Consider the following 57,671-nt stretch of genomic DNA (forward strand, 5'->3'; position numbering starts at 1 on the left):
CCGTTACCTGCAGAAGGCACTGGTCATCAACCCGGATGGCATCGATCCCAATTTCTTTTTTGCGGACTATCTGATAGAGCAGGGGGAAGACGAAAGGGCCCGCCAGTATCTTGAGCGTGCACTGTCAGCACCGGATCGTCCCGGAAGGGCTCTGGCGGACGAAGGTCGGCGACAGGAGGCGCGTGAGCGGCTGGACAGACTGGTCTCGGCCCGCTGACGGCCATTCTGACCTCAAACGACCGCCACCCGTACTCAGGGTCGCGACAGCATGGCAGAGGTGATCAGTCGAAATCTGGCAGTTCCGGTTTCACCAGGGGCATATCCGCCGCTTCCCAGGCGTCCATTCCACCCGCGATCGACTGTACGTGGATGTAGCCCATTTCTTTCATGACTTTGGCTGAAAGCGCCGAGCGGCCGCTGTTCTTGCAGTAGATCACCAGGTTCAGCCCCCGGTTTTCCAGTACCGGATCATTGCTGAGCTTGAACTCCAGCAGACCCCGGGGAACATTGATAGCCCCGCGAATATGCCCGGCATGGTATTCCTCCGGCTCCCGGACGTCGATCAGCAGATCGGCCTTGCGGATGGCGTCGTCGGACTGGTCCAGAGGTACTTCCGTGATCTCTGATCTGGCGGCCTCAACCAGGTCGTGTGCGGTTTTCATGATAAAGCGTCCTTTGTTGGAGGGGGGGCTGATCCGGTAACGCTGACAGCGCCCCGGTTACAGCTGTTAATAATGGTAAGGTATTCCATATCCGGCCGATGGTGACAGGCTACGACAATATCGTCGAGAGCCGATAGCCCCCGGCAATCATGGCCGGGGGCGATGTGGGTGGCGTTACCGAAGGCGGCGGTGTGGGTCCTGGTTATAGGACTTGACCTCGGCGCGGGCCACCACATTGTGGTGCACCTCATCCGGCCCGTCTGCCAGTCTCAGGGTGCGCTGCTTGGTATACATGTCAGGCAGTGCTGACCACTGGCTGACGCCGGTGGCGCCGTGGATCTGGATAGCTTCGTCGATAATCTTGCAGACCTTTTCCGGCACCATGGCCTTCACCATGGACACCCAGACACGGGCTTCCTTGTTGCCAAGCACGTCCATGGCCTTGGCGGCCTTGAGGACCATCATGCGCATGGCTTCGATCTCGATCCGCGCGCGGGAGATGGTTTCCATGTTCTTGCCCAGGTCCAGAATCGGGCGACCGAAGGCTTCCCGGCTCTGGCCGCGTTCGATCATCATATCCAGCGCTTTCTCGGCGGCGCCGATGGAACGCATGCAGTGGTGTATGCGACCCGGGCCCAGCCGCAGCTGTGAAATCTCGAAGCCGCGGCCTTCACCCCACAGGATGTTCTCTTTCGGAACCCGCACATTGTCGAGCTTGATGTGCATGTGGCCATGGGGTGCGTCGTCGTGGCCGAACACGTGCATGGGGCCGACCACGGTCAGACCCGGCGCGTCCATGGGTACCAGGATCTGGGACTGCTGGCGCCAGGCCTCGGCATCCGGGCTGGTCTTGACCATGCAGATCATGATCTTGCAGCGGGGGTCGCCGGCGCCGGAAATGTAGTATTTCTCGCCGTTGATGACCCACTCGTCGCCGTCCAGCACCGCGCTGGTTTCGATATTGCGGGCGTCGGAGGAAGCCACATGGGGCTCGGTCATGCCGAAGCAGGAGCGGATCTTGCCCTCCAGCAGGGGTTTCAGCCATTGCTCTTTCTGCTCGGGGGTACCGACCCTCTCCAGTACTTCCATGTTGCCGGTGTCTGGCGCGGAGCAGTTGAGGGTCTCCGAGGCCAGGGGGTTCTTGCCCAGTTCCACCGCCAGATAGGCGTAGTCGAGGTTGGACAGGCCTTCACCGGTTTCGGCGTTGGGCAGGAAAAAATTCCACAGGCCCGCTTCCTTGGCTTTCTGCTTGGCGCCCTCGAGCAGCTCAAGCTGACCGTCGACGTAGCTGAAGCGGTCCGCACGGCCTTCACCAAGGCGTTCGAATTCTTCCAGGATGGGATCGACGTTGTCCCGGATATGTTGCTTGACCGCCTCGAGCAAGGGCCGGGATTTTTCCGACATGGTGAGGTCGTTCATTTCTGCTGGTGTGGTAATGCTGTCCACAGGGGGTTCTCCTTATTGTAGTGAGCTTCCAGACTCGGGTTTCGGGGGTGTATTCAGTCAGGCGAAGGTTTGCCGGCTGTTATTCTTCGTCCAGATTCTGGCAGAGCCGCTGTAAGGTCTTGCGGTCAAGCTTGTCGGTTCCGCCCCTTGGCAAAGGGGCGTGCCAGAACCAGATTCGATCCGGTACCTTGAAGGTTGCCAGTCGTTGCTTCAGAAAGTCGCTGATATCCGTCTGATCAGTGTCACTGCCCTCATGCAGGTAAACGGCAGCTCCCACGGTTTCACCCAGGCGATCATCTGGCACGGGGAAAACGCAGGCTTCGGCAATGGCCGGATGCTGGTGCAGGGCGCCTTCCACTTCCAGGCAGGAGATGTTCTCCCCGCCGCGGATAATGATGCTTTTCTTCCGGTCCAAGATATAGACCAGGCCGGATTCATCCACCCGGGCCAGGTCGCCGGTATACAGCCAGCCGTTCTTCAGGGTGGCTCGGGTTTCTTCGGGCAGGTTCAGATAACCCCGCATGTTCGCCGGGCTACGGACTGTCAGTTCGCCCACTTCGCCGGTGGGCACCTGATCACCATTGGCATCCACTATTTTCATTTCCTGCAGGGGCGGGGTAAGCCGGCCGGCAGCGTCGGGATGCTCCACGTATTCGGGCCCGGACAGCAGTATTCCCAGGGAATTGGTCTCGGTCATACCCCAGCCAGTGGCAATACTGGCTTTCGGGAACTGGCCGGCGAGTTGCAGAACCTGGCTGGCCGGCCGCTTGGCACCGCCCGCACCAATGGTTTCCAGTGAGTCCAGGGAAATATCGAGTTTTTCAGCGGCACTGATCAACTCGGCGGACTGGGTGGGAACGCCGACAAAGCGGGTAACCTGTTCACGCTGGATCAGGGTTGCCGCTTCTTCGGCGTTCCATTTGTACATCAGCACCAGCTTGGCGCCCAGGGCCAGGCCCTGCAGAAAAACCGAGTGCAGGGCGGTCACATGGAACAGCGGCGTTACGATCAGGAACGCCGGCAACTCTGCCTGCTCTGCTGCCGCCTGTGGATCCATGAGCGCGGCGACTTCCTTGCCCATCTTCCAGGAGTGCACCGAGGAAATGGCGCCGCGATGGGTGAGTATGACGCCTTTGGGGCGCCCGGAAGAGCCCGATGAATACATCACCGCGAAATCGTCGTCCGGGGCAACCGGGATGTCCGGCCAATGTTCGCTGGCACAGCGGCTGAGCAGGTCAGAGTAGTGGACTGGCCCGGAAGCGTCGCGAATCGCCACCAGGGTGACAGAGCCGTCGTCGACGTGGGTGCTCAGTGCCCGGTACCGGTCACCATCGGCGAACACCGTATGAACATCGCTGTCGCTGACGGCGAAAGCCAGCTCTTCCCCGGTCCACCAGGCGTTCAACGGCACCACTACCGCACCCACAGACACGATGGCCATCAACAGGATGGGCATTTCAGGGTAATTGCGCATGGCCAGGGCAACACGGTCGCCAGGCTGAACGGACAGTTCCGTCACCAGTATGTGGGCTGTCCGGTTCACCGCGGATGCGAATTCCTCGACGGTCCACCGTTCCTGGCCATACACCAGAAGCTCCCTTTGCGGGTAGCTGGCCACGGCTTCCTGCAACAGCGTTCGCAGATTGTCCGGAGCCCTGGCAAAAACGGTGAACGGATTACCCCAGAGGGTGGTGTCAACGATTTCGAATCTAGGGTCCGTTCTGAGAATGTGCGCTATGGCGTCGTCTCTCGACATGGGGGATGGTTCAGACGTCAGATCCATCTGGGTGCTGGTGGAGGTCATGATGGGGGTACCCGGTCTGTTGTCGGTTATTATCCTGACGCTTGTCAGGTAACGCTAAGGCGCCTGCGGCCCTCCTGTCAAGATTTATAACGGGGGGAAGACTACATGACCGGTGTCGGGCTGGGACGGGCGTGATTTATCACTGATGGCCGTCGGGTTTGCATTCAGCCTCCATGGTGTTTGGAGTATCCTGATCGAAGGTCTGTTGCTCGCTATTCGGAAAGCTGTGTCGGTGAGGTTGCCTCCAGGTGCTCAACCATGGCGTTGATGCCGGCGGCGACAGTACCAACGATCTGTTCCGGTTCCAGGTCCTGGTGGAGCCAGTCGCGCATCGGGCCGAAGCCGGCGAGATAGATGATCAGGTTGGCTATGACTTCGACCCGATAGTCCCCCTCCGGCAGTTCAGTGCGGATACGGAGTTTGTCCGCCAGAGCCTGGATGACCATTTCATCCCGTCTGCGCATGGCCTTGCGATCTGCCTTTTGCAGGTGGGGCACGGTGCGGTAGGCCAGCAGGGTGCCCTTTCGTTTCTTGCCCCAGGATTCCGACAGGTACCGTGCAACCAGTTGTTCAAAGCTTGTGCTGTCGCCCTGTTCGTCCAGTAGTTCATCGAGATTCGGGGCCCCGGAGCGGAACCAGAGTTTGTTCAGAAGTCGCCGCAGAATATCGTTCTTGTTGGCGATGTAGTCATAGATGCTGGCCTGATTGACCCCGGAGCGCGCACAGATATCGCGAATCGTGGTGGAGGCAAACCCCTTTTGCAGGAAAAGTTCCAGGGCGGCATCACAGATCTGGTCACGACGGTGCTCCACCAGTGAGGTGTTCTGAATACCGTCAACCGGGGCTTCGATCAGTTCTTCGGGGAGCTTGCTTACGGCGCTCTTGTCGGTTTTTTTATTATTCATGGGATACCTGTTAGCGAGCATTTCAGGTGTTGTTGCTGAATCCTGACAGTTGTCAGCCTAGCACAGACAGTACCCCTGAAACCAAAAAAGGCCAACCCCGAAGGATTGGCCTTTTCTGATTTCGAATTGGTCGGGACGGCAGGATTTGAACCTGCGACCCCTTGCACCCCATGCAAGTGCGCTACCAAGCTGCGCCACGCCCCGATTCGCATCCGGATAACCGTGCTCAGGAGCCGGGCTCCCGTGGTTTCCGGGCCAGTTCAATTTCTCTCACTGGCTTAGCGGGAGCGAAGTCTACACTAGCCATTCTGAAAAATAAACACTCTGTGACAGGCCGCTGGTGGAAATTTCTTCTGACTCATCCCGATCCATGACATTTTCGTATTGAGCTGTAGAATCCGATGATAATAAACCATATTTCCTTGCGAAACCCCATTCGGAGTTTGCTCTTGAAGATTACCCGCTGGTCCATGCCGCTGCGTTACAGCGCATTCATATTGAGTGTTATCGGGTTGTTGATTTCAGTGCCCCTGGCGTTCTGGGCTCCCGGGTTTCTGTTGCTGGGGGTGGTCGCGCTGGCGCTGGTGGTGCTGGGGCTGTGGGATATCCTCCAGCGGCGGCACACGGTCAGCCGGAACTATCCGATTCTTGCCCATGTTCGCTATTTCCTGGAGTCCATTGGCCCGGAAATACGCCAGTACTTCATCCAGTCAGATACCGATGAGCGACCTTTTTCCCGGGAACAGCGCACCATCGTCTACCAGCGGGCAAAGAACGTGCTGGACAAGCGGCCCTTTGGCTCCCAGCTGGATATGGCCGGTGAAGGGTTTGAGTGGATGGACCATTCGATCCGGCCCCTGGATATCAAGGACTCCGATTTTCGCATCACCATCGGAGCGGGGCGGGAGAAGCCCTACAGCGCCAGCGTGTTCAATATTTCCGCCATGAGCTTCGGCTCCCTCTCCGCCAACGCCATTCTGTCCCTTAACGAGGGAGCAAAAACCGGCGGCTTTTACCACGACACGGGGGAGGGTTCTATCTCACGCTACCATCGGGAGCCCGGGGGTGACCTGGTGTGGGAGATTGGTTCCGGGTATTTCGGGTGCCGCAATGAGGATGGCTCATTCAGCGAAGAGAAGTTTGTGGAGAACGCCACACTCGATCAGGTGAAAATGATCGAGCTCAAGCTGTCCCAGGGCGCCAAGCCGGGACACGGGGGCATCCTTCCCGGCGCCAAGGTGACGCCGGAAATCGCAGAGGCAAGAGGTGTCCCGGTGGGCGAGGATGTGGTTTCGCCACCGCGTCATTCGGCCTTTTCCACGCCGCTGGAGTTGCTGGAGTTTGTTGACCGTTTGCGAGAGCTTTCCGGTGGCAAGCCGGTGGGGTTCAAGCTGGCCATTGGCCACCCCTGGGAGTGGTTCGCCATCGTCAAGGCGATGCTGGAAACCGGGCGGCACCCGGACTTTATCGTGGTGGACGGCGGTGAGGGTGGTACCGGGGCAGCCCCCCTGGAATTCATCAATCGTCTGGGCATGCCGCTGATCGAGGCCCTGTTGCTGGTGCACAACTCCCTGGTGGGGGCCAACCTCCGTGAGCATATTGCCATCGGCGCTGCGGGCAAGATTACCTCGGCATTCAATATTGCGCGCATCCTGGCCCTGGGAGCCGACTGGTGCAACGCTGCACGGGGCTATATGTTTGCCCTGGGCTGTATTCAGGCATTGAACTGCCATACAGGGAGGTGCCCCAGTGGTGTGGCTACCCAGGATGGTGTGCGGAGCAGCAAGCTGGATGTGGCGGACAAGAGTGTTCGGGTGGCCAATTTCCATCGCAACACCATGGACGCACTGGCGAATCTGCTTGGCGCCGCCGGCCTGAAGCATCCCTCAGAGCTGGGCCCGGAACATATTGTGCGGCGGGTCAGCAAGACCACCGTGCATTCGTATATGGATCTGTACCCGTTTCTCGAGCCAGGGGTGCTTGTATCAGGGGGAGAAACCCACCACTCGGTATTCGACAAATACTGGGATGATGCCCGCGCGGACAGCTTTGATCCGCCCAGCTTCATTATTAAACTACGGGAAACCAAGATTCATTGAGCCCGGCTCCTGGCCAGGGGAGCCGGTCATCGTCCGGGCTTCGCGGTTTTCGCACGCACGCTTGGCGTTCTCGAGTAGGTGATGCTTCAATAGAAATTGTGCTGAAATTTTGATTCTTAGAGTTCAAAGCAATAGCATTGCGCTCGTGTCATGTCCTGGCAGCTGGCCAAAGGCCGGCTGTCACAGTTCATAGCTAAAGGAGACTCCATAGTGGGCAAGGACCTTAAAGATGACTATCAAACCGATTACGTGGTGGGGCAGGACAACGTCGCCAGGTTCGGTTTCGATATGCATAACATTGTGTTCCCCGTAACGGCGGTACTGATCCTCGCGTTTGTTATAGGAACCCTGGTTTTCCCCTCGGTTTCGGGGGAGTGGCTTAATGGGGCGAAGAATGGCGCCATCGCTATTTTTGACTGGGGCTTCCTGCTCAGTGCAAACCTCTTTGTGCTTTTTGCTCTGGCACTGATTTTCATGCCTGTGGGCAAGATCCGGATTGGCGGCGTTGACGCCAAGCCCGAGTTTTCCCTGCTGTCCTGGTTTGCCATGCTGTTTGCAGCCGGTATGGGCATTGGCCTGATGTTCTGGGCCGTTGCCGAACCGGTGGCTTACTTCACTGACTGGTACGGCACACCCCTGGGGGTTGAGCCGAATACCCAGGAAGGAGCCAGGCTGGCCATGGGTGCCACCATGTATCACTGGGGTCTGCACCCCTGGGCAATCTATGCCGTTGTTGGCCTCTCGCTGGCGTTCTTTACGTACAACAAGAACCTGCCGCTGACCATCCGTTCCGCATTCTTTCCGATTCTGGGCGATAAGGTGTGGGGCTGGCCCGGTAATGTCATCGATATCATGGCTGTTCTGGCGACCATATTCGGGTTGGCCACGTCGCTGGGGCTGGGCGCACAGCAAGCAGCTTCCGGTCTGAACTATCTGTTCGGGATTGGTGGTGGCCTGAACGTTCAGCTTGCGGTTATCGTTGGCGTAACCGCCATTGCAACCGTGTCCGTTATGCGAGGCATTCATGGCGGCGTAAAACTGCTCAGTAACACCAACATGGTTATTGCTGCCGTGCTGCTTCTCTTTGTGATGTTTGCAGGTTCCACAATGGCCTTTCTGCAGACGCTGTGGGATACCACTGCTTCCTATGCAACCAATATGCTGGCACTGAGCAATCCGTTCGGCCGGGATGAAGACACCACCTGGTTCCACGGCTGGACCGTGTTTTATTGGGCCTGGTGGATTTCCTGGTCACCGTTTGTGGGTATGTTCATTGCTCGTGTCTCGAAGGGCCGTACGGTGCGTGAATTTGTCACGGCAGTGTTGCTGGTTCCCACGCTGATCACAGTGGTCTGGATGAGTGTTTTCGGTGGCAACGCCCTTGACCAGATTCAGAATCAGGTCGGTGCGCTTTCGTCCGAAGGGCTCACTGAAGTGTCCCTGGCCATGTTCCAGATGCTGGAAAATATCCCGCTGGGAAGCATTGCTTCATTTGTCGGGATTGTTCTGGTGCTGGTGTTCTTTGTAACGTCCTCTGACTCAGGTTCACTGGTGATCGACAGCATCACTTCCGGTGGCAAGATTGATGCGCCGAAATCGCAGCGTGTTTTCTGGGCCGTCAGCGAAGGTGCCATCGCCGGTGTGCTTCTTTTCGTCGGCGGTGACCAGGCATTGAATGCCTTGCAGTCCGGCGCAGTGAGTGTGGGGCTGCCCTTTACCTTTGTGCTGCTGGCAATGTGTTACAGCCTGTTCAAAGGTCTCCACCATGAACGCAGGTTGTTGATTGCCGAGGGCAAGATGTAGCAGCAACACCGTCTGGAAAGTAGTAAAAGAATGACAGAAGGGCCCCTCAACGAGGGGCCCTTCTGCGTTATTGCGACGGGCCACCGGTATGGGCGGGTACGGGAATCGCCGAGGCGTTGGTTCGGCTGGATGAGGTCTGGAACAGGATAGGATTCCCGCCCGGCAAGGAGGGCAGGGTATTCCTGGAAAAAGGAAGAAGCCGTTCTGTGATGGAAGTGGCCACAAAGAAAAAGGATGTCTGTCCAACCCTGTACTATGCTGCAAGGTGAATCTCCGTCCCGATGCCCGCCGTACGGCCTCTGACGGGGGATCGGTTCAAGACCCGGATACTGACGCCTGATGTGGCGGTCACCTTTGATTCTTAGAGTTCAAAACAATAAGATTGCGTCAACGCAATGGTGAGGGGCCCGGTGGGGCCCTTAATTCGATAAAGTCACAGTCTATGGGAGGCTCCACAGTGGGCGAGGTTGTCAAAGACGAGTACCAGACTGACTATGTGGCTGGCCAGGACAATGTCACGCCTTTTGGCCTGGACCTGCACGCACCCGTGTTTCCTATTACGGCGATCCTGGTGGTCGTTTTCGTAGTGGGCACGCTGATGTTCCCCGGCGAAGCGAAGTCGCTTATGGACGCGACCAAAGCTGCAGTCCTTGATTACTTTGACTGGTTCTTTGTGCTCAGTGCGAACATCTTCGTGGTGTTCTGTATTGCACTGGTGTTCATGCCAGTGGGCAAGATCCGCCTGGGCGGACCGGACGCCAAGCCGGAATTCTCCACCCTGTCATGGTTTGCCATGCTGTTTGCTGCCGGCATGGGCATCGGCCTGATGTATTGGGCGGTGGCTGAGCCTGTTGCCTACTATACTGACTGGTTCGGCACCCCCCTGAATACCGAGCCGAATACGCCGGAAGCGTCGCGTATGGCCATGGGCGCCACCATGTATCACTGGGGACTTCATCCGTGGGCGGTCTACTCGGTGGTTGCCCTGTCGCTGGCGTTCTTTGCCTTCAACAAGGGCATGCCACTGACTATCCGGTCAGCCTTTTTCCCGCTGCTGCGTGACCGCGTCTGGGGCTGGCCCGGGCACATCATCGATACCCTGGCGGTTGTGGCAACCATTTTCGGTCTGGCGACCTCGCTTGGTTTTGGTGCCCAGCAGGCCGCTTCAGGGCTGGACTACCTGTTTGGCATATCGGCGGGCGTCAATGTGCAGATGGCGATCATTACCGGTGTTACCTTCGTGGCGCTGATCTCGGTCCTGCGGGGCCTTGACGGTGGCGTCAAAATGCTCAGTAATATCAACATGATCCTGGCGGGAATCCTGCTGTTTTTCATTATTTTCGCTGGACCCACCATGGAGATTCTCGGTTATGTCTGGACGACGTCGTCCACTTACGTAACCCAGGCGGTGCCCCTGAGCAATCCGTTTGGTCGCGAAGATGAAACCTGGTTTCACGGCTGGACCGTGTTCTACTGGGCCTGGTGGATTTCCTGGTCGCCGTTCGTCGGCATGTTTATCGCCCGTGTTTCCAGTGGACGTACGGTTCGCGAATTCATTATCGCGGTACTTATGATTCCGACCCTGATTACCGTGGTCTGGATGAGCGGCTTCGGCGGCACAGCCCTGGAGCAGGTCAAGGCTGGCATTGGCACTCTTGGCCAGGATGGCCTGACCGACTCATCCCTGGCCATGTTCCAGATGTTCGAGGGTCTGCCGTTGACCAATATCATCTCGTTCCTTGCGATCATTCTGGTGCTGGTGTTCTTCGTGACCTCATCGGACTCTGGCTCATTGGTGATCGACAGCATCACCGCTGGCGGCAAGACCGATGCGCCCACGGCACAGCGTGTGTTCTGGGTGGTGATGGAGGGTGCCATCGCCGCTGCGCTGATCTTTGGTGGGGGCGCCGATGCGCTGGGTGCCGTCCAGGCTTCCGCGATTATTGCTGGCCTGCCATTTACTGCGATTCTGTTGGTGATGTGCTGGGGCCTGTTCAAGGGGCTCAGCCACGAACGCGAGCTGTTGATTTCGGAAGGCAGGATGTAACGCTGCATGACCAGAAAAACCGGAGCTTCGGCTCCGGTTTTTTTGTATCTGAATACCTGCCAGTGACGGCTTTGGGCGGCGTGAATCTGCGCAGGGTCCCGACGCCGTTGGCGATGTGCAGCGAAGGAGCCCCCGGGTCGTATCAGGCGCCGAAGGTGGTCATGGCGTAGGCAGCGCGTTGTTCCGGGGTAAAGTGTGGGCGTTTAAGGGACTCGATATTCTGCAGCCGGGGTAACAATCCCTTGCCATTGGCCATCTGGATGGCCAGGCCCGGGCGGGCGTTCAGTTCGAGAAGTAGCGGGCCTTCGGTTTCGTCAAGCACCAGATCAACGCCGATGTACCCCAGTCCGGTGGCCTCATAGCAGCGGGAGGCCATGGCCAGCATGGTCTCCCAGTCATCGATCCGGATCTGGCTCATGGGCAGCCCGGTGTCCGGGTGCAGCAGGATCTGGCGGTTGAACTGGACGGCATTGAGCGCCTGGCCGCTGCCGATGTCCAGGCCCACACCCACGGCGCCCTGGTGCAGGTTGGCCTTACCGTCGGAAGCCCTGGTGGAAAGCCGCAGCATGGCCATTATCGGGTAGCCCTGGAAGACCACGATCCGAATGTCCGGTACGCCCTGAAAGGAAAATTTCGAGAGCAGGGCGGTAGGTCGCACAAGATCCTCGACAATGGCCACATCCGGGGTGCCACCCAGACTGTAGAGCCCGGCCAGGATGTTGCTCAGGTGCCGCTTCAGGGTTTCCAGTGACAGGTAGGCTCCCGATGCCTTCACATACTGGTCATCACCTTCCCGGCGCTGGACAACGGTAATGCCCTTGCCGCCCGAACCCTTGGACGGTTTGATGGCGAACCCGTCCAGCTCAGCGGCCATCTCGCCGAAGTGTCCGATCTCGTGCTGCTGGCGAACCACCTGGCGTAGCCGCGGGGTCTTGATGTCGAATTCCTCGGCCAGCAGTTTGGTCTTCAGCTTGTCATCCACCAGCGGGTAGGCACTGCGGTCATTATAGCGGCCAATGTAGCCGACGTTGCGTTTGTTCATTCCCAGGATGCCAGCCGTGCGGAGCCGGAGGGGGGATATCCAGGACCTCATGAAAAGTCCTTCACCGTGCGAAAGCGCCGTAGCTCGGTGAGCTTGTAGCCGGTGTACTGACCCATGAGCAGGATAAGCCCGAAGGTGACCAAATGAAGCTCGGGAAAGTTGAACGTCAGGTGTCTGGCCAGTGGTGCATCCATCAAAAGATACGCCAGAATCGCCACGAAAAGGCTGCCGGACCCCTGGATCATGACTTCCCGGGCGCCGTCTTCTTCCCACAGGATGGACATGCGTTCAATGGTCCACGCCAGGATGACCATGGGGAAGAAGGTCACCGTCATGCCGGTACTGAAGCCCATCTGATAGCCAATAATGCTGAAGCCGGCGGTGATCGCGATGACCAGGATAATCAGGGCCGATATCCGTGATACCAGCAACAGGTTGAGGCTGGACAGGTAGCCCCGCATCAGAAGGCCCACCGCCACCACCGACAGGAAGGCAATCAGCCCGGGTACCAGCGACGTCTGCACAAAGGCAACCGCAATCAGCACCGGCATGAAGGTGCCGGAGGTTCGTACGCCTATGATGATGCGCATGAAGGCCACCATCAGGGCTCCCAGCGGCAGCAAAAGCAGCATGCGAAACATGCCCTGCTCTTCGATGGGAAGCTCGTAGAGGCTGAGCAGACCCAGCCCGTTCTGGCCGCCTTCACGGGTAGCGAGCTGCAGCGCCGGTACCGTCTGCTGAAGCATCGAGAAGCTGATCTGCGAGTCTTCGCCACCGATGACATCCAGCAGTGACAGGGCATCCTGCCGCCAGAGCAGCACGTCGTCGGGCAGCCCCTGCTGGCCGCTTTCCGGATGAAAGGTCAGCCAGCGTTCGCCGTTGTGGATCTGAAGGAATGGGCGCAGGGGTTGTAGACGACGGGCATCCTCAAGCTTGAGGCCATCTGCAACCCGCGCCGGAATGCCTGCATGATTGAGCATACGTCGTAGCAGGGGGACGTAGGATTCGCTGTTCAGCAGCAGGGAAATGTTCTGGTCCGGGTCGCTGGTCTGCATCAGCTTGATCAGTTCCCGGGTCATGCTTTCCGGGCTCGCCGACTTGGCGGCGGCGCGCTCGAGTACCTCCGCCACCGCCGTTGCCTCGGGCTCCTCCCAGAACACTGCTTCCGGTTGCGGTTTCGGGGTTGGTGCATTGTTGCTGTTGTCGGCTTCATTCGGGGTCAACTGCACGTTGAAATAGAGGGTCTGGGGGCCGGAGGCCTCGCGAACACTCCATTCCGCCCGGAGGTCACCGGAGTCCTCGATCAGCGAGAAACCGTAGCCGGGAGAAGCGGCCTGTTGCGACAGGACACGGAAACCCGGCGGGTTGTCCGGCACGTTCAGGCTAACCAGCACCTCTTCCCCCACGGCCTCGAAGTCGATCCGGGCTTCCACCATCCAGACCGCTTGCTGCTGCCCTGCCAGCCAGGGAATGCCCAGCTTTACATGGCGGGCCGTGGCCAGTGCGATGCCGCCGGCGATGAACAGGAAAATGGCCAGGTAGAAAGGGTAGCGGGAGCGCTGTTTCAAAGCAGGGTCCCTCAGTTGCTGCCAGTGGCGCTGGTACGGATGGACCTTGGCAGTTCTGTGCCATATTCCCGGCCCACGTCGATCAGCATCACATCCCGCAGGATGTTGCGACCGATCAGGAGGGTATAGGTGAGATGGGCCCGGTCGGCGAGGGTAAACTCGGCTTTCTGCTCATGGTCGCCAATCCGGAATTGGAGCTCGACCACCGCACGGCGCTCGTGGCCCTCTTCGTTCGCCTGAATGATTCGGACGTTGCGGGCTACCTCCCGTTCCAGGGTCTCAAAGGCGTCGTCCTTGCCGGGTACGGGAATGTCGAAGCGTACCCATTCCTGGCCATCCCGCTCGAAACGCTGCACATTACGGGCATCCATGGAGGAAGTCTCCGCGCCACTGTCGATGCGGGCGTCGTAGACAAAATTGGGGCCGACCAGGAAGGCCTTTTCCACTTCGCCAACCACCAGCTTGCCCTTGACCCGGTCACTGGTGCCGGTGTCGCGGGATTCGGTATCACAGGCACGGGGCTCGGGTACAGGGGGGCATTTGGGAGGCTCCACCTGTTGCTGGATGGTGGCAATGATCCGTTGGGTAGCGTCGGACTGAAGTCCCTTCAGTTCCTGATGCTGTCTGTCACCGGTGACCTTGAGGTGTGTCAGGTCGGCCTGCTGGCTGGCCACGGCTTGCTGCAGGCCCTGCATCTCGTAACGTTTGACGGCAACCGAGTCGACGGTGCAACCGGAAAGCAGGGCAGCCAGCGCGAGCAGGGCTGGCGCAAGGAGTTTGGATGTCGACAACATAATCTCTCTCTGACTGTCCGGGACGCGCGGATTATACACGAACGGTCCCTCGTTCGGGTTTACGGTAACTTCACATTGGCAGGGTGCCGGCCTGATGTGTCCTGACCCTGAGCTCCGGGAACAGTGCTGATACCCGGTCGATCACAGGTGGCCGGAATTCGCGTATAGTACTGATTCATCTGGTACTCATCCAGAGATTGTACTGGAAATCAGAGGTGCCCCGTCTGGCTGCTTTTCCTGCCGGCCAACAGGGTACCCATCGACAGATTACGGGAGGCCGGCGCCTTGAATCCGCTGTGGGAGCAGATTATCGAGCAGCCTGTTGTGCTGACAACCGGTGTTGTACTTGGTGTGCTTGCGGTCCTGCTGTTGGTGCGTGGGCGGATATTGGCCAATCAGCTGGCCGCCGAGCAGTCTCACCGTCAGCAGCTGGAGCAGGATCTGTCCCGCCACCAGCACGACAACGAGTTGCAGCGCCAGCGTCTGGAACAGATCACCCACAGGGCCGATGAGCTCGACAAGCGGGCGAGGGAACTGGACGAGCGCAGTGAACACTGGCGAGGCCAGTCTGCCAGCCTGCAGCAGCGTGTTGCCACCCTGGAAGCCGAAAAGCAGGCGGAACAGGCCCGTGCCGAGGGGTTGTCACGGGAGCGGGACCGGCTGGTCGGTCGCCGGGACGAGCTGTCCCACGAACTGGAATCGGTACGGATGGTACTGAGGGAGCGGGATGTCACCCTCGACAAGGAACGCAAGACCACCACTGAAAAACTGGAGCTGCTCGAGCGGAACCGGGACGCCCTGAAGCAGGAATTCGAGAACCTGGCCAACCGCATCTTCGAGCAGAAGAGTGAACGTTTCACCCAGCAGACCCGCACCAGCCTGGATACCCTGCTCAATCCGTTCCGGGACCAGCTGCAGGATTTCCGTAAGCGGGTGGAGGATGTCTATACCACGGAAACCCGGGACCGGCAGGCCCTGCGCAGCGAGATCAAGTCGCTGCAGGACCTGAACCGCCAGATCACCGAGGAAGCCGCCAACCTGACCCGTGCCCTGAAAGGAGACAAGAAGATCCAGGGCAACTGGGGCGAACTGATACTGGAACGGGTGCTGGAAAAATCGGGGCTGCGTAAAGGCATGGAGTATGACACCCAGGGCAGCTACCGCGATGCCGACGGCCAGCTGCTGCGGCCGGATGTGGTGGTTCACCTGCCGGACAAGCGCAACCTGATCATCGATTCCAAAGTGTCACTCGTGGCTTACCAGCAATGGGTCACCGAAGAAGACGATGTGGAAAGAGAAAACCACCTGAAGGCCCATGTAGAGGCGGTACGCCAGCATATCCGCAGCCTCAGCGAGAAAGACTACAGTCAGCTCAACGGCCTGCATTCGCCGGATTTCGTGCTGCTGTTCATGCCCATCGAGCCGGCATTCGTGGCGGCATTCCAGTATGACGAGAACCTGTTCGCGGAAGCATTCGAGAAAAAGATTATCGTAGTGACACCAACAACACTTCTGGCAACACTGCGGACGATCGAGAACATCTGGCGGTATGAACGCCAGAGTCAGAATGCCCGCAAAATTGCCGACCGGGCCAGCGCCGTTTACGACAAGCTGCGGATATTTGTCGAAACAATGGAAAAGATGGGCGGGCAGCTGCAGACCGTGCAGACTACCTACGATGGCGCCATGAACACCCTGACCCGGGGGCGGGGCAACCTGATTTCCCAGGCCAGCAAATTCGTGGAACTCGGGGTGCGGGTGAAGAAGGAGCTTCCGCGGACGATCACCGATCAGGCGGACGCCGGCGGTGAGGACGACGATGTTGCCGTTGAACTGAACCCGGAAGAGGAAGACAGCAGCAATCAGGCAGCCACAGATGAGGAAAGCAAAGATGGTCTCAAGGAGTAAGTCGCCTTCAGCAAACCGGGCACTCGGCCCGCTCATGGTGCTGGCCCTGGCCGCAAGCTTGCTGGTGTCCGGCAATGCGCTGGCGCTGCCGGCGGAGCATGAGATCCAGCGGCTGATGCTGGCGGTGGAAGAGTCCGTGGAAGCCGGGCGCTGGCAGGACGCGGCGGAGTATCTGAATCGCCTGCAGCAGCTGGAAGGGCAGAAACCACCGGAATATCTGTACTACCGGGGTCAGGTGATGGCCCGATCCGAACACTACAACGAGGCCATGTCTGCGCTGGAAAACTATATTGCAGGTACCGGGGCCGATGGCAAATACTACACGGAGTCCCTCAAGCTGATCACCACGATCGAGCAGGCCCGATCCGGCCAGGCAACGTCCCGTGGGTCCGGAGAATCGGGCCAGGATCAGGTGGCCGAGATCGTGCTGGCCAATGGGTCCGGGCAGGGGGGCGAGTCTGTCGCCAGGAGTGATGCCAGTCGTCAGGCACTGGTGAGCCGGATGAACCGGATCTTTGATCGAGCTGGCTGGCGCAGGGATCCCCGCCTCATTCGGGAAGGCAGTACACCGGACGTGCATTACCAGGTTTCTGTCCACAATGGCGAGATCCAGTTCCGGGAAAGCCGTAACGATGAGGAACGTGGGCGCAGGCTGACCACGCTGATGCTGCCGGTCTACGGTATCAGCCCGATAATTGAGTGGAGTTGCGAGAATGCCACCGAGTCCTGCTGGATCTATGATCCCCGGGACGGTTCCCGTTTCCTCCGACTGGGCAATGACCGGGACCAAGCCGAAGTACTGGCGAAAACCCTGGGTAGCCTGATCCGCAAGATGCAGGCGCCCACTGGTGGTTCCTGATGCATTGGGCCCGTGAGTAAACGAAAAAGGCGCCGATCACTCCGGCGCCTTTTTCGTTGGTTAGCAGAAAGGTGACCGGCCTCAGGAGAACGACGAAAAGTCCGGCTTGCGCTTTTCCATGAACGCCTTGAAGGCCTCGCCGGCTTCCGGTGACGTCAGGCGCTCGCCAAACAGCTCACCTTCGGCCAGCATGGCATCCCGCACGCCGCTGGCGTTACCACGGTTCAGCAGGCGCTTGGTGGCGCGAATGGCGGCCGGTGGCTGGGCGGCCAGCTGACGGCAGGCATGCAGGGCCTTTTCCTCGGTTGCTGCCGGTTCGCAGACTTCGTTGATCAGGCCCAGGTCACTGGCCTTGTGGGCATCAAAGACACCGCCGAGCATCAGCAGTTCCGCCGCCCGCACCCGGCCAAGCCATGCCGGCAACAACAGGCTGGAGCCGCCTTCCGGGCACAGGCCCAGGTTGGCGAAAGGCATCTGGAATGCCGTGTTATTGCCGGCGAACACCAGGTCGCAGTGCAGCAGCATGGTGGTGCCAATGCCCACCGCCGGACCATTCACCGCGACCACGACCGGTTTCTCGGCACTGGCCAGGCCAAACAGGAATCGGCCCACCGGGGAGCTTTCGAACTCGCCCACCGGCCCGGCGGCGAAGTCGGACAGATCATTGCCTGCGGTAAAGCACTCCTCATTACCGGTAATCAGCGTGCAACGGATGTTGTTGTCGTTCTCGGCGTTGCGGACGGCGTCTGCCAGAGTCGAGTACATCGCCTGGCTGAGGGCATTCTTGCGTTCCGGGCGGTTGAGCCGGAGGATCTGGACCTGGTCCTGGATATCAACGGAAACGTGTTCGCTCACGGGAGCTCCTTGAGTCGTTCTGATGGGCACCGGAATGCCTGAAACAGGTGGTTGGACTTTCGTCGTGTCCACGGATTAAACCCCATAACGGCAGGGGGATGCAAAGGTTCGCGGTGGTGGGCCACGTCTGTATAAAATCTGGCCCTGCTGATAAACTGTGCGCCGTTTTTGCGGGGCGGTCGCCTGCCGGCGGCGGACGCCCTCCACCCGAACAACCGGATAACTGATGAGACGCCTATGACCACCGTAATCCGCCAGGACGACCTGATTGAAAGCGTAGCGGACGCGCTGCAGTTCATTTCCTACTATCATCCCAAAGACTTCATTCAGGGCGTGTATGAGGCCTACCAGCGGGAAGAGTCCCAGGCGGCCAAGGATGCCATGGCGCAGATCCTGATCAATTCCCGCATGTGCGCCCAGGGTCACCGTCCCCTTTGCCAGGACACCGGTATCGTCACTGTATTCGTCAACATCGGCATGAACGTGAAGCTCGAGTGCGACCAGCCCCTGGACGACGTCATCAACGAAGGCGTGCGTCAGGCCTATACCCACCCGGACAACGTGCTGCGGGCCTCGATATTGGCCGACCCGGATGGCAAGCGTGAGAACACCGGTGACAATACCCCCGCCATCATCCATTACAAGATGGTGCCCGGCGACACGGTGGAAGTGCATGTCGCCGCCAAGGGCGGCGGCTCCGAGGCCAAGTCCAAGTTTGCCATGCTCAACCCCTCCGACTCGGTGGTGGACTGGGTGCTGAAGATGGTGCCGCAGATGGGCGCCGGCTGGTGCCCACCGGGCATGCTGGGTATCGGCATTGGCGGTACCGCCGAGAAGGCCATGGAAATGGCCAAGGAATCCCTGCTGGACCCGATTGATATCCATGACCTGAAGGAGCGCGGTGCCTCCAACCGTGCCGAGGAACTGCGCCTGGAACTGTTCGACAAGGTTAACGACCTGGGCATCGGCGCCCAGGGCCTGGGTGGCCTGACCACGGTGCTGGACGTGAAGGTGAAGGACTATCCCACCCACGCCGCCAACAAGCCGGTGGCGATCATTCCCAACTGTGCTGCTACCCGCCACGCGCATTTCGTACTGGACGGTTCCGGCCCGGCCCTGCAGACTCCGCCGAGTCTGGAAGACTGGCCGGAAATCACCTGGGAAGTGGGCGACAACGTGCGCCGGGTCAACCTGGATACGGTCACTCCGGAAGATGTGAAGGACTGGCAGCTGGGTGAAACCGTGTTGCTGTCCGGCAAGATGCTGACCGGCCGTGATGCTGCCCACAAGAAAATGGTGGACATGATCGGGAAGGGCGAGGAGCTGCCCGTGGACCTGGCCGGACGCTTCATCTACTACGTGGGTCCTGTGGATCCGGTCCGTGAGGAGGTGGTTGGCCCTGCCGGTCCGACCACGGCGACCCGCATGGACAAGTTTACCCATACCATGCTGGAGAAGACCGGCCTCACAGGCATGATCGGCAAGGCCGAGCGCGGCCAGGTGGCTATCGACGCCATTCGCGAATTCGGCGCGGTCTACCTGATGGCTGTCGGTGGTTCCGCCTACCTGGTGTCCAAGGCCATCAAGAAGGCCGAGGTGGTCGCCTTCCCGGAACTGGGTATGGAAGCCATCTACGAGTTCGAGGTTGAAGACATGCCGGTAACGGTAGCGGTGGATTCCCGGGGTACCTCGGTGCATCAGACCGGTCCGGCCGAATGGCAGGAGAAGATCATCGCTGCGAAAGCGGTCTGAACGGTGTGCCCCTCTCCGTGAGGGAGGAGGGGCTATCCAGCAAAGGCCTGGTTTTTACTGGGCCTTGGCTTTCCGCTGCAGCGACGATCCCGCGAACGGATTGTTGAAGCTGCTGTCCTCGCCCTGGAGGACGGCTTCCGGGTGGCGCAGGGCCATCAGTCGTTTCGTTTCCTTTTCGTCCTGCTTGGGCACATCCACCATCACCAGGTACTTGCCCGCCTCGATATCATCGTGAAACGGGCGGATACGGTAGTTTTCACTCTGGATGCCACCGAAGCCCGCCAGCCAGCCGCCTGCCACCACGGAAAAGGCAAACAGCGCAATCCACACTGCCATGGGCAGATTCAGGCCCACGATCAGTGAAAGGCTTCCAACCACCAGGACACCCGCCAGGGTGCCGATCAAAACGCCCCGTTCGACAAATCTAGGCAGGTCGGTGCGGTCCAATACACTGGCGCTGTGCAGGTGATGCTTGAAAAGCCCCGCCTCGTCCTTGCTGACGATGTGAAACCGCCAGTCAGTGACGCCATGTTCATGCAGGTCGTCAGAAATCTCATCCACACTGTCGATGGAATCCACCAGATAGAACAATCGCTTCATGACCTGTCCTCCTCCGTTGTCGGGACATTGTCCGGATGATTGCAGTTTCTATTCTAGTGGTTGTGACTGGTTGTAAAGTGAACATTTTAGATGGGTTGGTGATATCAGGCGCGTACTCAGGCTGCCCGGGAATAGTCAGGACGAACAGCTGATATCCATATGTTTGCCCCAGTCCGGCGGCAGTGCGGCATATTCCTCGAATTCCGGCTGCTCGTCGTAGGGGCGTTTCAGCACTTTCAGCAGCTCAGCCAGTGGCTGATCGTCCCCGGCTTGTGACGCCTCGATGACATTCTGGGCCAGATAGTTGCGGAGGATGTATTTGGGATTCGTCCGGCACATATCCGCTTCCCGGTCTTCCGGGGAACAGTCCTCTGAGGCCAGCCGGTTGTGGTATCGGCGGAGCCATTCATCGGCGACCCCACGATCTGCAAACAGATCCCTGACCGGGGCAGGACCCTGTGAGGGTAATGTGGACAGCCCGCGGAAGAAGCGGGTGTAGTCGATGCCGTGTTCATGGAGCATGCTGTAAGTATCCATTACCAGACCCAGATCATTGTCATCCGCCCGGGCCAGGCCAAGCTTTCGGCGCATCAGGTTGATGAAGCTGTCGTTGTAGGTGGTTTCATACTCGCGCATGCACCGGCGCAGCTGATCCTCGTCAATCAGTGACGTCAGCGCATGGGCCAGGAGCTGGCAGTTGATAAAGCCGATTTCCGGCTGACGGTTGTAGGCGTAGCGACCGCCCTGGTCCGTGTGGTTGCAGATATAACGGGCGTCAAAATCGTCCAGGAAGGCATAGGGGCCGTAATCGAAGGTATCGCCGATAATGGACATGTTGTCCGAGTTCATCACCCCGTGACAGAAACCGACACCCTGCCAGTCGGCGATGGTGCGTGCAGTGCGGCGCACCACTTCGGCCAGGAAGGCCGGATAGCGCTCACTTTCCGGCAGGGCTTCCAGGTCCGGGAAGTGGTGGTGGATGGTGTGGTCCGTCAGGGTTTTCACGGCGTCAGGGCCGAGATGATGGGACGCATACTCGAAGTGGCCAAAGCGGATATGGGTATCCGCCACCCGCACCAGCGCCGCCGCGGTTTCGATGGTCTCACGCCGCACCGGCTCCGTGGATGAGACCAGGAACAGGGACCGGGTACTGGCAATGCCCAGATAGTGCATGGCTTCGCCGCAGAGATACTCCCGGACGGATGAGCGCAGCACGGCGCGGCCATCGCCAAAGCGGGAATAAGGAGTCTGGCCGGCGCCTTTCAGGTGCCAGTCACGCACCCGTCCGTCTGGCCCCTCCGTTTCCCACAGCAGCAGGCCCCGGCCATCCCCCAGGTCCGGGTTATACATGCCGAACTGATGGCCGGTGTACTTCATGGCCACCGGGATCATACCTTCAAGCAGGGCGCGCCCGGCACCGATATCGGCCCATTCCTCTGGCGACTCCATTGGCAGGCCCATGTCGCGGGCCAGGCCGGCATTGAAATGCACCAGCCGGACGTCGCCCCGCAACGGCGTGGGGTGGACGTGACTGTAAAAGGTGTCCGGCAGTTCCAGATACCGCTGCCGCGTGGTGATGCCGCTGAAGGAAGCCATGGGGATCTGGCCGCCAGCCTGCTGGCCGGGAGCCGTTCTGCTCCTATACTGATAGCGAATGGATTTGTCGGAGGGGCAGTTGTCGCTGGTATGGAACCTGCACAGCCCCTTCAAAGTGGAGACCTGGAGCCAGAACCATGCCGAATACCGACACTGATGACGCCCTTGAGGCCCTGATGAACCAGCACCAGCTGCCGCCGGAGTACCGGCGCACGCTACGGGATGTGCTCGAACCCCTTGCTCTGTCACTCTATCAGGCCAGCAGGCACTCGGACACACCCCTGGTGGTGGGCATCCATGGCGCCCAGGGCACCGGAAAATCCACCCTGACCGACTTCCTGCGGGTATTGCTGGCCTACCGTTACAAGTGTCCCACTGCCAGCCTGTCGCTGGACGATATCTATTGCACCCGCGAGCACCGGATGAAACTGGCGGAGGAGGTGCACCCGCTGCTGATCACCCGCGGGGTTCCGGGAACCCATGATCTGATGCTGGGCACCCGTGTGATTGACGCGCTGATCAAAGCCAACGCCGGTTCGCGCACGGCCATGCCCACCTTCAACAAGGCCCTGGATGACCGGGAGCCCGAGGAAAACTGGCCACTGTTCATCGGTCACCCGGAGATTATCCTGCTGGAAGGCTGGTGCCTGGGTGCGCTGCCGGAGCCCGACGAGGCACTGGCCCGGCCGCTGAACGCACTGGAAGAAAACGACGACAGTGATGGTCGCTGGCGCACCTACGTAAATGACCAGTTGCGTGGGCCCTACAAGACGTTCTTCGACCGGCTGGACCTGCTGATCATGCTGAAGGCCCCCTCCATGGAGGCCGTAAAGCGCTGGCGCGCCGAACAGGAGCGCAAGCTGGCTGATCGTTACCAGAATGCGCCAAAAGCGGGCGAGAATGTCGGTCGCCCTGCACCGGAAGTACGCATCATGGGCGAACAGGAGCTGGACCGATTCATCATGCACTACGAGCGAATCACCCGTCACTGTCTGGCCGAGATGCCCGAGCGCGCCGACGTGCTGCTGGAGCTGGACGAAGAGCACAACCTGACGGGGGGCTAACACAAGTTTCCTGTTTGCTTAACTCGTTGACCTGCTGCCTGATACTGGCGCCTCTGGCCAGGGCGCCAGTCCGTCCGTGCGGTTGTCTGACGGTCGATCGGTTGCCGGCTCAGCCAGTGGCAGGAAGCGCGACATTCGCCTGCGAGGTGAATACACTGGGGCGCTCCTGAAACCGACAAGCACACCTTTATGGCTGATCAAAAACGCATCCTGCTGCTGTCCGGCTACGACGCCGGCAGTCATCGTCGCTGGCGGGAGCAACTGGTGGCGGCACTGCCGGAATTCCGTTGGCAGACACTGGCGTTGCCGCCGAGGTTCTTCCGCTGGCGCATCCGGGGCAATGCCCTGAGCTGGCTGGGCGAGCCGCTGTTGCAGGAGCCCTGGGACCTGATCGTGGCCACCTCCATGGTGGACCTGGCCACACTGAAAGGGCTGAACCCGAACCTGGCGCGCACGCCGGCTGTGCTCTACATGCACGAGAACCAGTTTGCCTACCCGGATTCCGGTCGCCAGCACTCCAGTGCCGAGCCGTCCATGGTGAACCTGTACAGCGCCCTGGCGGCGGACCGGGTGCTGTTCAACAGTGCCTGGAACCGGGACAGCTTCCTGGACGGTGCCTACCGGTTTATCGACCGCATGCCGGACCGCTTGCCTGCCGACATGACCCACAGCATCCGCGAGAAATCCCACGTACTGCCGGTGCCCATTGAAGACCGACTCTATGTGTCCCGGACAGACCCGCTGAATCTGACCAACCCGCATTTGCTGTGGAATCACCGCTGGGAATACGACAAGGGGCCGGAACGCCTGCTGGCCCTGCTACGGGAGCTGAAACGCCGGCAACAGCCGTTCCGGCTCAGCGTTGTGGGAGAGCAGTTTCGCCGTCAGCCGCCCGCATTCGACCGGATTCGGGAAGAGTTCGGGCAACAGATCCTGTGCTGGGGGTTCCAGGACAGCCGGCAGGACTACGACCGGCTGCTGGCGACGGCGGATGTCGCTGTCAGTACCGCCACCCATGATTTCCAGGGCCTGGCGATGCTGGAGGCCATGGCGTCGGGGTGTCTCGCCCTGGCGCCACGCCGGCTGGCGTACCCGGAATATGTGCCGGCGGCACAGTGCTATGCCAGTCGCGAGGACGATGCTGCAACGGAAGCGAGGGCAGCCGCTGACTGTCTGCAAACCCTGTTGCACGAGCAGCCTGAACCCGTGATGCTGGACGCCTGGCGACTGTCACGGCTGGCAGATGAGTACCGGCGACATATCAATGAGTTGTCAGGGACCACTGGATAGAGCCGCTGTCACTCGGGCGGGGCGACAACACACTGGTTACGACCACCTTTCTTGGCCTGATAGAGCGCGTCGTCCGCCTGCTGTAGCCATTGCATATAGTTGTCCGGAGCCCCCGAAGCCTGCGCCAGCCCCATGCTGACCGTACACTGGATGGTGTCCTCCCCGGCCGGTACCTGCAGCGCAGCGATGGCTTCGCGGATATGCTCGCAGATAGTAAGAGCCCCCTCGATGTCCGTTTCCGGCAGGATGATGCTGAATTCCTCACCACCGTAACGGCCCGGTCGGTCTGCCTGGCGCAAGGACTCCCGGGTAATCCGGGCCACTTGCCGTATTACCTCGTCGCCCACCAGGTGGCCATGGGTATCGTTGATGGGTTTGAAGTGGTCGATGTCGAACATCACCAGTACGGTGTTGTGGCCGTACCGGCGATAGCGTTCGAACTCCGCATCCAGCAGGTTTTCCCAGGTACCCCGGTTCAGCAGCCCGGTCAGGCGGTCGGTGGAGCTGAGGCGTTCCAGCTGTTCATTGGCGTGTTCCAGCGCGCGCTTGCCGGTGGCGACGTCCGTCACGTCGTAGATCATAAGGCACACCTGGTTTACCTGGCCATCGGTTCCGGTCAGCGGGCTGATGGTCAGGTTCTGGAACATGAACTCCTCGGTGCCGGTCACCGGTCGCGTATTGCGGAACCGGAACAGGTAGGGGCGTTGCTCCCAGGAGGTAAAGGTCCGGGTGTTCAGGGTGACCACGGATTGCACCTTGCGCTCCAGCCAGGACCGGGGCAGTTCCGGAAACAGCTCGAACAGGCTCTTGTCGCTGACGCGGCTGGACGTCACGCCGCTGTGGTTCTCCATGAATCCGTTCCAGATCTTGACCCGGTACTCCAGGTCGATCACCACCAGGCCCACCTCGATGGATTCCAGCAGCGTGACCAGGGCGTGGTAGCCGGTAGCGTCGGTTTCGTCAGCCATGGTTGCACTCCATGATGGTCTCCACAGTCACTCTCCGCTATCGCCGGTCAGAAAGGGCAGGTTGGTTTCGAGCTGGTCGATGGATTCCTCGGTGAAGAAAACCAGCAGGTCGCAACTGATCCCGTACTCCTCCAGGCGGTAGGGGATCTCCACACACATCAGCTTTTCCTGGCGTCGGCTGTGGTGCTCCACGAGATGATCCACGCGGCGATGGCGTCCCAGAACCGTGGGTTGCCCCAGCCCCAGCTGAATGTCCATCTGCTGGCCCACGCCCCGGAGGAAGGCGCCGAACAGGATGCTGGACATGTCCATCAGCACCTCGATTCCGGCGACTTCGGTGTCCGCCTCGTCATAGCCCAGCAGGCGGGCCATGTCCTGCACGCTGGAATCGGAAAATAGCAACAACGCCTCGCCGGCCAGCCCCGCGCCGGTGAACCCCTGGCAGACCGCGGAATAGGTGTCCTGCTGTTGTGCCGAAGCCGTCAGCACCATGCTCAGTTCGCTACGGTAGACGGTGGTGATTCTGGGCACCGGTAGCTGCACGAAGGTATCCAGCAGGCGGGCCAGCAGGTCTGCGGCCTGGCCCATGGCGACGTTGGAAATTTCCTGCAGAAAATCCGACAGGCCAACGCTGAACGGAGCTACTTCAATGGCACCCCGACTATCGGGTTGAGGGGCGGCGATGTCCGGCTGGTAAAGCCCGAACTGCTCCAGCACTTCGGCGACCTGCTCTGAGTTTACCGGCTTTTTCAGGAAATCGATGGCGCCCTGGGCAATCACCCGCTTGCGGGCTTCCGGCTGTATATCGCCGGATACCACCAGGGTCATCACAGGCAGATCTTCCCGGCGGATCACCTCGAGAACCTGGTAGCCGTCCATATCCGGCATGTTCAGGTCCAGCAGCAACAGTTCAGCCTTTCCTTCACGAACCACGTCTAATGCCTCACGGCCGTTACCGGCGTACAGAATCTCGGTTTTCCAGTCCCGGGGCAGGGCGCGGGCCAGCTGCTTGCGCGCCATGGCCGAATCATCGCAGATGAGGATGCGGGTATACATGAGAGGATCGCTCACCGAAAAGGCTGAAAATGGTCCCCTGAACCCAGGTCGGGTGCGGAGGGTCACCATGATACAGGCAATTGCCTGGGTGATAACCGGCCAACCGTCAAAGCCTGCAAAAGATCCACGGAAATCGTCCCTCTGCGACCTGGCTTTCCACCTCCCTGCTACAGGTTTTTTGCGGGAAACTGATACACTTCGCCCTTCCAATGGACAATCCGGGAGCCACAGGCGTGATTCGCTCTTTCTACTGGCACGACTATGAAACCTTCGGCGCGGACCCGATCCACGACCGGCCTTCCCAGTTTGCCGGTGTTCGCACGGATGCCGACCTGAATATCATCGAAGACCCTCTGATCATTTATTGCAAGCCGTCGGACGACTACCTGCCCAACCCGGTCGCCTGCCTGATCACCGGCATTACCCCGCAGAAGGCCCTGGAAAACGGCTACCCGGAGGCGGAATTCATTGCCCGGATCAATGAAGCCTTCAGCCAGCCCGGCACCTGCGCTGTGGGCTATAACAGCCTGAGGTTTGATGACGAAGTGACCCGTCACACCCTCTATCGAAACCTGCGGGATCCCTACGCCCGGGAATGGCAGAATGGCAACTCCCGCTGGGACATCATCGACATGGTGCGCCTGACCTACGCCCTGCGCCCGGAAGGCATCGAATGGCCCCGCAAGGAAGACGGCAGCCCCAGTTTCAGGCTGGAGGAGCTGACCGCCGCCAATGGCATTGCCCATGAGGCCGCTCACGATGCCATGTCAGACGTAGAGGCCACCATCGCGCTGGCAAAGCTGATCAAGGAAAAGCAGCCCAAACTGTTCGACTTCGTGCTCAACAACAAGGACAAGCATTCCGCCCGGGCCATGCTGGATACCGCAAGCATGAAGCCGGTTTTCCATGTGTCGTCCAAATACCCGGCCAGCCGTGGCTGTTGCGCCATGGTGTCACCGGTGGCGGAGCACCCCACCAACAAGAATCAGGTGATTGTCTACGACCTGCGCGAAGATCCCACCGAGCTGATTAACGCTTCCGTGGAGCAGATTCGTGAACGGATCTTTACCTCGCAGGCAGAGCTGGGGGAGAGCGTGACCCGTTTCCCGCTCAAGGGCGTGCAGGTCAACAAATGCCCGGTGCTGGCCCCCGGCACCATGCTGAAAACCCTGAGCCCGGATCGTCTTCAGCAACTGGCGCTGGATGGCGATACCCTGCGGCAAAACCTGGCCACCCTCCGCGCTGCGGAAGGCCTGTCGGCTAAAATCGCGGAAGTCTTCGGCCAAAAGCCGGAAAGCGACCTGACCGACCCGGACGAACAGCTGTATGCCGGTGGCTTCATCGGCGACACCGACCGCAAACGGCTTAACCGGATTATCAGCCTGCCGCCGGAAGAACTGGTGGAATTCAATGAGCGCTTCGATGATCCCCGCCTGCCGGAAATGCTGTTCCGCTACCGCGCCCGCAATTACCCGGACACCCTGATAGACGACGAACGGGAACGCTGGGAAGCTTTCCGCCAGAAGCGGCTGATGCAGCCGGGCAAGGGGTGGTTGTCCATGGAGGCGTTTGGTGCCGAGCTGCAGCGGATGGCCCAGGATCCTTCGATAACCCCTGAGAAGATGCAGATCCTGGAAGACCTGCATCTCTACGGGGAATCGATCATGCCGTATTTCTAACTTTTTTAGCCCCTCGCCCCTGGAGGGAGAGGGGTTGGGGTGAGGGGGGAGACCCCGGCTCCAAAGTCTGACCTCCGGCGCCCTGCGTGCGCTCCCCCTCACCCTGGCCCTCTCCCGCGTTGGGGAGAGGGGATGCATGGCGCAAATCTTGGTTTTCGCTCTCAACGCCTCCGCACAAAGTAAACCGAAAGCGGCTGCCCCACCAGGCTCTGCACCTGGCTACCCAGCGCCTCCGCACGAACCTGCCGCGCCACGGGGCCCAGCGCCAGGCTGTGGCCGTCATGGTCCCGGGCTTTCAGCAGCTTCCATTCCACTTCATTGCTCACCAGACCCATCAGGTCCTTGAGCTGATTGACATCCTGCGGCCGGAACCAGCGGTCACGGCAGCCGCCCAGGCCGTAGAAGTCTTCCTCCCGCAGCAGTTCCTGCCACAGGGGATCCTGGCGGTTGTTCAGGGCCATGCGGCGCAGCCGGCGCAGGGTATCCCGGGTTGGCGCCAGGTTATGGGCGTCGACCATCTGGCGGATCTGCCGGTCGCCGGTGGTCTGCTCGGCAACAGCCGTGTGCATGTGCACCACCGCACCCTGGGTGGCGGCGTCGCTGACCAGAGTGGCCAGGGACAGGTCAGCCATGGTCGGTGAGGGCAGGCGGCCCATTTCCAGCCAGTGGACCCTGTGACCATCGGCCACGAAGCGACGGGCCACCGACCAGGGCCAGAACACAATATTGTTCAGGCCCAGTTCTTCGGAACGGCGGGTGGCGGTGGCCACATTGGCCAGGGACTCGTCCACCGCAATGATTTCCACATCATCGAGGTAGTAAGCCAGCTCCAGTGCCCGCTGGCCGGACTGGGCGCCACAGATCATCATCCGCAGGGTGCCGGGCAGGGCGTCGCTGTCCAGACCCAGCTCCTGGGCCATGATGGATTTCAGGCTGGTCTCGGCGTGATAGGCGAGATGGTTCCAGCTTGGCCAGGCCTGGGGGATATCGGGGCGGGCCAGCGTCAGTTCGTCGGCCTTTTCCTCGAAGTTCTGCTTGATGGACTCATCCAGTGCCCGGTCGTAGTAGCTGGCGGCCATCAGCGGCTGTACGCCAGCGGGCCATTCGGTCAGCGACCACCGGCCCAGTTGTGCGGCAAAGCTCTGATGGAACAGGGCGCCGTACAGGGCACTGATCATCGTACTGCCCACCAGGGCATCCAGCGGGTCGTTCATGGCCAGCTGGGCGGCAATGCTGTTGTTGATGGTTTCTACCAGTTGTTCTTCGTCCGTCTCCGCCACCAGCGCGTAGCCGGTGCGATCCACGTAGCGGGCGATGGCCAGGGTCAGTGGCTGCAGTTCATCCCGCAAGGTTACCGTCTGCGCCACTTCCGCAATGATCGCCCGGCGCAGCAGGGTAACCAGTTCCTCGATGGCCGGGTCCGGCATCAGTGTTTTGTCCAGGGCCAGGATCAGCAGCTCGTCTTCTGCGGCGGCATCCAGCAGCACTTCGGCATTGGGATTGTCCAGGTCATACTGCTGGCGCAGGATGGCGGCACAGAAGCGACCGATTTCCTGGTGCGGCAACTCATTGCGGCGCAGCAGGCTGATGGCGTCCAGCGCCAGCTCCGTGTCCGCCTGATGCACCTCGATCTCCGCAGCACATTTGAGCATGCCACTGAAGGCCGAGGGCCAGTCCAGCCCCAGTTGGATCAGCTTGCGGTAATGCAGGTAGGCGACATCGAACTGGCCCTGCTCACGCTTGGCATGGGCCACACCGCAGAAAGCGGCGGCGGATTGCCGGTCCAGATCCAGTGCCTTCACAAAGTAGGCTTCCGCCTTGGCCGGGCGCTCCGTCCGCAGGGCCCAGTAGCCCAGGTTGCAGTACTGCTGGGGCTGGTCCGGCTGATGCTTCAGGCTGCTCTCGAACAGGCTCGCCGCCCGCGCCAGCTCCCCGTCATCCATCTCCACCCGCCCCAGCAGGCCAAGGCCGCCGGCATGGCCGGGCTCCAGGGTCAGCGCCCGGTTCAGCAACTGGCGGCATTCCTGCCGCGCCAGCAGGCGTTCAACGTAGCGGCGCTGTGGGTGGTTGGACTCGCCATAGGCTTCGTTCGCCTCCAGCACCAGCCGGGCCACCTCAGCATTCCGTGACTCGGAAACCTGAACATTGTGTTGTGCTTGCATGGAACACCTCATCAACCGGGCCGCGGCAAGTGGCGGCAAGGATCTGCAGTTTTCTTGACGGTTTTTGCCGTTGTTAGGGGAGGTGTTGCGAAGGGTGTGCCAGGTTTTGAGAAAAAAGCAGCCAATCGACGATCCGTGGTGGTTGACTGCCTTCTCCAATGTATCATTCAGTTTAAGAGTATTGGTATTATCCTAAAAATAAGCGTTTTATAACTTATTCTGGATCATCTATTGACTGATGTACCCATGGGTCATTTTCAAGCGAGTAGGTTTTATTGGTAACCGAATCAAAATGATCTGGTAATGCGCTGATGCATCCCAAGAATTCATCTTTCCATTTTTTTAAATAAACAGCGATTTCATCATTGTCAGACAAGGCTAGAGCATGAGCAAATCCCGCGTACAGGAAGTGCCTGACTGCTCCTCGAACCATAAAATAAAATGGCGGGTCCGATTTATACAGTTCACCCTCTAAGTAGCGACTAACCTGAGAGCAAAGTCGGGTTATATCCTTTTTGCCACGAAGTCGATTGCCTTCGGTCAATTCCCTGATTTTTTTAGACAGAGTTATAAGCTTTTCTTTTGTGCTATTTAGTACGCTTTCCATATCATTCAGAGAGACGGTTTCAGCATCTTCACTGAATATTAATCTCATGACTTTGCTGTGTTTTGAGGCTCCATCGCTATGGCCAACGACTTCCTTGAACTCCCTTCCATCGATCCATTTGGAGCCTTCAATATCTGCTCCATCTGCGCAATTAAAAAATTGCGAGTCAGGGTAGACAGAACAAGTGGATTCGATTAACCCCTCCATCGCTCTTTTCGCAGTAAAATAAAGTGGAGTAGTATGTACAACGGTGTCATTGACACCTTTAACTGTAAAGGTGCTGCGTTTATGGAATACCTTCGCAGAAGTTTCCTTTAGCTCGGAGCCAATGATTTGATCTTCGCTCTCCATATATACCGAACGTTTGGAGTGATGATGTTCATGATCCGTGAAGCCAAAGTCGGTACCGAATAAGAAGATGTTTCTGAGTCCCAGCTGAGTGCAGATAGCAATTGCCGCATTTGTACAGGTCGGAGCACCACCAGCAATATTGGTATTTTCGGATCCAAACATACCCCCGATAGGGTTTTCTTTCTTGAAATATAACCGCTGTTCGCCGAAAAGTCCCCAGATCAAAGGACAGATTTGTGATGCTGCTATGATTCGGATTGATTTCAGCTTCTCCCTGTTATAGGAGCTGATGACGCGATAATTGATATAGTCGGATTCCAGTTCAACATGGAAGTCGGGGTAAACGTCATTTTCGATCAGGGCGCTGAGCCCGGTGCCTGCACTGACAAGAACCACCTGATCACGCATTTGCTTGATATCGTCTATACGGTTGTCCAGAGAGGGGCCACTTCCAACAATCAGCGTGGGAATGTCCGATTTCACGGTGCCTTTTGGTGGGATTACCCTGATTTTTTCGTGAAAGGCGTGGAGTGCATTATTGAGCTGTCGAAGCTCGTCGTCATAGTGTCCCCACGTCGTTAATGTCGTTATTGCCTCCCGGTCAATTCGCTTGGCAACGGCGGACATAACTGGGTCACCCCGTTCATTCAGGAACAGGTTCATCACTGGAAACATGGGGGTGAAATGCATCAGGTGCCGGACAAGAGCTCGCCACAAATCTTCTTCTGTGCGCTCAACCCCTATCAGAAAACGCAGGGAACGGTCGCTGCGCTGAAATGTTGAGCATACTTTTTGCCAATCAACGGTTAGCAGGCTAGCACCGAATATTTCCAGCTCGGGTTCGATGATGATGGCATTCTCAACCTCAGCCGTTGTCACAAGCTCCTCGATCTGATAGCCGAGCCCGACACCCTGAAAAACGACCAAGGGGTAGAAATTAGGGATCGGATAACCCAGAAAAGACTCTCTTTTCAGTGGCGATTTTCTGACTATCTGGTCAACAGCTTTGTGAGCGAATCGTGGATGTCGGTATTCCCCCGGCCTTGGTGGTGGGAGAGAGGGCAGGAGTTTGCCTTCCTTGAAGGTGGACCTGAACAGTTCAACGCCCTGGTGGGCACGGGCTTTACCTTGCCCAAGATACAGCGACTTGCCGTCCACGTTGAGGTCCACTTCATCTTCAGCATTGCTAATGACGACTTCGGCCCGGGTTAGTTGGTAGCTTGCGAAATAACTGTAGATGTCCGGATAGTGTTGCTGAAAAAAGCGAAGATTATTTTCGCGACGTCGCGCAAATTCCAGTGCTTTGTTTTGAACCACTATGTACTCCAAGGGCAAAGATTGTTGCAATATCAGCGCCAGTATAGTTCAAGTCGGGTGATTGGCTAAGCAGAACGGAGCTGACTCCGCATCCCGAGAAAGAGTGCAGAGCCAGTGGGTATTTATTAGCCCTGCAGCAGCTGCAGTACTTGCTGGGGACGGGCATTGGCCTGAGACAGGACCGACAGACCGGCCTGCTGAAGCACCTGGGTTCGGGCCAGTTCCGCAGTTTCGGCCGCGAAGTCGGCATCGCGGATTCGGCTATTGGCCGCACTCAGGTTCTCCGAGGTGGTGCTCAGGTTGGCTATAGTGGATTCAAACCGGTTCTGCACGGCACCAAGTTCGCTGCGGATACTGTTGATCGTTGTAAGCGCCGAGTCCACCCTTTTTATCGTATCGTTGGAGCCTTCAACGGTCTTGACGTCGATGCTCTCGAGGTTGCCGGTCACGGCAATGACCTCGCCATCAAGGAAGCCGGCGTTTTGCGGATTGTCGCCGCCAATTCGGATGGTATCAAGCGCCTCGATACTGATTTGTCCCGTCAGTGTGCTGCCGATGCCCTCCACTCCGGTACTGGCTGTCGCGGTGTCAAGGCCGATATTGGTTGTTGAGGCATTGGCCAGGGTTCCTGTGGTGGCTTCTGAGGCCAGCTCTATATTACGGCCCTGATCGTCATTGAAGGCTATGGTTCCGGCGGCGGTGCCTTCGCTGGCGGAGAACCCTTCCAGTCCTAGATCGTTGACCGCAGTCACGACCTCGTCGAGCGTAACGCTGTCACCGCCTGTGCCGACGGGAATGGTGACTTCAACGGCAGTGGTGCCAACATTGAGGTTAAGGGAATAGGTGCCCCCGGAGGAGCTGTTATCGGTTACTTCCCCAAAATTCAATGTCTGGACGTTGGTTGCCGAGACAGTGGGCAGTCCTGGTATATTCGCTGAATCAATGGCCTCTGCCTTGGCTTTCGCCGAGTTGTCACCGTCTGTTCCCGGAATTTCATAGGGGTCGCTTTCGCCAACGGAGATCGTCAAGTCTCCGCCCGCGAGCGCATTATCACCGACTTCCCGGGTTCCGGACTGTGCCAGTCCACCGATCTGGTCTGTTTGCGATCCCTTGGACAGGTCCACTTCAATGGTGTCGCCGGAATTGGCGCCCACCTGAAAGGTTTTCTCGCCAAACGAGCCGTCGAGGACCTTGAGTCCATTGAACGTCGTCTGGTCAGCGATACGGCCGATTTCGTCCACCCGCTGCTGGACTTCCTGATCCAGTGCCAGTCGATCAGAGGCACTGTTGGTGGCGTTGGCGGATTGCACGGCCAGATCCCGGATGCGCTGGAGATTGTTGATCACCTCGCCCAGGGCCCCCTCGGTTGTCTGGGCCAGCGAGATGCCATCGCTGGCGTTACGCTGCGCGACGTTCAGGCCGGAAATCTGGGACTGGAACCGGGTGGAAATAGCCAGACCGGCGGCATCATCCTTGGCGGAGTTGATGCGCAGGCCGGAGGATAGACGCTCGAACGCCACGTTCGCCTCTGTCTGGGACTGATTCAGATTGCGCTGGGCGTTCAGTGACGCGATGTTGGTATTAATGACCTGAGGCATAACAATTCTCCTGCTCAGAGATGCCGGAAGCCCGATTCCCGAATGTCGGAGAATCCCGCCGGCGTAATTTCGGTTGATTGCCGTTTCGAGGGTCCAAGCGAAGGGTATGCCAGTTTTGTTTTATAATTTTTATGGGTTTGTTTTTAAACAGGTTATCGGTTCGGTTCAGAGTGGTATGCGAATGGATCGGTGGAATTTAGAGGGCGTAAAGGGAAATGGGTTGCCGCTTTTTCAGCCAGCCAGTCCGTTCCAGGGGAGCTGAGAGAGGGCTCTGTTGCTTCGATTTACATTCCTTTACAAAAACGGCGGTATTTTTTCTAAAGGAACCCGGGCTGGCGCCGTTAAGCGATGCAACAGGGCGGCGCTCCCTAACAAAAGAACGGGCGCCAGACCTTTTCCATGAAATAACGACATATGTCGAAGGAGAAGCATTATGGCTCTCGGTATCAACACTAACGTTGCATCCCTTAGCGCTCAGAACCAACTGCAGAAATCCCAGGATCTGAGCAACCAGGCGCTGGAGCGTCTCTCCTCTGGTCTGCGCATCAACTCCGCCAAGGACGATGCTGCCGGTCTGGCCATTTCCACCCGTTTTCAGTCACAAATTCGTGGCCTGGATGTCGCTACCCGGAACGCCAACGATGGCATTTCCCTTTCCCAGACCGCAGAGGGCGCGCTGGACGAGATCACCAACAACCTTCAGCGTATCCGGGATCTGTCGGTGCAATCCGCCAACGCCACCAACAGCGCTTCAGACCGGGCTGCACTGGATCAGGAAGTTCAGCAGCGGCTGTCCGAAGTAGAACGCATCTCTTCCCAGACTGCCTTTAATGGCTTGAAGGTGCTGGACGGCAGCTTCGGCGAGCAGCAGTTCCAGGTAGGTGCCAATGCGGGTGAAACGATTGGCATTGACCTGTCGCAAGGGACCCGCCGGGACCAGATTGGCGAGCTCGCCGAGATAGAGGGTGGGGATGTGACTGCTGCCCTGGAGAAGGGGGATCTGGCTCTTACGGTTGGTGATGGACAGGAGGTCGAGATCGGTGCGTCCGATAATGATTCCGCTGCTTCAGTTGCCCAGGCGATTGACGACGCGAACGTCAGCGGGCTTACTTCCGTATCCGCGACTAACGTCCAGGATGTCGGATTTACAGCCATTGATGGCGCTCTTGCTTCTACGGGCAACGACACTACTTATGAACTGAGTGTCAGTATTGGAACCGGGGCTGCGATAACTATCACTGAAACCATTGCCGCTGGCAGCACAAACTCCCTGTCGGCATCCGACCTTGCCACCGCTATCAACGATGAGGGCATCGAAGGGCTGACTGCCAGTGCGAACTCAACCGGCGTGGTTTTGACCAATGATGAAGGTCAGAATGTCACCATTAACTCTGAGACAACCGCCGTGGGTACCTCAGCTGCCAGCGCCACTGGGACCGGTTCCGGTTTGGCCGTCGCTGCTGATACAACCTTCCGTGGACAGGTGTCCATCGAAGCGTTGGAGGACATCACCATAGGCGGTAGCAACCCGGACAGGGCTGGTTTCACTGACGGTGATATCGCGGTTGCCGAGGGTTCATTGGACACAATTGATGTGAAGACAGTGGATGCTGCCAACGACGCGATAAAGCGTATCGATTCCGCCCTTAACTCGGTGAACGGGGTGAGAGGCGAGCTGGGCGCCATCCAGAACCGCTTTGACTCCACCATCGCAAACCTGGCGACCACCTCAGAGAACCTGAGCGCTGCCAACAGCCGAATCCTGGACGCCGACTTCGCCGCAGAAACCGCGAAGCTCTCCAAGTCCCAGGTACTGCAGCAGGCCGGTATCTCGGTACTGGCTCAGGCCAATGCCCGTCCGCAGCAGGTTCTGTCCCTCCTGCAGTAAGGGGCTGACGGTACCAACCGGAGCCTTCGGGCTTCGGTTTTACGCCGTTTGAAGATAGCGAGGTAAAGCTATGAATGACGTTAACCTGACCAACCCGAGCCTGAAGCTGGTACGTACCAGCGACCAGGCACCGGTGAAGGCACTGTCGTCATCTCAGGCCGAAGGCAGGAATGCCTCCGACCTGGCATCGTCATCCGCAGGCAGTACGGCGCAAACCCGCTCCGCCGATCAGTCCAGCGAGCCATCGAAAGCCGAAAGGCTGCAGGCACGCAACGAGGATCAGCGCGAGGACCTGGGGGAAGCCGTCACCCAGCTGAACGATTTCGTACAGAACGTTCAGCGGGACCTGCAATTTGAAGTGGATAATGAAGCCGGTCAGACCATCGTGAAGGTGGTGGACCAGCAGACCAAAGAAGTTATCCGCCAGATCCCGGATGAAGTTGCCATGAGGTTGGCAGAAAACTTGCAGCAGGATGAACCGCTGACGTTGCTCAACATCAAGGTGTAGAAGCTTGCCGCTTTTCGCCTGGTAACAGCAACGGTATTTCAGCACCGCCGCACCCCCCAAGGGTCCGGCGGTGTTCTGCGTTAAGGGCTGTTCGCAGAGTTTGAATTTTGGCCCCCTCTCCCCCGGAGGGAGAGGGACGGGGTGAGGGGGGAGGAGATCAACTCCTGGTTTCGCCTTGGCGCCCTTTGGGCGCTCCCCCTCACCCTAGCCCTCTCCCTCGAGGGGAGAGGGCATCACTTGGGCGTTGCTCTCGGCCTTTGGTCAGAGCGTAGTTACATGGCGTTACAAATTGGCATCAGAATATCCGGAAAAGGGGCAAAGTTTTGCCGCCCGCTGCCGATAAACTGATCAGTAGACGTTAAGCCCCCTTGAGGAGGCATGGTTATGGCAGGTATATCATCGTTAGGCATTGGTTCCGGGGTCCTGAATTCGGATCTTGTGGATAAGTTGGTGTCCGCAGAGCGTGCGCCCACGGAAAACCGCCTGACCCGGGAAACCCAGCAAGCCGAGGCCATGCTGTCCGCCTATGGCAAGCTCCGCAGTGCTGTGACCGAACTGCGTCTGCCCATGCGGCAGCTAAGCGCTCCAGATAACCTCAAGGCCTTCTCCGCGTCATCCTCCAATGAAGACATTGGTGTGTCCGTCGATGCCACCAAGGCCAGCCGGGGCACCTACAGTGTTGAAGTGACCAGTCTGGCGTCTGCCCAGGCGCTGGCTTCACGCGATGTCTTTGCCGACCGTGATTCCACCAGTGTGGGCCAGGGCGCGCTGGAGCTGTCCGTTGGCGACAAGAACACCAGCATCACTATCGACGGAAGCAACGACACCCTGCAGGGGCTGGCCAACGCCATCAATGAATCCGACGCGGGTGTATCCGCTGGTGTGATTGATACCGGCAATGGCTATCAGCTGGTGCTGTCTGCCGATGAAACCGGTACCGCCAATGCGGTGAGTATGTCCGTTTCCGGCGATAGTGGCGGTACCAATACCGACGACCTGGGTCTGTCCCGTTTTGCGTTCAATACCGGCATGGACGTGGGAGCCGGGCTGGAACAAACCATCGCTGCCACCGATGCGAAGATGAGCATCAACGGCGTGCAAGTGACCCGCTCCACCAACACCTTTGAGAATGTGATCGACGGTCTGACCTTTGATATCAAGGCTGAGGGTACCTCAACCATCAAGGTGGATCAGGACTTGGGTGCAGTGGCAGACCGGGTTCAGGGGTTCGTGGACAAGTTCAATGGGTTGCAGTCTACTATCGACAGTCTTGCCGGTTTTAATTCGGAAGCTGGTGTCGGCAGTCTGCTCACCGGTGATTCCACCGTTCGCAATATCCAGAACCAGTTGCGTAGCGTTCTGACCCGTGTCGTTCCGGGCATGGAGGGCGCCAATGTTCGCAGTATGGCGGATGTGGGCATAACCACCGACTGGGAAACCGGCGGTCTCGAGTTTGATCGGGCAAAGTTTGAAGAACAGCTGAAGGCCAATCCGGACGACGTCACGGCACTGTTTGCCGAACAGGGCCGGGCAACCGACAGCCAGGTGGAATTTGTGCGCAGTGGCTCGTCGACACAGCCCGGTGACTACGCGATCAATGTGACCCAGGCAGCCACCCAGGGGCAGCTTGCGGCCGGCACCGCGCTCGGTACGACCTTTGACATTACCGACACCAACGATCAGCTGAGCCTGACCGTCAACGGCGATATCGGTGTCGATCTGACGCTCACTCAGGGCACGGGTCTGAGCCAGCAGGCGTTGCTGGACGATATCCAGGCTCAGTTGGATGGCAACAATGCCCTGAATGCGGCGGGTGTGTCCGTGCAGGCGGGGCTTGATGGCACCGGGAACCTCACGTTTACGTCTTCGAAATACGGCAGTGAATCCAGTGTCAGCCTGGCCTCTGCCGAAAACGCCGCGACCTTTGGATTGGATACAACCACCAGCACTGACGGTCTGGATATCGCCGGCACCATCGACGGCCAAGTGGCGGAAGGCGATGGACAGGTACTGTATTTGGGCAGTGGCAATGGCGACGCCTCTGGCCTGCAGGTGCGAATCCTGGGTGATCAGACCGGCGATCGTGGTTCCATCACCTTTATTGAGGGCGTGGCCGAGCGCACGGTGGATATGGTCACCAGCATGGTTGGTGCCGACGGGGCGATTGAATCCCGCACCGACAGCCTGAACCGGGAGCTGGAGCAGATCCAAGAAAACAAGGTACGGCTGGAGGAGCGCATCACGTCCTATCGTGAACGCCTGGTCAGCCAGTTCAGCGCCGCGGATTCGCTGATTTCACAGCTTAACAGCACCCGGGACTACGTCAGCCAGCAGTTGTCTGCGCTGGCTCCGAACCAGAGTGGCGGCAACAACTAAAGCTGCCAGACAGATTCAGACTCAGCCATACCAAGGGTATGGCAGCCAACACGGCACAACCGGAAAGCCGGTAACAAAGAGGTAGATTATGAACGGTTTGCAGGCCTATCAGCGCGTTAACACCCAGACCAGTATCACTGATGCGGACCCCCACAAGCTGATCCAGCTGCTGTACAATGGGGCGCTGGAGCGCATCAACATGGCCAAGGCGAAGATCCAGCAGAAGGATTACGGTGCCAAGGCCCAGCTGATCAACAAGGCTATCGAGATTGTCGGCGGCCTGCGCAGCTTCCTGGACTTCGAGAAGGGCGGTGACCTGGCTCTGCAGCTGGAAGCCCTCTATGACTACATGGAGCGCACCATGCTGGAAGCCAGCGCGAAGAACGACATCGCCAAGCTGGACGAGGTGGCCAACCTGCTGCGTTCCGTGAAGGAAGGCTGGGATGGTATTCGCGGCGAAGTGGAGAGCCGGCAGGCGCAGGCGGCGGTCTGATTTTTTATAGCCACGGAATCCACAGAAGAACACGGAATAAAGAACATTAACCGCGAAAGAACACGAAATTTAACAACGCCGTTTCGTGTCAAAGCGTTCGTTGGTTTTTTCCGTGTTCTTCCGCGGATTCCGTGGCAAACCTCTCTTTTCCTCTCCTTATGCTACACGGAGAAAAGCCCACCAATAGCCATTCCCCCCACACTCCCGTACAATATCCGCCTTCTTTTCAGAGCCAGGAAAATGGGGTCAGACCCCGTTTTTCGTTTTAGTTTTCGTGATTCGCAGGAGCAAGGGCATGTCTGATATCAATAAGGTGGTGCTGGCCTATTCTGGTGGTCTGGATACGTCCGTTATCGTCCGCTGGCTGCAGGACACCTACGACTGTGAAGTGGTGACCTTTACCGCCGACATCGGCCAGGGCGAGGAAGTGGAGCCGGCCCGTGAGAAGGCCAGGGCCCTGGGCGTGAAGGAAATCTACATCGAGGACCTGCGCGAGGAATACGTGCGGGACTACGTATTTCCCATGTTCCGCGCCAACACCATCTATGAAGGCGAGTACCTGCTGGGCACCTCCATTGCCCGCCCGCTGATTGCCCGTCGTCTGATCGAGATCGCCAACGAGACCGGCGCCGACGCCATCTCCCACGGTGCTACCGGCAAAGGTAACGACCAGGTGCGTTTCGAGCTGGGTGCCTATGCCCTGAAGCCCGGCGTCAAGGTGATCGCCCCCTGGCGTGAGTGGGATCTGAACTCTCGCGAGAAGCTGCTGGCCTACTGCGACGAGCGCGACATCCCGGTGGAGAAGAAGAAGGGCAAGAGCCCGTACTCCATGGATGCCAACCTGCTGCACATCTCCTACGAAGGCATCAACCTGGAAGATCCCTGGGCGGAAGCCGAGGAAGACATGTGGCGCTGGAGCGTGTCCCCGGAGAATGCCCCGGACACGCCCACCTATGTGGAACTGACCTACAAGCGGGGCGATATCGTCGCCATCGACGGCCAGGACATGAAGCCCCACGTGGTGCTGGAAACCCTCAACAAGATGGCCGGGGACAATGGCATTGGCCGTCTGGATATCGTCGAGAACCGCTACGTGGGCATGAAGTCCCGTGGCTGCTACGAAACCCCGGGTGGCACCGTGATGCTGCGTGGTCACCGCGCTATCGAGTCCATCACCCTGGACCGTGAGGTTGCCCACCTGAAGGACAGCATCATGCCCCGCTACGCCGAGGTGATCTACAACGGTTACTGGTGGTCACCGGAGCGTGAGGCGCTGCAGGCGCTGATCGACCAGACCCAGGAGTACGTCAACGGCACTGTTCGCCTGAAGCTCTACAAGGGTAATGTGGACGTGGTCGGCCGTAAGTCCGAAGACTCCCTGTTCGACGAGAAGATCGCCACCTTTGAAGAAGACGAAGGCGCTTACGACCAGAAAGACGCAGAAGGCTTTATCAAGCTGAACGCACTGCGCTTGCGGATTGCCGCTGGTAAGGGTCGTAAGCTTTAAAGACCTTTTTTGCCACGGAATCCACGGAAAGACACGGAAAAACGACGAAAAGACTTTTGGCCACGAAACCCACGAAAGAACACGAAAATTTAAACGTCAGTTTTTCGTGAGTTTTAGCGGATTTCGTGGCTAAAAATTCTTTATTTCCGTGTTATTCCGTGGATTCCGTGGCAAAAAAACGAAAAAAGGCCGACTCCAAACGAAGCCGGCCTGAAAAACGAACAACAAACAAGGAAAGATCGAAACTGCCTGAAACAACACAACTGGGTCCCGAAAATCCGGCGAGGGTACTACCCGGCTCCCTCACCGTCGGGGGTGGATACTGCCGGGGGATACTGCAACATTCCCCCGATCCACATGTGCAGAATAATGCCCTGGCCGCCTGCCGTCTGTTGATCTTCTGTGTTCGAGTGTTACTGCGTGTTTCCGGCTGCCCTCGTGGCTTTTACGCGGCTTGCGGGGTCGATGTGGCCGACATTTGCCGCTATGCTATCGGCCATTCGGCCGTTCCGCATTTCTGAGCAGGAGACCAGACACCATGCCTTCCTTTGATATCGTATCCGAAATCGACATGCACGAAGTCACCAACGCCGTGGACCAGGCCAAACGGGAGCTGGGCAACCGCTGGGACTTCAAGAATATTGAGGCGGATATCCAGCTCGACGACCAGACCATTACCATCAGCGCCGAGCAGGAGTTCCAGCTGGAACAGCTGATGGATATGCTGCGAATGGCCTTTGCCAAACGCAATATCGACACCCGGGCCATCGACGACGATGGCGAGAGCAAGGCCGGCAAGCTGGTCAAAAAGCACCTGAAGCTGCGCCAGGGTATCGAGACGGATCAGGGCAAGAAGATCGTCAAGATGATCAAAGATGCCAAGTTGAAAGTGCAGGCCAGCATCCAGGGTGACAAGGTACGGGTGACCGGCAAAAAGCGGGATGATCTGCAGACTGCGATCGCCATGCTGAAAGAATCGGAGTTCGAGCTGCCCCTGCAGTTCAATAACTTCCGCGACTGAGTCAGCCCATCGTTGTTATTCTTTCTCGTCGGGTGTCTCGATCTCGCCGTTGACCGGGTAGTCCGGATGAGCCACCCGGAACAGCAGGGCTGCCAGAACAATCGCCGGCAGTCCGGTCATGGCCGTAATCAGGTAGAACTCGATCCAGCCCACGGCTTCGGCCAGCATCCCGGTGAAGCCGGCCGCGAACTGACCGGGCAGCGTCATCAGTGAGCTGAACAGTGCATACTGGGTGGCGGTGTAGGCGGTGTTGGTCAGGCTCGACAAGTAGGCGATGAACACCGAAATCGCCAGCCCACCGGTCACATTGTCAGCGATGATGGCCGCCACCAGCCCCTCCTTCACGGGACCAATGGTCGCCAGCACCGCAAAGGTCAGGTTGGTGGCCGGCGCCATAAGGGCCGTGAACAGCAGCAATCGCGCAATCCCGAAGCGGGACACCAGCGCACCGCCCAGGGCCGCACCCGCCAGGGTCATGATCAGACCGAAGGCGGCGGCGATGTTGGCAATCTCCCCCTTGGTAAAGCCGATATCCAGGTAAAACGGGTTAGCCATGACCCCCATGAAGATATCGCTGATGCGGAAGGTTCCCACGAATAGCAACACGATCAGGGCGGCCTTGCCGTAGCGCTGGAAGAAATCCGCAAACGGGCAGACCACGGCACCGATAAACCAGCCCATGAAGCGCCGGCGCAGGTTGCCATGAACCGTGCTGTCCATGTAACTGGCGACGCGACGCTCCATTTCCCGGGTCTGGCCACTGATGTAGCGTGCGGGTTCCTTGACGATCAGGGTGGTGATCATGCCGACGCCCATCAGCAAGGCCATGGTGCTATAGGCCAGTGACCAGTTGCCAATGGAGGCAATGTGCAGGGCGCCGGCCCCGGCAGCGAGGATGGCCACGCGGTAGCCGGTCACGTAACTGGCGGCCATCGCGCCCTGGTGCCTGGACTCGATGGCTTCCACCCGGTAGGCGTCGACCGCGATATCCTGGGTGGCCGAGCCGAAGGCCGCGACCACCGCCAGCACCGCGACCCAGAGATGGTTCTGTGACGGGTCCGTCATGCCCATACCCAGCAGCGCAAGGGCAATGGCGACCTGGGCCAGCAGCATCCAGCTGCGGCGCCGGCCAAGCCAGCGGGTCAGGAGGGGTACCGGAGTCCGGTCCACAATCGGTGCCCAGACCACCTTGATGGAGTGGGCCATGCCGACCCAGCTGAGAAAGCCGATGGTGGCCAGTTCCACCCCCAGGTCACGCAGCCAGGCGGTGAAGGTGCCGCCCACAAGCAGTAGTGGCAAGCCGGCGGAAAAGCCCAGAAACAGCATGCCCAGCACTTTCGGATTGCGGTAGATGCGAAATCCCTGGGCAAGCTTGCCAACAAAAGTTGTACTGGTCTCTTCAGGCATGTTGGTCCGGACTATTCTGTGGCAGAGGGGGCAGAGTATTTGGAATTCCGGGTCTGGTAAAGCGGTAACCGTCAGGACAGGCTCAGGGGCGCCACCGGAACCGTTTCATGGACACCCGGCCGTTGATGACCTCGACACCCTCATTCATCAGCAGCGCCTTCTGTTGCTCAAAGGTGTCCGACCCCGGCGGAAAGGCAATCTGCCCGGTATTGCGGATCACCCGGAACCAGGGCACGGAATGCCCGGCCGGCAGCATGCCCAGGGCCCGCCCGACGAACCGCGCCTGGCGCCCGAGCCCGGCCATATCGGCCACTTGGCCATAGCTGACAACCCGGCCTGCGGGAACCGCAAGCACGACCTGCCATATTTTCTGTTCCCGTGTGTGTTCCATTGCGGAATTCTGCCATGGCGACGGCTTGTCGAACAGGCAGTGAATGCCATCGCTTGAAGTTCCAGACTCTGCCCTGATGTTAAGAGGTTGGGGAACCGGAGTCCGGAAATCGGGGTCTGACCCCATTTTTACAGTTGAACATTCAGCGGGGAGGCATCCTTTGCCAGTATTCGTCTTTCTCTTTGTTGTCATGCCCATCCTGGAAATGGTGGTGCTGATCAAGGTAGGCACCGTCATCGGTGCCCTCAGCACCGTGGGCCTGGTGCTGCTGACTGCGGTGATTGGTGCGGCCCTGCTCAAGCAGCAGGGACTGGCGACCCTGACCCGGGCCAACCAGCGGCTCAACAGTGGTGAGCTGCCGGCACAGGAGGTGGCCGAGGGCCTGATTCTGGCGGTCGGCGGCGCGCTGTTGCTCACCCCCGGCTTTATTACCGATACCATCGGCTTCCTGTGCCTGATCCCTGGCACTCGGCACTGGTTCGTGCACCAGGCGATGAAACGCATGGTGGTGCGGGGGCAGGGCGGTAGCTTCTTCTTCAGCGCTGGCGGGGCCGATCCGTTCGGCGGCCAGGGGCCGTTTGGTCGTCGCCCGGGTGGTGATGATCCCATAGAAGGTGAGTACCGGGACGAGACCGACCGGGACCACGATCACATCGAAAAAAAGTAAAAATTTTTCAGGCCGGGTGTTGAAAACCGGACCGCCACCCCCATTTAGGTCACACAAGTTTGCTGTGGGCGGATAATCTTCTGCAAAACAGAGGGTTACTGCCCCGGCTTTTAACGCAACGTCATTGTCAAAGATAGCCTGACATTGGAGAAATCAAGAATGAAAATTCGTCCGCTACACGACCGTGTTGTCGTGCGCCGTAAGGAAGAAGAAGAGAAAACTGCCGGTGGTATCGTGCTGCCTGGTAATGCCAAGGAAAAGCCGTCCCAAGGCGAGGTAGTAGCTGTCGGTAACGGCCGCATTCTCGACAACGGCGAGACCCGCGCACTGGCGGTGAAGGAAGGCGACACAGTAGTCTTCGGCCAGTACGCCGGCAACACCGTCAAGATTGAAGGTGAAGAACTGCTGATCATGAGCGAGAACGAAATCTACGGTGTGCTTGAAGGCTAACGCCTGTCACAACCCGGATAACGCATTCAATCCGATTGTTTGCTCAACAGTTCAGACGATTGGTTTAAAACGAACAGGAATAGAAAATTATGGCAGCTAAAGACGTTAAATTCGGTGACAGCGCACGCAAGCGCATGGTTGCAGGCGTCAACGTACTCGCGGACGCCGTCAGGGTAACTCTCGGCCCGAAAGGCCGGAACGTGGTTCTGGACAAGTCCTTCGGTGCTCCGACAGTCACCAAGGACGGCGTGTCTGTGGCCAAGGAAATCGAACTGAAAGACAAGTTCGAGAACATGGGCGCCCAGATGGTCAAGGAAGTCGCTTCCCAGACCAACGACTCCGCCGGTGACGGTACCACTACCGCCACGGTACTGGCCCAGTCCATCGTCAACGAGGGCATCAAGGCCGTTACCGCCGGCATGAACCCCATGGACCTCAAGCGTGGTATCGACAAGGGTACCGCAGCAGCCGTACAGGCAATCCGTGACATGGCCAAGCCCTGTGACGACAGCCGCAACATCGCCCAGGTTGGCACCATTTCCGCCAACGGCGACGAGGCTATTGGTAAGATTATTGCCGATGCCATGCAGAAAGTCGGCAAGGAAGGCGTCATCACCGTTGAGGAAGGCCGTGGCCTGGACGACGAACTGGACGTGGTTGAAGGCATGCAGTTCGATCGCGGCTACCTGAGCCCGTACTTCATCAACAATCAGGACAGCATGTCCGCCGAGCTGGAAGACCCGTATATCCTGCTGGTCGACAAGAAGATCTCCAACATCCGCGAACTGCTGCCGGTATTGGAAGCTGTGGCCAAGGCTGGCAAGCCGCTGCAGATCATCGCCGAAGATATCGAAGGCGAAGCGCTGGCGACCCTGGTGGTCAACAACATGCGTGGCATCGTCAAGGTCAATGCCGTCAAGGCGCCCGGTTTCGGTGACCGTCGCAAGGAAATGCTGCAGGACATCGCCATCCTGTCAGGCGGTACCGTGATCTCCGAAGAAGTGGGTCTGACCCTGGAGAACACCACCCTGGATGACCTGGGCACCGCCAAGCGTGTCAACGTCACCAAGGAAAACACCACCCTGATCGGTGGTGCCGGCGACCAGGCTGATATCGAAGCCCGCGTTGAGCAGATCCGCAAGCAGATCGAAGACAGCACCTCCGACTACGACAAGGAGAAGCTGCAGGAGCGCGTTGCCAAGCTGGCTGGCGGTGTTGCCGTCGTCAAGGTGGGCGCTGGCTCTGAAGTGGAAATGAAAGAGAAGAAGGCCCGCGTTGAAGATGCCCTGCACTCCACCCGTGCTGCGGTTGAAGAAGGTATCGTACCGGGCGGTGGCGTAACCCTGATCCGTGTCATTGCGGCACTGGACAAGGTAGATGCTATCAACGACGAGCAGAAGGCTGGCGTTAACATCCTGCGCCGTGCCATGGAAGCACCGCTGCGTCAGATCGTGTTCAACGCCGGTGGCGAGTCCTCCGTTGTGGTGAACAAGGTTCGTGACGGCGAAGGTTCCTTCGGTTACAACGCAGCCACTGAAGAATACGGCGACATGCTGGAAATGGGCATCCTGGATCCCGCCAAGGTGACCCGTTCCGCGCTGCAGGCGGCCGCTTCCGTTGCGTCCCTGATCATCACCACCGAGGCGATGATTGCTGACGAGCCGGAAGAAGAAGGCGCCGGTGGCGGCGGTATGCCGGACATGGGCGGCATGGGCGGTATGGGCGGCATGATGTAGTGCAGTCCTGATGCCTGACGCTCCAGCACCGCGGTGCTGAAGCGTCGCCCCGAAAACCCCGCACGGGTCTCTGCCCGGCGGGGTTTTTTTGTGGCCGGAGTGGCACACGAACCTTTTCAAATCCGGGCCCGGGTCACGTAGAATTGCCGGGCTGGCGCAAAACCTGTGAAGCAATGTCACAAAGAGCCCGCAGGTTCTTGCCATAATTCAGGAAATGCCGAATGTTTCCGCAACCATCAGGCCTTTTGCCTATGCCACGTTCAGTCAGGGTGCCCGAACGAGAATGACCGACTCCCCCGAGCGCTCCTTTTTCCGACCGGTCAAGGTCATACTGCTCGTCCTGCTGGCATTGCTGGTTTACGCCATGGCGCTGGTGGTGTGGGTGCCAGCCGGGTGGGTCTGGTCGCAGGTGGCACCTGAAGTCCATCTGCCGCCGGGCGTCAGGGTGCAACAGGTGTCCGGGTCGCTGTGGCAGGGCGCCGCCCGTGTGGAATTGCAACGCCATCCGGTGCGGCTCGTCTGGTCATTGTCCTGGCCGGACATTATCGCGCTGCGCCAGCCGGTGGACTTCACGGTGGAAACCCCCCGCTCCCGGGTGCAGGGGAATCTGATGCTGGGCTGGCCGTCGTCGCTGGTGGTGGATGCCTCCGGGCAGGTGCACGTTGCTGAATTCGAGGACCTGATCCGTCAGAGCGGCGGGGCCCTGCTGGAAGGTGATGTGGTCATCGACCGGCTGCGTGTGGCCGCTGACGATGGCAGGCTGCAAAGTGCCACCGGCCTGGGGCGCTGGCCCGGGGGCCAGGTCAGCTGGCCCATGGGGGACAGTCGCCAGAGCACGGTGTTCCCGCCCATGCAGGCAACGCTGGCGGATACTGCACAGGGTGTGCTGCTGACGATTGCCCGGGAAGGGTCCGCCGAGCCGGCGGCTGACGCCAGCATCACTCTGGACGGAATGATGGCGATACGGGTGTACAAGCGCATGGTAGACCTGGCCGGGCAACAGTGGCCGGCCTCGGCGGCCCCCGGTGATGTGATTTTCCAGGTGCAACAGCCGTTGTTGCCCGGGGGGCAGTTCTGATGGCGAGGCGAACCCGCTTTCAGGTGTCGCCGTGGATTCCCCGCTGGCTGGGCAATCTTCTGATCGTCGGGCTGGTGATCCATGCCGCCGCCGGTATGGCGTGGTTCACCTGGCAGTGGTTGTGGAACGAGCAGCCAGTGGCATCGCTGTATAACACGGGGGCAGGGGCAGGCGCCGCAGCGGGGCAGATAACTGCCCCTCTGGCCAGCATGGAGCTGTTTGGACGGCCACCCGGTAACCAGCCGGTAGCGGAGTCGGTTCGTCGCAATGCACCGGAAACCCGCCTGCGGCTGACGCTGGAGGGGGTGATGGTGGCGGCGCAGCCTGAGAACTCCGGTGCTATAGTGACTAGCGGGGGTAACACGACTGCCCATTATCGGGTGGGCGAGTTGCTTCCGGGTAATGCCGAACTTGTGGAGGTGGAGCCCGGGCGTATACTGATCCGTCGTCAGGGTGCCCTGGAATCGCTCACCTTCGATGAAGACAGCGACGGCACGGCACTGGCCTCGCTGGAGCCGGAATCGGTTGCCGCTGATTCGTCAGAAGATTTTCTGGACCAGGCGCAGGACCGGCTGGCGAGCGAAGGTGCGAACGCGTTACTTGCATTTGGCCTTCAGCCGGTGGACGATGGCGGCTCACAGGGTTATGTGTTCGACGGCTCGAATGCCATGCTGCGGGCGGTCAACCTTCGCGAGGGCGATGTGATTACCGCCATCAATGGTTATCAGCTGGGGGATCTGGAACAGGATCGTCAACTGCTGGAAACCTTGCGTTCGGAGCCCCGGATTCAGGTGGAAGTCGAACGGGATGGTGCCCGCTTCACGGTAACCTACGCGTTGCCGCAATGAGAGGAGCCGGCCATGGCCGCACCAGGGAAAGATCGGGGGGCGGTGTCCCCGAAAGACAAGCAGAGAGCCTCCGCAAAGGCTTCATCGATACAGGACGCGATCGTTGCATGATTAAGCTCACCACACCTCTTATGCGGGCCCTCGTAATGGCCCTGCTATTGCCGCTGATGACCATAGCCCAGGCGCAGGAGGGAACCTGGCGGTTGAACCTCAAGGACGCCGACATCCGAGCCTTTGTCACACAGGTTGCCGACATCACCGGTTACAGTTTTGTGGTGGACCCCAGGGTCAAGGGCAAGGTGACGGTGCTGTCCAGTGCCCCCATGAATAAGGACGAGATCTACGATCTGTTTCTGGCCGTGCTGCAGGTTCATGGCTTCACGGCGATCCCCGGAGAAGAGGTGATCAAGGTTGTCCAGCAGGTAGACGCCAAGCAGAATGCCGAGAACCTGACCCGCTTTGAGGAAACGCCGAGTGAGCAGCTTATCACCCGCGTGATTCCGGTCAACAATGCCAATGCCCTGGAGCTGGTGCCAATACTGCGCCCCCTGGTGGCCAAGTATGGCCATCTTGCAGGCGTTGCCGCAGCCAATGCCCTCATAATCAGCGATCACCGGAACAACATCGAGCGCATCGAATCCATCGTTCGTGACCTCGACAGTCCCGCCGAATATGAGGTGGAAGTCATCCAGCTTGACGAAGCCTGGGTGGGCGACATGGTGACGTTGCTGCAGGAGCTGGCGCCGGATGAACTCGGGCGTGCCGGCGGTGGTGGTGATCCGGGGGGGCGCCAATTCAGCGTAACCGCCGACGAGCGCAGCAACCGTCTGATTCTCCGTGGTGACAAGAACTTTCGCGACAAAATGCGCAACCTGATCCGCCAGCTTGACCAGCCGTCGGCATCCGGTGGCACTACCAAGGTGATGCGTCTCAAGCATGCGGATGCCAAGAGCCTCAGCGAGATTATCGAAGGGGTGATGGGCGAAGTGGTCCGCGAATCCGAGGGTGAGGGCGCTGGTGGCGGCGCAAGTGGTCGTAACACCACGGGCTTCTCGGTGTTTGCTGACGAAGGCCTCAACGCCCTGGTACTGCGCGGCGAGCCCTCCATGATGCAGGAAGCGGAAATGATCATCTCCCAGCTGGACGTACGCCGGGCTCAGGTTATGATCGAGGCCGCCATTGTGGAAATCAGCGACCAGCTGGGTTCAGGCTTGGGTGTCCAGGTTGCAGCGGCGGACGAGGGTGGCGGTTCCACCCCGGTTATCGGCTCCAACTTCAATAACGTGGGGTCCACCCTGGGCGATGTGATCGGCGCGATTGTGGAAGAGAGTGTGATCGCCCCGGCGTTGGGTGGTATCACCCTTGGTGCAGGCCAGCGTAACGAGAATGGCGTTACCTGGGGCGTCCTGCTCCAGGCCCTGGCTACCTCGGCAGCGGCCAACCTGTTGTCCACACCCAGCATCATCACCCTGGACAATCAGGAAGCCGAGATCATCGTGGGCCAGAACGTGCCGTTCCGCACGGGGGAGCAGGCCACCGCCGGTGATGGTCTGAGCAATCCGTTCACCACCATTGAACGCCGCGATATTGGTCTTACTCTCAAGGTGACACCGAGTATCAGCAGTGATGGCCTCGTGCGCCTGGTGGTCGAACAGACCACAGAGGACGTCGCCACGAGCGTCGACAACGCGGCTGACATCGTCACCAACAAGCGGGAAATCAAAACGACCGTGCTGGCGGATGACGGCGAGACTATCGTCCTGGGCGGCCTGATCAACGAGAATGTCCGAATCGACAAGAGCAAGGTGCCGCTGCTGGGTGATATTCCCATCCTTGGTCGCCTGTTCTCCTCGGAGTCGACATCCCGTGAGAAGCGGAACCTGCTGGTTTTCCTGCGGCCTACCATCATGCTCAACAAGGCCGAGGCCGCGGAGGTCACTGACGAGAAATACAGCGGCCTGTGGGACATTAATCTGGGCATGCGTGAAAAACTGGATCTGCCGGGTGAGGGTGAAGCGCCGCCGGAAATCGAAACCCTGTTCCGGGGTGAGGAGTACCGTGAGGCTCAGCAGGCCAGGCGGGAAGCTCAGCAGGCTGCGGAAGCCGCAGCCGACTGATACGCGGCCGCTCCTGTCGGTCGCTGTTTGCAGGTTATCAAAGGGCTGTCAGCCATGCTGGCGGCCCTTTTTCGTCAGGGCTGTAATCCTTCCTGTGAATGCGCCTATGTCCGTAGCCACCGCTACGGTGCTGATGGCGCCGGCATCAGCTCAGCGGTGGCAGCGGGCAGTCCAGCTGGTCGGCGACGATCCGGATCAGTTCATATTCCCTCGCATCGACCTTGCCATCATGGCGCACGCACTGGGCGCAGGCATCCAGAATGCCGGGCTTGAGCATGGGTGAGAGCTGGTTCAGTCGCCTCAGGCTTTCCCTCAGGTCTTTCACGCTCACCTTTTCATTGAGTGTCAGTTTGCTGGCACTCTGCCGGTCGGCAAAACTCTCGATGGCATGGCGGTGCAGTGACTCGGCCTCGCGGCGACTTCCGGTGCCTGCCCGGGCCATCAGGCTGAACAGGGTGTTCAGGTCCGCCATCACCTTTCGGTAACTGCGATACCGGACCGGTACCACCTGACCGGCATCCGGAGCCAGGTGACGTTTCAGAAAGCTGTGCAAGGCAAATTCGAACAGGGTGACGCGGCCATCGGCCTGCGCCAGGATCGCGACCTGCCGGGTCAGGGCCTGACGCTCGTCGGGGTCGAGTTTACGCAAGGCGGGCATGGCCAGTTCCAGTGCCGGCAGGCGGATGGCATCGCCTTCCCGGTCCAGGGTGGGTGTGAAGCGGCGGATCAGCGCCGGGTCCGGGCGCAGGACAACCGCCGAGGACTGGTTTGCCAGCAGGCTTTCGGCGGTATCGTCCCGCAGGTCGTGGATCAGCAGTGCATAGATAAACTGCACGGCGCCGGACCGCGTGTATAGCAGCTCTCTGACATTGGCGGGCAGGCGGTTGAGCAATTTGCTGGCATGGAGTTCGCTGGCCTGGGTGACGGTGCCGATTTGTGACGAGAGTCCCGCCTGGGTTGAGCCGGTATTGTTTGGCCCTGCGGACTGGCCTGCAAACCCACTGGCTCCTTCCGGTGCTGCTGTTTCGGCTTGCCCGCGCTCCACAGGCTGGTCTCGCAGCCGGCTCCGCAGGCGTGTCATGAGGCCGGGCTGTATGGCCTCGATGCGTTCGTCAACGGGCGGGTGTGAGCCCAGCAGGCGGCTGAAGGCCATTTTTGTGCTTTCGCCGAAGCACATGTGGTTCATGTCGCTGGCGTGGCTGGTATGTTCCAGGTAGCCGGATTTGAGGCCAATCTTGTAGAGGGCTCCGCCGATGCCTTCCGGGTTGCGGGTAAACTGGACCGAGGAGGCGTCGGCCAGTCGCTCCCGTTCGCGGGAGACAGCTGCCTGTATCAGTCGTCCGCAGAAGACACCCAGGTAGCCGATGACCGTCAGGGCGAGGGCGATGATCAGCAGTACTCCCCGTGAGTCGTTGCGGCCGCTGGACCGGAAGCTGTGGCGATGACTGCTGCTGTAGAGCAGGAAGAAGCCGATCTGGCCGATGGCGAGGATGCCGGCCAGCAGGGCGATCAGGCGGACGTTGATGCGCATGTCGCCATTGAGTATGTGGCTGAATTCGTGGCCGACGACGCCCTGGAGTTCGTCCCGCGTCAGTTGGGTGAGGGCACCGTGGGTGACGACCATGACGGCTTCGTTGGGGCTGTAGCCGGCGACGAAGGCGTTGATAGCGGTTTCGTTATCCATGATGTACAGCTGTGGCACGGGCACGCCGCTGGCGATGGCCATTTCTTCGACGATGTTGCGGAAGCGGCGTTCGTCGGGGTCCTGGCTGGATGGGTCGAGTAGCCGCGCATTGACCATTCGGGCGACCCGTTCGCCGCCACCGGCCAGGTCGAGCCAGCGTATGGCGGAGGCACCGGTGATCAACAGGACGACGGTACCGGCGGTTATCAGGCCATGGGAGCTGATCAGCCACTGGTGGAAGGGCAGGTTGGTGGTGTCGCTGCGGGTGACCAGGTAGCCGATGACGCAGACGGCCAGGGCGATGAGGGTGACGGCCAGGGCGAACAGGAATACCAGCAGGGTGGTATTGCGTTTGGCGGTGGTCTGGCGCTCGAAGAATCCGGGTGCTGGCATGGTTTACATTCCGGGAAAGGTCGGGATCCGTGAACTTGGTGAAGGGTCAGGAACCCGGGATCTCTTTCCCGGACACGCCGTGAATACTTCCCTGTAGGCTCTTCAAAAACGTCCCTGTTTTTGAAGGTCCGGGAAAGAGATCCCGGGCCCCTGACCCCCGACTTTGGAGTGGCCTTCCGTTAGAAAGACACTTTGGGTGCCGTCCGCGCTTCCGGCGATTCCAGTTCGAGCTGGGCCGTCGGCTTGAAGCTGAACATGCCGGCCACGATGTTATTGGGAAACTTCTCCCGCTGGATGTTGTAGCTCATCACGCTGTCGTTGTAGGCCTGCCGGGAAAAGGCGACGCGGTTTTCGGTGCTGGAGAGCTCTTCCATCAGTTGCTGGACGGTTTCGTTGGCTTTCAGCTCCGGATAGTTTTCGGATACCGCGTAGAAGTTGGCAAGCGCCTGGGTGAGCATGTTTTCGGCGCTGCCCAGTTTTTTCATCTTGCCGGCTTCACCGGGGTCGGTGGCGGCGTCTTTCTGGGCGTCGACGGCGCCGTTGCGGGCTTCCATGACCTGGGTAAGGGTTCCGCGTTCGTGGCTCATGTAGGCCTTGGCGGATTCCACCAGGTTGGGAATCAGGTCATGGCGACGCTGGAGCTGTACGTCGATCTGGGCGAAGCTGTTTTTGAACTGGTTACGGTAGGACACCAGCTTGTTGTAGATGGCGACAATATAGATAACGGCGATGGCGATTACGGCAAGGCCGATCAGCGTTGAGGTCATAAGGGTCCTTTCCTGATGTGGTTCCGGGAGTGGGTTCTGGCACTCACGGTCGGTTATTTATATGGCTGATTCTCCACGTTTTCCTCAAGCTTTCCATGGAACGCTTCCACAAACTTCACAAAAGCTTCAGGTAGCAGTGGCCGGCTGAAGTGGTAGCCCTGGGCGATCTGGCAGCCGCGCTGGCGCAGGTAGAATTCCTGTTCCTGGGTTTCCACGCCTTCGGCGATAACGGCGAGGTTGAGGCTTCGCCCCAGGTCGATGATGGTGTTGGCAATGCGAGTGTCGTCTTCGTTGACCAGAAGGTCCTGAACGAACTGTTTGTCGATTTTCAAATGCTGCACGGGCATGCGTTTGAGGTAGGTCAGCGAGGAATAGCCGGTGCCGAAGTCGTCGACGGCGATATTGATGCCGGCGCTGTTCAGCTGGCGAAGTTTTTCCACCGCATCTTCCAGGTTTTCCATGAAGCCGGTTTCGGTGACTTCCAGTTCCAGCCGGCCGGGGGGGATTTCGTGCCGGCCCAGGGTGGCCAGTATGGTGCCGACAATGTCTGGCTGGCGTAGCTGGACGGCGGAGAGGTTGACGGCGATGCGCAGCGGCATGCCGGCCGCGGCCCATGAGGCGGCCTGCCGGCAGGCTTCGTCGAGCACCCATTGGCCGATGTCGACAATGGTGCCGTTGAGTTCCGCCAGCGGAATGAACTCGTCCGGTGGCACCATGCCCCGTTCCGGATGTGTCCAGCGTATGAGGGCTTCAGCGCCGATGATCCGGTCGCTCTGCAGGCTGATCTGCGGCTGGTAGACCAGATGGAATTCGTGGTTGCGCAGGGCCTGGGACAGGTCTTTTTCGAGCTGTTTGCGGGCGCGGATTTCCTGGTCGACGCTGGCGATGTAGAAACGGCTGTGGTTGGTAGCCTCGGCCTTGGCCAGGGTCATGGTGTGTTCCGCGTGCTGAAGCAGGTGGTCCGGTTCCGAGGCGTCCACCGGGTACATGGCGACGCCGATGGTGGCGGTTATTTGCAGCGATCGCCTTTTCACACTCACCGGTTCATTGAACAGGCTGAGCAGGTATTCGCCCAGCTCGGCGGCTTCGTACTGATCTTCCACGGGGTTGGCAATGACCACGAACTGATCGCCGCTGAGGCGCCCCGCCAGCAGCCGTCGGGGGGTTCCGGGTTCGGTCAGGCGTTGCGCCATGATTTTAAGTATGCCGTCGCCGGTTTCGTAGCCCAGTTGTTCGTTGATGCTTTTGAAATCATCAATGCCGCAACAGTATACCGCCAGCTTGTCGTGGTTTTTCCTGCAATCGGCCAGTGAACTGCCGAGGGTGGTGAGGATGGTTTCGCGGCGGGGCAGGCCGGTCAGCTGATCGTGATGGATCAGTTCATTGGCGCGGTTCTCGGCGTCTTCGTGCCGGCGACGGCTGTCCTGGATGGAGGTCAGCAATTGGTTGATGACCTGCACCAGCACATCCAGTTCGTCGCGCTTGTGTCCTGTGGGGCGGTTCAGAAGGTGTCGGTCAGGGTGGTCCGGGTCGACCCGGATCAGGGCCCTCACCAGGTTCTGCAATGGCTTGGTGATCAGCCAGTGAACCACCACAAACAGTACCAGGCCTACAATTACGGCGCGGAGAATGCCGACCAGCAGGGTGAGGGCCGAGCGCTCCACCCACGCCGTCGCGGCAATGGCGGTGTCGTAGGTGACACGAAGCTGGCCGTAAACCACGGGCTCTCCACTGGCGCCGACGACGTTGCGCTTCAGGTCGGTTGTGTAGCTACGGGTCTGGTCGAATATACGGTCGGTGAGGTCCCGGTAGCCGGACTGGGCAAGGGGGCGCTGGTGCTCGGCGAGCACGTTGCCGTCCGGGTGGGTGATGGAAGCCTGGTGAAGCTCCTGTTGGCCAAAGAGGCCACCGATCACCTGGTTACCCAGTTCTTCGTCAAGGCTGAATACGGCCTGAGTGGCTGCCTCTCGAACCAGTTCGACGGACTGCCGTGCGTCGCGGTCCAGTTCCGATGACACGTACCGTGCGTCGCTGACGATCTGGAGTACGCTGAGAATGCAGCCGGCAAGAATGGCAGCGGACAGCACCCAGCGAAGAATTCGGTATCCCAGACGGCGTTGCAAGGAAAATACTTCAGTCATGACGGTCGCATGGTTTCATGGTCGGTACTTCGGCGAATGCCCTCGCCGTCGAGAATCGCGAGCTTGCTAACAGTACAGTGTGGCCCATATCTGCTGGATTGCACTGACGGAAACACTATTTTTTCAGAATGATCAGTGCGTGGGTGTTTCATTTTGTAATGTTGCGCCCGTGGCAAGTAGCGGAGTGTACGGGCACAAAAAAACCCGCACTGTGGCGGGCTTTTCGGGTGAGCACCGGCAGGTCCGGTGCGCCACTGAACGGAACCGGACGGATCAGGCCAGGTTTTCGTTCACGAAGTCCCAGTTGACCAGGTTCCAGAAGGCTTCCAGGTAGTTGGGACGGCTGTTGCGGTAGTCGATGTAGTAGGCGTGTTCCCAGACATCGACGGTCAGTACCGGCTTGTCCGGACCCGTCAGCGGGGTTTCCGCGTTGCTGGTGTTAGCGATGGCAACAGAGCCGTCGGCCTTTTTCACCAGCCAGGTCCAGCCGGAACCGAAGTTGTTGGCGGCCTTGTCGTTGAACTCTTTCTTGAAGTCCTCGAAGGAACCAAATGCTTTCTCGATGGCATCCTTGGCGGCACCGGTGGGCTCGCCGCCGCCGTTGGGGCTCAGGCAGTGCCAGTAGAAGGTGTGGTTCCACACCTGGGCTGAGTTGTTGAACAGCGGGCCGCTGGCGCTCTTGATGATTTCTTCCAGGGACTTGTTGGCGTCATCAGTGCCTTCGATCAGGCCGTTCAGTTTGGTGACATAGGTGTTGTGGTGTTTACCGTAATGGTATTCCAGAGTCTCTTCTGAAATATGCGGTTCCAGAGCGTTCTTTGCGTACGGAAGTGCGGGAAGTTCAAAAGCCATGAGGTCGTTCTCCCTGGTTTCTCTCAGTATTTCAGGGGTCATTGAAGCCCCCGATGAACATTTATAGCGCGTTGGTGTTGCAGTAATACCGCGTTACAACGACACCTTTTTGTAACTCTTCAACCAACAAGTATCGGGCCTGCCTGGTTTTTTTCAAGGGCGAAGGGGCGAATGCGGGACAAAAACTTTACCGCGTGCCCGCGGGCTCTGGCCCGTTGGCCCGGGGCCAGAGGCGGATCAACGGGTCAGTGAGCAGTCAAGTTCTGGGCTGCTGGGCAGGAACTGGGCAACATTGCGCACCCGCCACTTGAGTTCCTCGTAGCTGTCGGCCAGTACGTTGACATGTCCCAGCTTGCGCCCCGGGCGTTCGCCCTTTGCGTACAGGTGCAGGTGCGTGTAGGGCAGTTCGAGGATGCGATCGACATCACCATGCTCGCCAATGATATTGACCATGCAGCTGACGCCCCGCGCTGCGGTGTTGCCCAGGGGATGGCCGGCTACTGCGCGAATATGGTTCTCGAACTGGCTGGTCATGGCGCCTTCCATGGTCCAGTGGCCGGAATTGTGCACCCGGGGAGCCATTTCGTTGGCCACCAGGCCATTTGCGGTTTCGAACAGTTCCAGGGCGAGCACGCCCACGTAGTCCAGTTCGTTGAGCAGGGTGCGGATATAGCCGTCGGCCTTTTCTTCCAGCTCACGGGAGAGCTGGGGGGCCGGTGCAATGGAATAGCGCAGGATGCCCTCGTGGTGGACGTTTTCGGCCATGGGGTAGAAGTCCACCTCGCCGTCCGCGCCACGCACGGCAATCAGCGAGACCTCGCGGGTGAATTCGACAAACTTCTCGACCATCAACCGCTCATGGCCAATGTCTTCCCAGGCGCCGGCGGCGTCCTCCGGCGAGCGCAGCACCGCCTGACCCTTGCCGTCGTAGCCTTCGGTGTTGGACTTGGCCACGACCGGGCAGCCGAGTTCTTCCGCCGCTGTTTTCAGTGACTCGGCGCTGTCGGCCATGCGCCACTGTGGTGTGGGAATGCCCAGGCTACCGAACAGGGTCTTTTCCGCTTCCCGGTTCTGGCAGACCTGGAGAGCCCGGGGCCCCGGGTGGACCGGCGTTGACTGTGCGATTTTCTCGGCAATTGCCACCGGCAGGTGTTCGAACTCGTAGGTGACGCGGTCAACCCGCGACAGGAAATCATCCAGGTATTTGCCTTCCCGGTCGATAATGACTTCCCCCAGTCCGGCACTCGGGCTGCCGGACATATCGTAGAAGACGAAAGTCTTCGCCAGGGGGTAGCCGGCCAGGGCCAGCATTCGCCCCAGCTGTCCTGCACCGAGAACGCCAATTCGCATGGGTATACTCCTGTCTGTGTGTCGAGTCAGCTGTCGCTGGCCGGGTCGGGGTTGTCGAGCACTGACCGGGTCTGCTGCTGACGGAAATCCTCAATGCGGGCCTGCAGGTCCGGGTCGTGGGTACCGAGGATCTGTGCTGCCAGCAGGCCCGCGTTGGTGGCTCCG

General features: G+C 59.4%; 45 protein-coding genes and 1 tRNA gene (2 of these 46 running past the window's edge). 22 read left to right on the forward strand and 24 right to left on the reverse strand.

The features are described from left to right. Positions 1-217, forward strand: the 3' portion of a protein-coding gene (locus tag IE079_RS08530; protein WP_189575408.1) for a tetratricopeptide repeat protein. Its footprint begins 416 nt before the window's first position; 217 of the gene's 633 nt are visible here — the last part of the coding sequence; the start codon falls outside the window, past its left edge; its stop codon occupies positions 215-217. Between the two features lie 64 nt (positions 218-281). Here IE079_RS08530 and IE079_RS08535 read toward each other — a convergent pair whose 3' ends face one another. From IE079_RS08535 to IE079_RS08555, 5 genes are all read right to left on the reverse strand, one after another. After that, on the reverse strand, positions 282-662 hold the full coding sequence (locus IE079_RS08535) for a rhodanese-like domain-containing protein (RefSeq protein ID WP_189575410.1): 381 nt from the start codon (positions 660-662) through the stop codon (positions 282-284). Positions 663-836: 174 nt separating this feature from the next. Then, entirely contained in the window at positions 837-2,081 is a 1,245-nt protein-coding gene (locus IE079_RS08540) for an acyl-CoA dehydrogenase family protein (protein ID WP_189575640.1), read from the reverse strand. 106 nt (positions 2,082-2,187) lie between these two features. Next, positions 2,188-3,912: a class I adenylate-forming enzyme family protein gene (locus tag IE079_RS08545; RefSeq protein ID WP_227712391.1), complete on the reverse strand. Its 1,725-nt coding sequence runs from the start codon at positions 3,910-3,912 to the stop codon at positions 2,188-2,190. Positions 3,913-4,124: 212 nt separating this feature from the next. After that, the gene (locus IE079_RS08550; protein WP_189575412.1) at positions 4,125-4,817 is read right to left on the reverse strand and encodes a TetR/AcrR family transcriptional regulator; all 693 of its coding nucleotides are present in this window, start codon (positions 4,815-4,817) and stop codon (positions 4,125-4,127) included. A gap of 127 nt (positions 4,818-4,944) precedes the next feature. After that, positions 4,945-5,021: transfer RNA gene (locus IE079_RS08555), tRNA-Pro, on the reverse strand. Between the two features lie 266 nt (positions 5,022-5,287). Here IE079_RS08555 and IE079_RS08560 point away from each other — a divergent pair. The 3 genes from IE079_RS08560 to IE079_RS08570 all read left to right on the forward strand — a co-directional run bounded on the left by IE079_RS08560 (position 5,288) and on the right by IE079_RS08570 (position 10,766). Beyond that, positions 5,288-6,916, forward strand: coding sequence for an FMN-binding glutamate synthase family protein (locus IE079_RS08560; RefSeq protein ID WP_227712414.1), 1,629 nt, complete (start codon positions 5,288-5,290; stop codon positions 6,914-6,916). A 210-nt stretch (positions 6,917-7,126) separates the two neighbouring features. Further along, a complete protein-coding gene (locus IE079_RS08565) occupies positions 7,127-8,719 on the forward strand; it encodes a BCCT family transporter (RefSeq protein WP_189575416.1) in 1,593 nt (530 codons plus the stop codon). 457 nt (positions 8,720-9,176) lie between these two features. Next, the gene (locus IE079_RS08570; RefSeq protein WP_189575418.1) at positions 9,177-10,766 is read left to right on the forward strand and encodes a BCCT family transporter; all 1,590 of its coding nucleotides are present in this window, start codon (positions 9,177-9,179) and stop codon (positions 10,764-10,766) included. A 142-nt stretch (positions 10,767-10,908) separates the two neighbouring features. Here the strand turns inward: IE079_RS08570 and IE079_RS08575 are convergent, their stop codons facing one another. The 3 genes from IE079_RS08575 to IE079_RS08585 are packed head-to-tail and all read right to left on the reverse strand — an operon-like array spanning position 10,909 to position 14,170. Then, complete coding sequence (locus IE079_RS08575) at positions 10,909-11,859, reverse strand: alpha-L-glutamate ligase-like protein (protein ID WP_189575420.1); 951 nt, start codon at positions 11,857-11,859, stop codon at positions 10,909-10,911. Further along, positions 11,856-13,376, reverse strand: a complete 1,521-nt coding sequence (locus IE079_RS08580) for an inactive transglutaminase family protein (protein WP_189575422.1) — start codon at positions 13,374-13,376, stop codon at positions 11,856-11,858. The genes IE079_RS08575 and IE079_RS08580 overlap by 4 nt, the downstream gene beginning before the upstream one ends. An 11-nt stretch (positions 13,377-13,387) precedes the next feature. Continuing rightward, on the reverse strand, positions 13,388-14,170 hold the full coding sequence (locus IE079_RS08585; protein ID WP_189575424.1) for an ATP-dependent zinc protease family protein: 783 nt from the start codon (positions 14,168-14,170) through the stop codon (positions 13,388-13,390). A 399-nt stretch (positions 14,171-14,569) separates the two neighbouring features. Between IE079_RS08585 and IE079_RS08590 the strand changes: the two genes are divergently transcribed. Both IE079_RS08590 and IE079_RS08595 read left to right on the forward strand, forming a co-directional pair. Further along, positions 14,570-16,078, forward strand: a complete 1,509-nt coding sequence (locus IE079_RS08590; RefSeq protein WP_444543416.1) for a DNA recombination protein RmuC — start codon at positions 14,570-14,572, stop codon at positions 16,076-16,078. Beyond that, a complete protein-coding gene (locus IE079_RS08595) occupies positions 16,062-16,937 on the forward strand; it encodes a tetratricopeptide repeat protein (protein ID WP_189575426.1) in 876 nt (291 codons plus the stop codon). Before IE079_RS08590 ends, IE079_RS08595 begins: the two co-directional genes overlap by 17 nt. Before the next feature lie 81 nt (positions 16,938-17,018). Here the strand turns inward: IE079_RS08595 and IE079_RS08600 are convergent, their stop codons facing one another. Next, on the reverse strand, positions 17,019-17,792 hold the full coding sequence (locus tag IE079_RS08600; protein ID WP_189575428.1) for an enoyl-CoA hydratase: 774 nt from the start codon (positions 17,790-17,792) through the stop codon (positions 17,019-17,021). Between the two features lie 237 nt (positions 17,793-18,029). Between IE079_RS08600 and IE079_RS08605 the strand changes: the two genes are divergently transcribed. Next, positions 18,030-19,544, forward strand: coding sequence for a fumarate hydratase (locus tag IE079_RS08605; RefSeq protein ID WP_189575431.1), 1,515 nt, complete (start codon positions 18,030-18,032; stop codon positions 19,542-19,544). A 54-nt stretch (positions 19,545-19,598) separates the two neighbouring features. Here IE079_RS08605 and IE079_RS08610 read toward each other — a convergent pair whose 3' ends face one another. Together IE079_RS08610 and IE079_RS08615 are read right to left on the reverse strand one after the other, a co-directional pair. Continuing rightward, positions 19,599-20,144, reverse strand: a complete 546-nt coding sequence (locus IE079_RS08610) for a hypothetical protein (RefSeq protein WP_189575433.1) — start codon at positions 20,142-20,144, stop codon at positions 19,599-19,601. Between the two features lie 135 nt (positions 20,145-20,279). Then, positions 20,280-21,740, reverse strand: a complete 1,461-nt coding sequence (locus tag IE079_RS08615) for a protein adenylyltransferase SelO (protein ID WP_189575435.1) — start codon at positions 21,738-21,740, stop codon at positions 20,280-20,282. A 137-nt stretch (positions 21,741-21,877) separates the two neighbouring features. On the opposite strand from IE079_RS08615, the gene IE079_RS08620 reads away from it, so the two are divergent. Further along, positions 21,878-22,804 carry a hypothetical protein gene (locus IE079_RS08620; protein ID WP_227712393.1) on the forward strand — a complete coding sequence of 309 codons (927 nt, stop codon included), beginning with the start codon at positions 21,878-21,880 and terminating at the stop codon, positions 22,802-22,804. Between the two features lie 189 nt (positions 22,805-22,993). Then, positions 22,994-24,094, forward strand: coding sequence for a tRNA-queuosine alpha-mannosyltransferase domain-containing protein (locus IE079_RS08625; protein WP_189575437.1), 1,101 nt, complete (start codon positions 22,994-22,996; stop codon positions 24,092-24,094). Positions 24,095-24,102: 8 nt separating this feature from the next. Here IE079_RS08625 and IE079_RS08630 read toward each other — a convergent pair whose 3' ends face one another. Both IE079_RS08630 and IE079_RS18950 read right to left on the reverse strand, forming a co-directional pair. Further along, on the reverse strand, positions 24,103-25,062 hold the full coding sequence (locus IE079_RS08630; protein ID WP_189575446.1) for a GGDEF domain-containing protein: 960 nt from the start codon (positions 25,060-25,062) through the stop codon (positions 24,103-24,105). A 27-nt stretch (positions 25,063-25,089) separates the two neighbouring features. Beyond that, positions 25,090-26,118 carry a response regulator gene (locus IE079_RS18950; RefSeq protein WP_189575448.1) on the reverse strand — a complete coding sequence of 343 codons (1,029 nt, stop codon included), beginning with the start codon at positions 26,116-26,118 and terminating at the stop codon, positions 25,090-25,092. Between the two features lie 233 nt (positions 26,119-26,351). On the opposite strand from IE079_RS18950, the gene sbcB reads away from it, so the two are divergent. Then, positions 26,352-27,797: an exodeoxyribonuclease I gene (gene sbcB / locus IE079_RS08640; protein ID WP_189575450.1), complete on the forward strand. Its 1,446-nt coding sequence runs from the start codon at positions 26,352-26,354 to the stop codon at positions 27,795-27,797. Positions 27,798-27,958: 161 nt separating this feature from the next. On the opposite strand, the gene IE079_RS08645 is transcribed toward sbcB, so the two are convergent. The 3 genes from IE079_RS08645 to IE079_RS18955 form a co-directional block, all read right to left on the reverse strand. Further along, positions 27,959-29,959, reverse strand: a complete 2,001-nt coding sequence (locus IE079_RS08645; protein ID WP_189575452.1) for a tetratricopeptide repeat protein — start codon at positions 29,957-29,959, stop codon at positions 27,959-27,961. Between the two features lie 214 nt (positions 29,960-30,173). Next, complete coding sequence (locus tag IE079_RS08650; RefSeq protein WP_189575454.1) at positions 30,174-32,234, reverse strand: motility associated factor glycosyltransferase family protein; 2,061 nt, start codon at positions 32,232-32,234, stop codon at positions 30,174-30,176. 125 nt (positions 32,235-32,359) lie between these two features. Then, positions 32,360-33,832 carry a flagellin N-terminal helical domain-containing protein gene (locus IE079_RS18955; RefSeq protein WP_189575456.1) on the reverse strand — a complete coding sequence of 491 codons (1,473 nt, stop codon included), beginning with the start codon at positions 33,830-33,832 and terminating at the stop codon, positions 32,360-32,362. A gap of 433 nt (positions 33,833-34,265) precedes the next feature. On the opposite strand from IE079_RS18955, the gene IE079_RS18960 reads away from it, so the two are divergent. From IE079_RS18960 to IE079_RS08685, 6 genes are all read left to right on the forward strand, one after another. Further along, positions 34,266-35,720 (forward strand): flagellin N-terminal helical domain-containing protein, encoded by a 1,455-nt coding sequence (locus IE079_RS18960; RefSeq protein ID WP_189575458.1) that lies wholly within the window; start codon positions 34,266-34,268, stop codon positions 35,718-35,720. Between the two features lie 70 nt (positions 35,721-35,790). Continuing rightward, positions 35,791-36,228, forward strand: a complete 438-nt coding sequence (locus tag IE079_RS08665) for a flagellar protein FlaG (RefSeq protein WP_189575460.1) — start codon at positions 35,791-35,793, stop codon at positions 36,226-36,228. Positions 36,229-36,612: 384 nt separating this feature from the next. Next, on the forward strand, positions 36,613-38,604 hold the full coding sequence (gene fliD / locus IE079_RS08670) for a flagellar filament capping protein FliD (RefSeq protein ID WP_189575463.1): 1,992 nt from the start codon (positions 36,613-36,615) through the stop codon (positions 38,602-38,604). Positions 38,605-38,692: 88 nt separating this feature from the next. Next, complete coding sequence (gene fliS, locus IE079_RS08675; protein WP_189575465.1) at positions 38,693-39,097, forward strand: flagellar export chaperone FliS; 405 nt, start codon at positions 38,693-38,695, stop codon at positions 39,095-39,097. Positions 39,098-39,392: 295 nt separating this feature from the next. Then, a complete protein-coding gene (locus IE079_RS08680; RefSeq protein ID WP_189575466.1) occupies positions 39,393-40,604 on the forward strand; it encodes an argininosuccinate synthase in 1,212 nt (403 codons plus the stop codon). Positions 40,605-41,142: 538 nt separating this feature from the next. Then, on the forward strand, positions 41,143-41,625 hold the full coding sequence (locus IE079_RS08685) for a YajQ family cyclic di-GMP-binding protein (RefSeq protein WP_189575467.1): 483 nt from the start codon (positions 41,143-41,145) through the stop codon (positions 41,623-41,625). Positions 41,626-41,640: 15 nt separating this feature from the next. Here the strand turns inward: IE079_RS08685 and IE079_RS08690 are convergent, their stop codons facing one another. Together IE079_RS08690 and IE079_RS08695 are read right to left on the reverse strand one after the other, a co-directional pair. Beyond that, positions 41,641-43,032 carry an AmpG family muropeptide MFS transporter gene (locus IE079_RS08690; protein WP_189575468.1) on the reverse strand — a complete coding sequence of 464 codons (1,392 nt, stop codon included), beginning with the start codon at positions 43,030-43,032 and terminating at the stop codon, positions 41,641-41,643. 82 nt (positions 43,033-43,114) lie between these two features. Beyond that, on the reverse strand, positions 43,115-43,423 hold the full coding sequence (locus IE079_RS08695) for an MGMT family protein (RefSeq protein ID WP_189575469.1): 309 nt from the start codon (positions 43,421-43,423) through the stop codon (positions 43,115-43,117). Positions 43,424-43,583: 160 nt separating this feature from the next. Between IE079_RS08695 and IE079_RS08700 the strand changes: the two genes are divergently transcribed. From IE079_RS08700 to gspD, 6 genes are all read left to right on the forward strand, one after another. Then, positions 43,584-44,090, forward strand: coding sequence for an FxsA family protein (locus IE079_RS08700; protein WP_189575471.1), 507 nt, complete (start codon positions 43,584-43,586; stop codon positions 44,088-44,090). A gap of 159 nt (positions 44,091-44,249) precedes the next feature. Further along, positions 44,250-44,540: a co-chaperone GroES gene (groES, locus tag IE079_RS08705; RefSeq protein WP_189575473.1), complete on the forward strand. Its 291-nt coding sequence runs from the start codon at positions 44,250-44,252 to the stop codon at positions 44,538-44,540. An 89-nt stretch (positions 44,541-44,629) separates the two neighbouring features. Next, on the forward strand, positions 44,630-46,276 hold the full coding sequence (groL, locus tag IE079_RS08710; RefSeq protein ID WP_189575474.1) for a chaperonin GroEL: 1,647 nt from the start codon (positions 44,630-44,632) through the stop codon (positions 46,274-46,276). A gap of 283 nt (positions 46,277-46,559) precedes the next feature. Further along, a complete protein-coding gene (gene gspN, locus IE079_RS08715; protein WP_189575475.1) occupies positions 46,560-47,354 on the forward strand; it encodes a type II secretion system protein N in 795 nt (264 codons plus the stop codon). Continuing rightward, positions 47,354-48,202, forward strand: a complete 849-nt coding sequence (locus IE079_RS08720) for a type II secretion system protein N (protein WP_189575476.1) — start codon at positions 47,354-47,356, stop codon at positions 48,200-48,202. The genes gspN and IE079_RS08720 overlap by 1 nt, the downstream gene beginning before the upstream one ends. Before the next feature lie 107 nt (positions 48,203-48,309). Then, a complete protein-coding gene (gene gspD / locus IE079_RS08725) occupies positions 48,310-50,319 on the forward strand; it encodes a type II secretion system secretin GspD (protein WP_189575477.1) in 2,010 nt (669 codons plus the stop codon). Positions 50,320-50,464: 145 nt separating this feature from the next. Here gspD and IE079_RS08730 read toward each other — a convergent pair whose 3' ends face one another. The 6 genes from IE079_RS08730 to purE form a co-directional block, all read right to left on the reverse strand. After that, positions 50,465-52,396 (reverse strand): M48 family metallopeptidase, encoded by a 1,932-nt coding sequence (locus tag IE079_RS08730; protein WP_189575478.1) that lies wholly within the window; start codon positions 52,394-52,396, stop codon positions 50,465-50,467. A gap of 179 nt (positions 52,397-52,575) precedes the next feature. Next, positions 52,576-53,163: a LemA family protein gene (locus IE079_RS08735; protein ID WP_189575480.1), complete on the reverse strand. Its 588-nt coding sequence runs from the start codon at positions 53,161-53,163 to the stop codon at positions 52,576-52,578. Positions 53,164-53,216: 53 nt separating this feature from the next. Further along, a complete protein-coding gene (locus tag IE079_RS08740; RefSeq protein WP_189575482.1) occupies positions 53,217-55,304 on the reverse strand; it encodes a putative bifunctional diguanylate cyclase/phosphodiesterase in 2,088 nt (695 codons plus the stop codon). A gap of 273 nt (positions 55,305-55,577) precedes the next feature. Then, positions 55,578-56,156, reverse strand: coding sequence for a superoxide dismutase [Fe] (gene sodB / locus IE079_RS08745; RefSeq protein WP_189575484.1), 579 nt, complete (start codon positions 56,154-56,156; stop codon positions 55,578-55,580). Positions 56,157-56,393: 237 nt separating this feature from the next. Beyond that, positions 56,394-57,506, reverse strand: a complete 1,113-nt coding sequence (locus IE079_RS08750; protein ID WP_189575486.1) for a 5-(carboxyamino)imidazole ribonucleotide synthase — start codon at positions 57,504-57,506, stop codon at positions 56,394-56,396. 26 nt (positions 57,507-57,532) lie between these two features. Further along, positions 57,533-57,671, reverse strand: partial view of a 5-(carboxyamino)imidazole ribonucleotide mutase gene (purE, locus tag IE079_RS08755; protein WP_189575488.1) — the 3' portion only. Its footprint extends 356 nt past the window's final position; only the last 139 of its 495 coding nucleotides appear in the window; the start codon falls outside the window, past its right edge; it ends in the stop codon at positions 57,533-57,535.

Source organism: Marinobacter zhanjiangensis, assembly GCF_014651935.1.
Lineage (GTDB): Bacteria > Pseudomonadota > Gammaproteobacteria > Pseudomonadales > Oleiphilaceae > Marinobacter > Marinobacter zhanjiangensis.

Coding starts and splice junctions, on each gene's coding strand:
- IE079_RS08690 (WP_189575468.1), bottom strand. CDS start 43,032: ATGCCTGAAGAGACCAGTACAACTTTTGTTGGCAAGCTTGCCCAGGGA.
- fliD (WP_189575463.1), top strand. CDS start 36,613: ATGGCAGGTATATCATCGTTAGGCATTGGTTCCGGGGTCCTGAATTCG.
- IE079_RS08630 (WP_189575446.1), bottom strand. CDS start 25,062: ATGGCTGACGAAACCGACGCTACCGGCTACCACGCCCTGGTCACGCTG.
- IE079_RS08585 (WP_189575424.1), bottom strand. CDS start 14,170: ATGTTGTCGACATCCAAACTCCTTGCGCCAGCCCTGCTCGCGCTGGCT.
- IE079_RS08545 (WP_227712391.1), bottom strand. CDS start 3,912: ATGACCTCCACCAGCACCCAGATGGATCTGACGTCTGAACCATCCCCC.
- fliS (WP_189575465.1), top strand. CDS start 38,693: ATGAACGGTTTGCAGGCCTATCAGCGCGTTAACACCCAGACCAGTATC.
- IE079_RS08605 (WP_189575431.1), top strand. CDS start 18,030: ATGACCACCGTAATCCGCCAGGACGACCTGATTGAAAGCGTAGCGGAC.
- groES (WP_189575473.1), top strand. CDS start 44,250: ATGAAAATTCGTCCGCTACACGACCGTGTTGTCGTGCGCCGTAAGGAA.
- IE079_RS08680 (WP_189575466.1), top strand. CDS start 39,393: ATGTCTGATATCAATAAGGTGGTGCTGGCCTATTCTGGTGGTCTGGAT.
- groL (WP_189575474.1), top strand. CDS start 44,630: ATGGCAGCTAAAGACGTTAAATTCGGTGACAGCGCACGCAAGCGCATG.
- IE079_RS08720 (WP_189575476.1), top strand. CDS start 47,354: ATGGCGAGGCGAACCCGCTTTCAGGTGTCGCCGTGGATTCCCCGCTGG.
- IE079_RS08730 (WP_189575478.1), bottom strand. CDS start 52,396: ATGCCAGCACCCGGATTCTTCGAGCGCCAGACCACCGCCAAACGCAAT.
- IE079_RS08615 (WP_189575435.1), bottom strand. CDS start 21,740: ATGGCTTCCTTCAGCGGCATCACCACGCGGCAGCGGTATCTGGAACTG.
- IE079_RS08560 (WP_227712414.1), top strand. CDS start 5,288: ATGCCGCTGCGTTACAGCGCATTCATATTGAGTGTTATCGGGTTGTTG.
- gspD (WP_189575477.1), top strand. CDS start 48,310: ATGATTAAGCTCACCACACCTCTTATGCGGGCCCTCGTAATGGCCCTG.
- IE079_RS08740 (WP_189575482.1), bottom strand. CDS start 55,304: ATGACTGAAGTATTTTCCTTGCAACGCCGTCTGGGATACCGAATTCTT.
- IE079_RS18960 (WP_189575458.1), top strand. CDS start 34,266: ATGGCTCTCGGTATCAACACTAACGTTGCATCCCTTAGCGCTCAGAAC.
- IE079_RS08595 (WP_189575426.1), top strand. CDS start 16,062: ATGGTCTCAAGGAGTAAGTCGCCTTCAGCAAACCGGGCACTCGGCCCG.
- IE079_RS08610 (WP_189575433.1), bottom strand. CDS start 20,144: ATGAAGCGATTGTTCTATCTGGTGGATTCCATCGACAGTGTGGATGAG.
- IE079_RS08665 (WP_189575460.1), top strand. CDS start 35,791: ATGAATGACGTTAACCTGACCAACCCGAGCCTGAAGCTGGTACGTACC.
- IE079_RS18950 (WP_189575448.1), bottom strand. CDS start 26,118: ATGTATACCCGCATCCTCATCTGCGATGATTCGGCCATGGCGCGCAAG.
- IE079_RS08575 (WP_189575420.1), bottom strand. CDS start 11,859: ATGAGGTCCTGGATATCCCCCCTCCGGCTCCGCACGGCTGGCATCCTG.
- IE079_RS18955 (WP_189575456.1), bottom strand. CDS start 33,832: ATGCCTCAGGTCATTAATACCAACATCGCGTCACTGAACGCCCAGCGC.
- IE079_RS08750 (WP_189575486.1), bottom strand. CDS start 57,506: ATGCGAATTGGCGTTCTCGGTGCAGGACAGCTGGGGCGAATGCTGGCC.
- IE079_RS08645 (WP_189575452.1), bottom strand. CDS start 29,959: ATGCAAGCACAACACAATGTTCAGGTTTCCGAGTCACGGAATGCTGAG.
- IE079_RS08550 (WP_189575412.1), bottom strand. CDS start 4,817: ATGAATAATAAAAAAACCGACAAGAGCGCCGTAAGCAAGCTCCCCGAA.
- IE079_RS08735 (WP_189575480.1), bottom strand. CDS start 53,163: ATGACCTCAACGCTGATCGGCCTTGCCGTAATCGCCATCGCCGTTATC.
- IE079_RS08535 (WP_189575410.1), bottom strand. CDS start 662: ATGAAAACCGCACACGACCTGGTTGAGGCCGCCAGATCAGAGATCACG.
- IE079_RS08540 (WP_189575640.1), bottom strand. CDS start 2,081: ATGAACGACCTCACCATGTCGGAAAAATCCCGGCCCTTGCTCGAGGCG.
- IE079_RS08620 (WP_227712393.1), top strand. CDS start 21,878: ATGCCGAATACCGACACTGATGACGCCCTTGAGGCCCTGATGAACCAG.
- IE079_RS08625 (WP_189575437.1), top strand. CDS start 22,994: ATGGCTGATCAAAAACGCATCCTGCTGCTGTCCGGCTACGACGCCGGC.
- IE079_RS08685 (WP_189575467.1), top strand. CDS start 41,143: ATGCCTTCCTTTGATATCGTATCCGAAATCGACATGCACGAAGTCACC.
- gspN (WP_189575475.1), top strand. CDS start 46,560: ATGACCGACTCCCCCGAGCGCTCCTTTTTCCGACCGGTCAAGGTCATA.
- sodB (WP_189575484.1), bottom strand. CDS start 56,156: ATGGCTTTTGAACTTCCCGCACTTCCGTACGCAAAGAACGCTCTGGAA.
- IE079_RS08695 (WP_189575469.1), bottom strand. CDS start 43,423: ATGGAACACACACGGGAACAGAAAATATGGCAGGTCGTGCTTGCGGTT.